At 68.5% G+C, this 56635-nt stretch carries 54 protein-coding genes and 3 tRNA genes (2 of these 57 cut by a window edge); 34 read left to right on the top strand and 23 right to left on the bottom strand.

Annotated elements, in window-relative coordinates; translation table 11 throughout:
• Positions 1-560, bottom strand: the 5' portion of a protein-coding gene (locus ACLHG5_RS12160; RefSeq protein ID WP_411316476.1) for a DeoR/GlpR family DNA-binding transcription regulator. 235 nt of this gene lie to the left of the window's left edge; only the first 560 of its 795 coding nucleotides appear in the window; it begins with the start codon at positions 558-560; its stop codon lies beyond the left edge, outside the window.
• Between the two features lie 137 nt (positions 561-697).
• Between ACLHG5_RS12160 and ACLHG5_RS12155 the strand changes: the two genes are divergently transcribed.
• From ACLHG5_RS12155 to ACLHG5_RS12125, 7 genes are all read left to right on the top strand, one after another.
• Positions 698-1576 carry an SIS domain-containing protein gene (locus ACLHG5_RS12155; protein WP_411316477.1) on the top strand — a complete coding sequence of 293 codons (879 nt, stop codon included), beginning with the start codon at positions 698-700 and terminating at the stop codon, positions 1574-1576.
• Positions 1577-1590: 14 nt separating this feature from the next.
• Positions 1591-2469 carry an ROK family protein gene (locus tag ACLHG5_RS12150; RefSeq protein ID WP_411316478.1) on the top strand — a complete coding sequence of 293 codons (879 nt, stop codon included), beginning with the start codon at positions 1591-1593 and terminating at the stop codon, positions 2467-2469.
• On the top strand, positions 2466-3626 hold the full coding sequence (locus tag ACLHG5_RS12145; protein WP_411316479.1) for an N-acetylglucosamine-6-phosphate deacetylase: 1161 nt from the start codon (positions 2466-2468) through the stop codon (positions 3624-3626). Before ACLHG5_RS12150 ends, ACLHG5_RS12145 begins: the two co-directional genes overlap by 4 nt.
• Positions 3614-4585: a 1-phosphofructokinase family hexose kinase gene (locus ACLHG5_RS12140; RefSeq protein WP_411316480.1), complete on the top strand. Its 972-nt coding sequence runs from the start codon at positions 3614-3616 to the stop codon at positions 4583-4585. Before ACLHG5_RS12145 ends, ACLHG5_RS12140 begins: the two co-directional genes overlap by 13 nt.
• 45 nt (positions 4586-4630) lie before the next feature.
• The gene (locus tag ACLHG5_RS12135) at positions 4631-5476 is read left to right on the top strand and encodes a class II fructose-bisphosphate aldolase (RefSeq protein WP_411316481.1); all 846 of its coding nucleotides are present in this window, start codon (positions 4631-4633) and stop codon (positions 5474-5476) included.
• Positions 5473-6213 carry a hypothetical protein gene (locus ACLHG5_RS12130; protein WP_411316482.1) on the top strand — a complete coding sequence of 247 codons (741 nt, stop codon included), beginning with the start codon at positions 5473-5475 and terminating at the stop codon, positions 6211-6213. Before ACLHG5_RS12135 ends, ACLHG5_RS12130 begins: the two co-directional genes overlap by 4 nt.
• Before the next feature lie 160 nt (positions 6214-6373).
• The gene (locus tag ACLHG5_RS12125; RefSeq protein WP_411316483.1) at positions 6374-7822 is read left to right on the top strand and encodes an MFS transporter; all 1449 of its coding nucleotides are present in this window, start codon (positions 6374-6376) and stop codon (positions 7820-7822) included.
• 36 nt (positions 7823-7858) lie between these two features.
• On the opposite strand, the gene ACLHG5_RS12120 is transcribed toward ACLHG5_RS12125, so the two are convergent.
• Positions 7859-8236 carry a hypothetical protein gene (locus tag ACLHG5_RS12120; RefSeq protein WP_411316484.1) on the bottom strand — a complete coding sequence of 126 codons (378 nt, stop codon included), beginning with the start codon at positions 8234-8236 and terminating at the stop codon, positions 7859-7861.
• Positions 8237-8574: 338 nt separating this feature from the next.
• Between ACLHG5_RS12120 and ACLHG5_RS12115 the strand changes: the two genes are divergently transcribed.
• The 3 genes from ACLHG5_RS12115 to ACLHG5_RS12105 all read left to right on the top strand — a co-directional run bounded on the left by ACLHG5_RS12115 (position 8575) and on the right by ACLHG5_RS12105 (position 15257).
• Positions 8575-12663 carry a hypothetical protein gene (locus tag ACLHG5_RS12115; protein ID WP_411318982.1) on the top strand — a complete coding sequence of 1363 codons (4089 nt, stop codon included), beginning with the start codon at positions 8575-8577 and terminating at the stop codon, positions 12661-12663.
• Positions 12664-12743: 80 nt separating this feature from the next.
• Positions 12744-14243 (top strand): SpaH/EbpB family LPXTG-anchored major pilin, encoded by a 1500-nt coding sequence (locus ACLHG5_RS12110; RefSeq protein ID WP_411316486.1) that lies wholly within the window; start codon positions 12744-12746, stop codon positions 14241-14243.
• A 57-nt stretch (positions 14244-14300) separates the two neighbouring features.
• A complete protein-coding gene (locus ACLHG5_RS12105) occupies positions 14301-15257 on the top strand; it encodes a class C sortase (RefSeq protein ID WP_411318981.1) in 957 nt (318 codons plus the stop codon).
• Here the strand turns inward: ACLHG5_RS12105 and ACLHG5_RS12100 are convergent.
• From ACLHG5_RS12100 to ACLHG5_RS12090, 3 genes are all read right to left on the bottom strand, one after another.
• On the bottom strand, positions 15223-16659 hold the full coding sequence (locus tag ACLHG5_RS12100; RefSeq protein ID WP_411318980.1) for an FtsX-like permease family protein: 1437 nt from the start codon (positions 16657-16659) through the stop codon (positions 15223-15225). The genes ACLHG5_RS12105 and ACLHG5_RS12100 overlap by 35 nt on opposite strands.
• Complete coding sequence (locus ACLHG5_RS12095) at positions 16656-17093, bottom strand: hypothetical protein (RefSeq protein WP_411318979.1); 438 nt, start codon at positions 17091-17093, stop codon at positions 16656-16658. Before ACLHG5_RS12095 ends, ACLHG5_RS12100 begins: the two co-directional genes overlap by 4 nt.
• Positions 17094-17384: 291 nt before the next feature.
• Positions 17385-18254 carry a helix-turn-helix domain-containing protein gene (locus tag ACLHG5_RS12090; protein ID WP_411318978.1) on the bottom strand — a complete coding sequence of 290 codons (870 nt, stop codon included), beginning with the start codon at positions 18252-18254 and terminating at the stop codon, positions 17385-17387.
• Between the two features lie 279 nt (positions 18255-18533).
• Between ACLHG5_RS12090 and ACLHG5_RS12085 the strand changes: the two genes are divergently transcribed.
• Genes ACLHG5_RS12085 through ACLHG5_RS12075 form a run of 3 tightly spaced genes read left to right on the top strand, consistent with a single transcriptional unit; the run spans position 18534 to position 20855 of the window.
• A complete protein-coding gene (locus ACLHG5_RS12085; protein WP_411318977.1) occupies positions 18534-19175 on the top strand; it encodes an Atu4866 domain-containing protein in 642 nt (213 codons plus the stop codon).
• A 1-nt stretch (position 19176) separates the two neighbouring features.
• Positions 19177-20586 carry an amidohydrolase family protein gene (locus ACLHG5_RS12080; protein WP_411318976.1) on the top strand — a complete coding sequence of 470 codons (1410 nt, stop codon included), beginning with the start codon at positions 19177-19179 and terminating at the stop codon, positions 20584-20586.
• Entirely contained in the window at positions 20583-20855 is a 273-nt protein-coding gene (locus ACLHG5_RS12075; RefSeq protein ID WP_411316494.1) for an Atu4866 domain-containing protein, read from the top strand. The genes ACLHG5_RS12080 and ACLHG5_RS12075 overlap by 4 nt, the downstream gene beginning before the upstream one ends.
• Here the strand turns inward: ACLHG5_RS12075 and ACLHG5_RS12070 are convergent.
• Positions 20811-21455, bottom strand: coding sequence for a TetR/AcrR family transcriptional regulator (locus tag ACLHG5_RS12070; protein ID WP_411318975.1), 645 nt, complete (start codon positions 21453-21455; stop codon positions 20811-20813). The two genes, ACLHG5_RS12075 and ACLHG5_RS12070, sit on opposite strands and share 45 nt — an antisense overlap.
• A 75-nt stretch (positions 21456-21530) precedes the next feature.
• On the opposite strand from ACLHG5_RS12070, the gene ACLHG5_RS12065 reads away from it, so the two are divergent.
• Positions 21531-22250 carry an SDR family oxidoreductase gene (locus ACLHG5_RS12065; RefSeq protein ID WP_411318974.1) on the top strand — a complete coding sequence of 240 codons (720 nt, stop codon included), beginning with the start codon at positions 21531-21533 and terminating at the stop codon, positions 22248-22250.
• 193 nt (positions 22251-22443) lie between these two features.
• Here ACLHG5_RS12065 and ACLHG5_RS12060 read toward each other — a convergent pair.
• Positions 22444-22516: transfer RNA gene (locus tag ACLHG5_RS12060), tRNA-Arg, on the bottom strand.
• 241 nt (positions 22517-22757) lie between these two features.
• Between ACLHG5_RS12060 and ACLHG5_RS12055 the strand changes: the two genes are divergently transcribed.
• Positions 22758-23018 (top strand): hypothetical protein, encoded by a 261-nt coding sequence (locus tag ACLHG5_RS12055; RefSeq protein WP_411316497.1) that lies wholly within the window; start codon positions 22758-22760, stop codon positions 23016-23018.
• A gap of 66 nt (positions 23019-23084) precedes the next feature.
• Here ACLHG5_RS12055 and ACLHG5_RS12050 read toward each other — a convergent pair.
• The 4 genes from ACLHG5_RS12050 to serS all read right to left on the bottom strand — a co-directional run bounded on the left by ACLHG5_RS12050 (position 23085) and on the right by serS (position 25456).
• Positions 23085-23174 (bottom strand) — tRNA-Ser (locus tag ACLHG5_RS12050).
• Positions 23175-23249: 75 nt separating this feature from the next.
• A tRNA-Ser gene (locus tag ACLHG5_RS12045) sits at positions 23250-23337 on the bottom strand.
• Positions 23338-23381: 44 nt separating this feature from the next.
• Entirely contained in the window at positions 23382-24194 is an 813-nt protein-coding gene (locus tag ACLHG5_RS12040; protein ID WP_411318973.1) for an HAD family hydrolase, read from the bottom strand.
• Entirely contained in the window at positions 24191-25456 is a 1266-nt protein-coding gene (serS, locus tag ACLHG5_RS12035; protein ID WP_411316499.1) for a serine--tRNA ligase, read from the bottom strand. Before serS ends, ACLHG5_RS12040 begins: the two co-directional genes overlap by 4 nt.
• Positions 25457-25495: 39 nt before the next feature.
• On the opposite strand from serS, the gene ACLHG5_RS12030 reads away from it, so the two are divergent.
• Complete coding sequence (locus ACLHG5_RS12030) at positions 25496-26614, top strand: diacylglycerol/lipid kinase family protein (protein ID WP_411318972.1); 1119 nt, start codon at positions 25496-25498, stop codon at positions 26612-26614.
• 7 nt (positions 26615-26621) lie between these two features.
• Here ACLHG5_RS12030 and pheA read toward each other — a convergent pair whose 3' ends face one another.
• Entirely contained in the window at positions 26622-27578 is a 957-nt protein-coding gene (pheA, locus tag ACLHG5_RS12025) for a prephenate dehydratase (RefSeq protein WP_411316501.1), read from the bottom strand.
• A 40-nt stretch (positions 27579-27618) separates the two neighbouring features.
• Here pheA and pgm point away from each other — a divergent pair, with 40 nt between their 5' ends.
• The gene (pgm, locus tag ACLHG5_RS12020; protein ID WP_411318971.1) at positions 27619-29241 is read left to right on the top strand and encodes a phosphoglucomutase (alpha-D-glucose-1,6-bisphosphate-dependent); all 1623 of its coding nucleotides are present in this window, start codon (positions 27619-27621) and stop codon (positions 29239-29241) included.
• Positions 29242-29281: 40 nt separating this feature from the next.
• Here pgm and ACLHG5_RS12015 read toward each other — a convergent pair whose 3' ends face one another.
• Positions 29282-30142 carry a D-alanyl-D-alanine carboxypeptidase family protein gene (locus tag ACLHG5_RS12015; RefSeq protein ID WP_411316503.1) on the bottom strand — a complete coding sequence of 287 codons (861 nt, stop codon included), beginning with the start codon at positions 30140-30142 and terminating at the stop codon, positions 29282-29284.
• A gap of 172 nt (positions 30143-30314) precedes the next feature.
• Between ACLHG5_RS12015 and ACLHG5_RS12010 the strand changes: the two genes are divergently transcribed.
• The 7 genes from ACLHG5_RS12010 to ACLHG5_RS11980 all read left to right on the top strand — a co-directional run bounded on the left by ACLHG5_RS12010 (position 30315) and on the right by ACLHG5_RS11980 (position 38194).
• The gene (locus tag ACLHG5_RS12010; protein WP_411318970.1) at positions 30315-31604 is read left to right on the top strand and encodes an MDR family MFS transporter; all 1290 of its coding nucleotides are present in this window, start codon (positions 30315-30317) and stop codon (positions 31602-31604) included.
• Between the two features lie 15 nt (positions 31605-31619).
• Positions 31620-32117 (top strand): hypothetical protein, encoded by a 498-nt coding sequence (locus ACLHG5_RS12005; RefSeq protein ID WP_411318969.1) that lies wholly within the window; start codon positions 31620-31622, stop codon positions 32115-32117.
• Between the two features lie 232 nt (positions 32118-32349).
• The gene (locus ACLHG5_RS12000) at positions 32350-33657 is read left to right on the top strand and encodes an ABC transporter substrate-binding protein (protein ID WP_411316505.1); all 1308 of its coding nucleotides are present in this window, start codon (positions 32350-32352) and stop codon (positions 33655-33657) included.
• Positions 33658-33761: 104 nt separating this feature from the next.
• Complete coding sequence (locus ACLHG5_RS11995) at positions 33762-34793, top strand: carbohydrate ABC transporter permease (RefSeq protein ID WP_411316506.1); 1032 nt, start codon at positions 33762-33764, stop codon at positions 34791-34793.
• Complete coding sequence (locus ACLHG5_RS11990) at positions 34790-35695, top strand: carbohydrate ABC transporter permease (RefSeq protein WP_411316507.1); 906 nt, start codon at positions 34790-34792, stop codon at positions 35693-35695. Before ACLHG5_RS11995 ends, ACLHG5_RS11990 begins: the two co-directional genes overlap by 4 nt.
• A complete protein-coding gene (locus ACLHG5_RS11985) occupies positions 35692-37140 on the top strand; it encodes a GH1 family beta-glucosidase (protein WP_411316508.1) in 1449 nt (482 codons plus the stop codon). Before ACLHG5_RS11990 ends, ACLHG5_RS11985 begins: the two co-directional genes overlap by 4 nt.
• A 28-nt stretch (positions 37141-37168) precedes the next feature.
• On the top strand, positions 37169-38194 hold the full coding sequence (locus ACLHG5_RS11980; RefSeq protein ID WP_411316509.1) for a LacI family DNA-binding transcriptional regulator: 1026 nt from the start codon (positions 37169-37171) through the stop codon (positions 38192-38194).
• Between the two features lie 135 nt (positions 38195-38329).
• Here ACLHG5_RS11980 and ACLHG5_RS11975 read toward each other — a convergent pair whose 3' ends face one another.
• The 3 genes from ACLHG5_RS11975 to ACLHG5_RS11965 form a co-directional block, all read right to left on the bottom strand.
• Positions 38330-39835 (bottom strand): alpha-N-arabinofuranosidase, encoded by a 1506-nt coding sequence (locus ACLHG5_RS11975; RefSeq protein ID WP_411318968.1) that lies wholly within the window; start codon positions 39833-39835, stop codon positions 38330-38332.
• 108 nt (positions 39836-39943) lie between these two features.
• Entirely contained in the window at positions 39944-41224 is a 1281-nt protein-coding gene (locus tag ACLHG5_RS11970) for an MFS transporter (protein WP_411319004.1), read from the bottom strand.
• A 5-nt stretch (positions 41225-41229) separates the two neighbouring features.
• Positions 41230-41643, bottom strand: coding sequence for a MarR family winged helix-turn-helix transcriptional regulator (locus tag ACLHG5_RS11965; protein WP_411316511.1), 414 nt, complete (start codon positions 41641-41643; stop codon positions 41230-41232).
• 112 nt (positions 41644-41755) lie between these two features.
• On the opposite strand from ACLHG5_RS11965, the gene ACLHG5_RS11960 reads away from it, so the two are divergent.
• Positions 41756-42631, top strand: a complete 876-nt coding sequence (locus tag ACLHG5_RS11960; RefSeq protein ID WP_411316512.1) for an alpha/beta hydrolase — start codon at positions 41756-41758, stop codon at positions 42629-42631.
• Here the strand turns inward: ACLHG5_RS11960 and ACLHG5_RS11955 are convergent.
• From ACLHG5_RS11955 to ACLHG5_RS11945, 3 genes are all read right to left on the bottom strand, one after another.
• The gene (locus ACLHG5_RS11955) at positions 42615-43499 is read right to left on the bottom strand and encodes an oxidoreductase (protein ID WP_411318967.1); all 885 of its coding nucleotides are present in this window, start codon (positions 43497-43499) and stop codon (positions 42615-42617) included. The two genes, ACLHG5_RS11960 and ACLHG5_RS11955, sit on opposite strands and share 17 nt — an antisense overlap.
• A gap of 137 nt (positions 43500-43636) precedes the next feature.
• Positions 43637-43807 (bottom strand): CsbD family protein, encoded by a 171-nt coding sequence (locus ACLHG5_RS11950; RefSeq protein WP_411316514.1) that lies wholly within the window; start codon positions 43805-43807, stop codon positions 43637-43639.
• Positions 43808-43926: 119 nt separating this feature from the next.
• On the bottom strand, positions 43927-44406 hold the full coding sequence (locus tag ACLHG5_RS11945; RefSeq protein ID WP_411318966.1) for an Asp23/Gls24 family envelope stress response protein: 480 nt from the start codon (positions 44404-44406) through the stop codon (positions 43927-43929).
• A gap of 163 nt (positions 44407-44569) precedes the next feature.
• Between ACLHG5_RS11945 and ACLHG5_RS11940 the strand changes: the two genes are divergently transcribed.
• From ACLHG5_RS11940 to ACLHG5_RS11925, 4 genes are read left to right on the top strand one after another with little or no spacing between them, the layout of a single operon-like run.
• Positions 44570-45163, top strand: coding sequence for an RNA polymerase sigma factor (locus ACLHG5_RS11940; protein ID WP_411316516.1), 594 nt, complete (start codon positions 44570-44572; stop codon positions 45161-45163).
• Positions 45160-45789 (top strand): Asp23/Gls24 family envelope stress response protein, encoded by a 630-nt coding sequence (locus tag ACLHG5_RS11935; RefSeq protein ID WP_411318965.1) that lies wholly within the window; start codon positions 45160-45162, stop codon positions 45787-45789. Before ACLHG5_RS11940 ends, ACLHG5_RS11935 begins: the two co-directional genes overlap by 4 nt.
• Positions 45786-46154 carry a hypothetical protein gene (locus ACLHG5_RS11930; protein ID WP_411316519.1) on the top strand — a complete coding sequence of 123 codons (369 nt, stop codon included), beginning with the start codon at positions 45786-45788 and terminating at the stop codon, positions 46152-46154. Before ACLHG5_RS11935 ends, ACLHG5_RS11930 begins: the two co-directional genes overlap by 4 nt.
• Before the next feature lie 42 nt (positions 46155-46196).
• Positions 46197-47246 (top strand): lipoyl protein ligase domain-containing protein, encoded by a 1050-nt coding sequence (locus tag ACLHG5_RS11925; RefSeq protein WP_411318964.1) that lies wholly within the window; start codon positions 46197-46199, stop codon positions 47244-47246.
• 31 nt (positions 47247-47277) lie between these two features.
• On the opposite strand, the gene ACLHG5_RS11920 is transcribed toward ACLHG5_RS11925, so the two are convergent.
• On the bottom strand, positions 47278-48126 hold the full coding sequence (locus tag ACLHG5_RS11920) for a bacteriorhodopsin (protein ID WP_411316521.1): 849 nt from the start codon (positions 48124-48126) through the stop codon (positions 47278-47280).
• A gap of 132 nt (positions 48127-48258) precedes the next feature.
• Positions 48259-48555, bottom strand: coding sequence for a GNAT family N-acetyltransferase (locus ACLHG5_RS11915; protein ID WP_411318963.1), 297 nt, complete (start codon positions 48553-48555; stop codon positions 48259-48261).
• 45 nt (positions 48556-48600) lie between these two features.
• Between ACLHG5_RS11915 and ACLHG5_RS11910 the strand changes: the two genes are divergently transcribed.
• The gene (locus tag ACLHG5_RS11910; protein ID WP_411316523.1) at positions 48601-49455 is read left to right on the top strand and encodes a DNA-methyltransferase; all 855 of its coding nucleotides are present in this window, start codon (positions 48601-48603) and stop codon (positions 49453-49455) included.
• A gap of 10 nt (positions 49456-49465) precedes the next feature.
• Here ACLHG5_RS11910 and ACLHG5_RS11905 read toward each other — a convergent pair whose 3' ends face one another.
• A complete protein-coding gene (locus ACLHG5_RS11905) occupies positions 49466-50485 on the bottom strand; it encodes a LacI family DNA-binding transcriptional regulator (RefSeq protein ID WP_411316524.1) in 1020 nt (339 codons plus the stop codon).
• A 125-nt stretch (positions 50486-50610) separates the two neighbouring features.
• Here ACLHG5_RS11905 and ACLHG5_RS11900 point away from each other — a divergent pair, with 125 nt between their 5' ends.
• The 4 genes from ACLHG5_RS11900 to ACLHG5_RS11885 are packed head-to-tail and all read left to right on the top strand — an operon-like array spanning position 50611 to position 55872.
• Positions 50611-52314, top strand: a complete 1704-nt coding sequence (locus ACLHG5_RS11900; RefSeq protein WP_411318962.1) for an HAD family hydrolase — start codon at positions 50611-50613, stop codon at positions 52312-52314.
• The gene (locus ACLHG5_RS11895; RefSeq protein WP_411316526.1) at positions 52311-53246 is read left to right on the top strand and encodes a cell division protein FtsQ; all 936 of its coding nucleotides are present in this window, start codon (positions 52311-52313) and stop codon (positions 53244-53246) included. Before ACLHG5_RS11900 ends, ACLHG5_RS11895 begins: the two co-directional genes overlap by 4 nt.
• Entirely contained in the window at positions 53177-54985 is a 1809-nt protein-coding gene (locus tag ACLHG5_RS11890) for an ABC transporter ATP-binding protein (protein ID WP_411318961.1), read from the top strand. The genes ACLHG5_RS11895 and ACLHG5_RS11890 overlap by 70 nt, the downstream gene beginning before the upstream one ends.
• On the top strand, positions 54982-55872 hold the full coding sequence (locus ACLHG5_RS11885) for an energy-coupling factor transporter transmembrane component T family protein (protein ID WP_411318960.1): 891 nt from the start codon (positions 54982-54984) through the stop codon (positions 55870-55872). Before ACLHG5_RS11890 ends, ACLHG5_RS11885 begins: the two co-directional genes overlap by 4 nt.
• Positions 55873-55896: 24 nt before the next feature.
• Here ACLHG5_RS11885 and ACLHG5_RS11880 read toward each other — a convergent pair whose 3' ends face one another.
• On the bottom strand, positions 55897-56635 hold the 3' portion of the coding sequence (locus tag ACLHG5_RS11880; protein WP_411316529.1) for a transglutaminase family protein. Its footprint extends 107 nt past the window's final position; only the last 739 of its 846 coding nucleotides appear in the window; its start codon lies beyond the right edge, outside the window; it ends in the stop codon at positions 55897-55899.

Below are 56635 nucleotides of genomic sequence, written 5' to 3'. Positions count from 1 at the left end.
GCGCCACTCAACCCGTCGACACCGAGCACGGCGACATCCAGACTGAAATCGCGCAGGGAGGCCGCGACGAGCGGACCGACGAGCTCGTAGGACTGTCGGCGCGGCACACCGCCCGTCACGACGATCTTGATGTGCTCGCGCACCGACATCTCGTAGGCGATGTTGAGCGCGTTCGTGACGATGGTGACCCCGACGGCGTCGCCTGACGGACGCAAGTGCTCGCTGCGCCCGAGCATCCGCGCCACTTCGCTCGTCGTCGTACCGCCGTTCAGGCCGACGGACTCGCCCGGTGAGATGAGGCGCGCGACCGCGTGGGCGATCGCCACCTTCGCCTCGGCCTGCCTGGCGATCTTGTACTGCAGCGGCAGTTCGTATCCCGAGCCGAGCGCCGACGCGCCCCCGTGCGTGCGCGTGACGAGGCGCTGATCGGCGAGCGTGTTGAGGTCGCGGCGCACCGTCGCGCTCGACACCCCGAGCGCATCGCTCACCTCGGCGATCGACACGTTGCCGCGTTCGCTCACGAGCTCGAGCACGACGTTGAGTCGTTGTTGCTGAGTCATCTGACGCCGTTCGCTAGGTGTAGGGCAAGTTTCGCACATCCGTCCTTGCGCCTGATGATCGATTCTGCTCAACTGGGCTCATATCAATCACTACTGGACCACAACCGGCCAGAAGCCCCGTGACCCGAAGGATGCCGATGTACTCAACTTTCGTCGACGAGGAGATCGCCTCCCAGCCCGACACGTGGCGCACCGCCGCCCGATTGGCCCGGGAGGTCTCCGCCTCTCTCCCCCGTACGGGAGAGCGTGTCGCCGTCGTGGGATGCGGTACGAGCTGGTTCATCGCCATGTCGTACGCCGTTCTGCGCGAGACCGCGGGGCACGGGGTGACCGACGCGTTCGCCGGAAGCGAGTTTCCGCTCACGCGCGACTACGACCGGGTGATCACGATCTCGCGGTCCGGCACGACGACCGAGATCATCGACCTTCTGGGCCGACTCCCCGCGACCCCCACGACACTCATCACGGGTGTCGCCGACTCCCCCGCCGCCGCGCTCGCGAGCGCGGTCGTCTCGCTCCCGTTCGCCGACGAACAGTCCGTCGTGCAGACCCGGTTCGCAACCTCCACGCTCGTGCTCCTGCGCGCGCACCTCGGCGAAGACCTCGAACCCGCGATCGCCGACGCGACGCGGGCACTCGAGGTCGATATCGCCGATCTTCTCGGGGCGAACCAGTGCACGTTCGTCGGCACAGGGTGGGCCGTCGGCCTGACGTTCGAGGCCGCGCTGAAAACGCGGGAGGCCGCCCAGTTCTGGTCCGAGTCCTACCCGGCGATGGACTACCGGCACGGTCCCATCGCGATCGCCGAGCCCGGGCGCCTCGTCTGGAGCTTCGGCTCGGCCCCCGCCGGGCTCGCCGACGACGTCGCGCAGACCGGAGCCCGTTTCGTGAGCCACGATCTCGACCCCCTCGCGGGTCTCATCGTCGCGCAGCGATTCGCCGTCGGTCTCGCGAAGGATCGCGGGCTCGACCCCGACCGGCCGCGCTCATTGACCCGGTCCGTCATCTTGGCGTGAGGGGAACGACCGCGATGCTGGGGATCGATGTCGGCGGAACGACGATCAAGGGCGTGACGCTCACGGAATCGGGAGTGGTCGCGTCCGAGTTCCGGTCGCCCACGCCGTCTCCGGATGACACCGGCGAGCGCGTGATCGAGGCCGTCGTCGAGGTCGCCGAGGCGCTCGGTCACGCGCCGGGCGACCCCGTGGGTCTCGTTGTTCCCGGCATCGTCGACGACGTGCGGGGCATCGCCGTGTGGTCTGCCAACATCGGGTTTCGCGGGGCCCCTCTCCGTGAGCTCGCGTCGCGACGACTCGACGCGCCCGTGGCGTTCGGTCAAGACGTGCGAGCGGGCGCGGTTGCGGAGATGCGCTCCGGCGCGGCCCGCGATGCGACCGGCTCGGTCGCGTTCGTCGCGGTCGGCACCGGTGTCGCCGCCGCGCTGGTCGTCGACGGCCGCATGCTCGTGTCCGACGGGTGGGCCGGGGAGATCGGCCAGACGATCATCTCGAACGGCCCCCACGCCGGCCGTCGGGTGGAAGAGGTGGCGTCGGCATCGGCGACCGCGCGCAGGGCGGGCGAGATCGACGCCCTCGCGGTGGCTCGCCGCGTCTCCGCGGGCGACCCCGCGGCAGGGGCCGTGTGGGCCGACACCGTCGCGGTGCTCGCGGACTCGCTCGCAGCCATCGTCGCCACCATCGCACCCTCGACGATCGTCATCGGGGGTGGTCTCTCGCGCGCGGGAACCCTTCTCCTCGATCCTCTCCGCCGTGAGCTCGGGGGCGCGCTCGGTGCACTGCGCGCACCGACGATCGTCGCCGCGAAGCACGACGATCTCGCGTCGGCGATCGGGGCGAGCTACCTCGCATCCGACCTGCGCGCGTCACTGACATCGGCGCACCGATCGTGACGAACCCCGTGATCCTGGCCGCGGATCGACTCGTCGACGGCACCGGTCGCGACGGCACCGGTCGCGACGCCGCGGGGTGGCTCGCGATCGACGAGGGCCGGATCGTCGAGGTCGGTGTCGGTGAGCCCCCGCGCCGCGCCGACACTCACGTCTCCACGGTGATCCCCGGTCTCATCGACACCCACGTGCACGGCGCGATGGGTGTCGACTTCGCGCGCGTCGGCACCGACCCCGCGCCCGCGATCGATTTCCACGCGCGATCGGGCAGCACCTCGATCGTCGCGTCGCTCGCGACGGCGGTCTGGAACGAGACGCTCGATCGGCTCCGCGAGTTGGCTCCCCTCGTCTCCGGCTCGAGCGTCACTGCTCTCGATCCCGCCGCGCGGCCCCTCGCGGGGCTCCACCTCGAAGGGCCCTTCCTCTCGCACGCGCGCTGTGGCGCGCACGACCCCAGACTCTTGCTCGAGCCGACTCTCGCGCGCGTCGACGAAGCGCTCGATGCGGCGGGCGGAACTCTCACGATGGTCACTCTGGCCCCCGAGATCCCCGGTGCGATGGCGGCGATCTCGCGGCTCGTGGAGGCGGGGGTGACGGTCGCGATCGGCCACACGGATGCCCGCGCCGACACGGTTCGACAGGCGGTCGACCTCGGAGCGACTGTCGTGACCCACCTCTTCAACGGGATGGCTCCCTTGCACCACCGCGAGCCCGGACCCGTCGGGGTGGCTCTCACCACGCCCTCGCTCGTCGTCGAGCTCATCGCCGACGGCCACCATGTCGACGACACCGCGATCGACCTCGTGCGCCGTGCCGCTCCCGATCGTGTCGTCCTCATCTCCGATGCGATGGCGGCTACGGGGCTCGGCGATGGACACTATGACCTCGCGGGATCGGCCGTCACCGTGACCGACGGTGTCGCGATGCTCGCCGACGGGTCGTCCCTCGCGGGGAGCACCGCTCCGGTCGGCCTCGCCGTGCGACGCCTCCTCGACCGCGGGGTGCCCCTCTCCGACGTGGTCGCGGCGACGAGCACGACCCCCGCACGATCGCTGGGGCTGCCGCCCCCCGCGCTCGTGACCGGGGCCCGGGCAGACCTCGTCGCCCTCGACGAGAACACGGTCGCACGCGTGATGAGGGCGGGCTCGTGGCTCGCGTAGTCGTCGTGACCCCCAACCCCGCGATCGACGTGACCTACGTCGTGGCGCAGCAGAAGCTCGGCGAGACCGTGCGGGTGCGCTCGGTCACCCGCAGGGCGGGTGGCAAGGGGATCAACGTCGTGCGCGTTCTGCGCTCACTCGGCGTCGACGCGACAGCGGTGCATCCGCTCGGTGGCCCGAACGGCGAGTGGATGAATCGCGAGCTCGCGAGTGCAGGCATCACGAGCGCATCCGTCGAGGTGGCGGCAGAGACACGGTCGACCGTGGCCGTCGTCGACTCCGACCTCGGCACCCATCCGACCGTGTACACGGAACCGGGAACAGCGCTCGATGCGACCTCGTGGGCGAGAGTGATCGACGCGGTCGAGCGTCACGGCGAGGGGGGCGGCATCGTGGTCATCGCCGGATCATTTCCCCCCGACACCTCCGACGAGCGGGTCGTCTCGCTCGTTTCGGCAGGCAAGCGCACCGGCGCCCGCGTGATCGTCGACACCACGGGGCCGGGCCTGCTGGCCGCAGCGGCGGCGAGAGCGGACATCCTCAAACCGAACGAGAGCGAAGTGCTCGACGCGACCGGCGCCGTGAGTCTCGACGACGGAATCGCGGCGCTCCTCGAGCGCGGCGCCGGCGCGGTCGTCGTCTCGCGCGGGCCGGAGGGCCTCCTCCTCGCGACCGGGCGCGGTGAGCGCGTCGCGCACCCCGCGGTCCCCGGCGTTTCGGGCAACCCGACGGGAGCGGGCGACGCCGCGACGGCCGGCCTCGTGTTCGCCCTCCTCGCGGGAGCATCCGAAGCGGATGCCCTCTTGAGCGCCGCGGTCGTGGGTGCTGCCGCGGTCGAGGCGCCGGCGGCGGGCGAGATCGACCCGGCGTCGCTCCCCGAACTCGCCTCCCGACTCGGAGCGCGGGGCCTCCCGCCCGTCGTCGCGCTCGCCCCCCTCTTCGCTGGCCCCCCTCACTGAACCCCCTTCACTGACCCTCTCGACCGAACCGGAGTGACAACGACCATGTCTCGATCCGCATCCCCGCGCACCGCACTCACCCTCGTCGACGACGCTCGCGCCGCCCGACGGGGGATCGGGGCCTTCAACGTCGTGCTGCTCGAGCACGCCGAAGCGATCGTCTCCGGAGCCGAACGCGCCGACCGCGCCGTCATCCTCCAGATCAGCGAGAACGCGGTCGCCTACCACGGGTCGCTCGAGCCCATCGCCGCGGCGAGTCTCGCCGTCGCCCGCTCGGCCGCGGTTCCCGCGGTCGTGCACCTCGATCACGCCGAAGACGTCGAGCTGGTCTACGCGGCCGTCGAACTGGGTGTGCACAGCGTCATGTTCGACGGGTCACGACTCCCCTTCGCCGAGAACGTTCAGACGACGCGGCGGGTCGTGGACTTCTGCCACGCGCGGGGAGTGGTCGTCGAAGCAGAACTCGGTGAGGTCGGAGGCAAAGACGGCGTGCACGCCCCCGGCGCTCGGACCCTCCCGGCGGAGGCGGTGGCGTTCGTCGCCGACACCGGAGTCGATTCCCTCGCCGTCGCGGTGGGAACCTCACACGCGATGACCGACCGGGTCGCGACCGTCGACCGCGGGCTCATCGCCGACCTCGCCGCGGCCGTGCCGGTTCCCCTCGTGCTCCACGGGTCGTCGGGGCTCAGCGACGACGAACTCGTGGCGAGCGTGCGCTCAGGCATGACCAAGATCAACATCTCGACCCACCTCAACGGCCTCTTCACCGCGGCCGTGCGCGATGCTCTCGCAGCCGACACGGGAATGGTGGATGCACGCAAATACGTGCGGCCCGCGCGCGAGGCCATGGCGGCAGAGGTCGAGCGTCTGCTGCGCCTGCTCGCTCCGTGACCCCCGACACCGGTGTCGCCCCCGCTGTCGCCGTCGCCTCGCTCCGCTCCGCGATCCTGGCCGACGGTGCCACGGATGCGAGGGATGCCAGGGGCCCGAAGGATGCCGCGGCTCGCGTCGCCGCCGTCACCGCGGATCTCTGCATCCGCGACCTCCACGCGGTGTTCCTCGCAGCGAGAGCGGACGCGCTGCGGCGGCATCTCTCCCTCGGCATACCGCACCACGTGACCGACGCGACGCTCGCCGACATCCCGAGCAAGATCACTGCCTACGGCACCTCCGTCGACCGACCGTGGCTCGTCGGGTTGATGCGTGCCGACGTTCTGGGCATCGGCCGACTGCAGTTCGAACGCGTCGCGGCAGACGAGGGCCGCGGAATCCACATTCCCGAGGGCGGTCCGCTGACACCGGCCGACGTCGACGCGTCCCTGGCAGCGGCACGTGATCTGCTCGGTCACGCGCCGCTCGTCTGCACGTCGTGGGTGTTCGACCCGACGCTGCGTGCGCTGCCTCCGACGAGCAACATCCGGGGGTTCGTGGGTCGCTTCGACGTGGATGACGCGGTCGCCTCGGAGTCTGCCGACCACTCCGTGGCCCGGTTCGTGTTCCGACGGCCCCTCGCCGACGTGCTCGACCCGACGAGCGTCACCCCCGCGACGCGCGTCGAACGCATCGTCGCGGAGCACCTCCGCGGTGGCCTCCACTGGTCGGAGCCCCGGGCGACTCTGCGGCAGTGACCTGCTCGTCGACGCCGTGATCCCTCCTCCGGAATGATGGCTCGCTCTGTTAGCCTGAAACCCTGACCGGCTTCGTGGCCGGGGTGGTCGATAGGCGCCCTCGGTGCCGTCGGTCCGAGGCTGGAAACCTTCGGCATCCTGTTGCTCTCGGAGGTTTCCCGTGTCTGCACCCACTCGCACCACCAATCGCTGGCTCGCCCTCGCGGTTCTCTCGCTCACCCAACTCGTCGTCGTGCTCGACGGCACCATCGTCAACATCGCGCTGCCGCAAGCGCAGCTCGAGCTCGGCCTCAGTGACGTCGAGCGGCAGTGGGTCGTCACGGCGTACGCGCTCGCTTTCGGCGCGCTGCTGCTGCTCGGCGGTCGCGTCGCCGACTACTGGGGCCGCAAGCGCACGTATCTCGTGGGCATGATCGGCTTCGGCGCGGCATCCGCGTTCGGCGGCTTCGCCCAGAGCGGCGGCGAACTGATCGTGGCTCGCGGCCTGCAGGGCATCTTTGCAGCGCTCCTCGCGCCCGCCGCCCTCGCACTGCTGACGGTGACGTTCCCGTCGGGCAAGGATCGCAACACCGCGTTCGCGGTATTCGGCACCATTGCGGGCACCGGTGCAGCCATCGGGCTGCTTCTCGGAGGCGCGCTCACCGAGTTCGCCGACTGGCGCTGGTGCCTGTGGGTCAACGTCGTGTTCGTCATCGTCGGTCTCATCGGCGGGCTGCTCTACCTCGCCGAGAGCAAGGCCGACGGCGACAACCGATACGACGTCGTCGGCGCGATCACCGTCACACTCGGCCTCGGATCACTCGTCTACGGCTTCAGCCTCGCCGAGAACGGGTGGGGCTCGGCGAACACCATCGGGTTCCTCGCCCTCGGCGCCGGGCTCCTCGTGCTCTTCGTCTGGATCGAGGCACGGGTGGCTCAGCCGCTCCTCCCCCTGCGCGTCGTGACGAACCGCGTGCGCGGCGGCGCCTTCCTCATCCAGGCCGTCGTGGGCGCCGTGATGATCGGGGCGATGCTCTACCTGACGTTCCACCTGCAGATCGTGCTCGGCATGGCGCCGTTCCAATCCGGGCTCGCGACCCTCCCGCTGACACTCTCGATCATGGTCACGGCGCCCTTCGCCACGAAGCTGCTCCCGGTGGTCGGACCCCGCCCGCTCCTGATCGGAGGCCCGCTTCTGGTCGCGGCGGCCCTCGTCTACCTCAGCTTCATCACCGCGGGCGGCGACTACTTCGTGCAGGTGCTTCCGGCGCTCATCCTCATGGGTTTCGGCATGGGTTTCGTGTTCGTGCCCCTGCAGAACCTGGCCCTCAGCGGGGTGGAGCCCCGCGACGCCGGAGCAGCGTCGGCGACAGCGAACTCCGCCCTGCAGATCGGTGGCTCGATCGGCCTGTCGATCTTCACCGCGATCTACGCGGCGACAGCCGGACCGACCGACGGCCTGCAGGGAGCACCCCTCTTCGAAGCCTTCGCGAGTGGGTACTCCGCGGCGTTCCTCGCGGCCGCCGTGAGCATGGTCGTCGCCTCGATCATCGCGACCGCGCTCATCCGCGGGCCGAAAGACCGGTTGCTGCCACAGGGCGACGCGCCTGTCGCCGTGCACGCGGGCTGACGCTACCGGGCTGCTGACCGGCGCTCCCCACTGCGATCAGGGGGCGTCGGCCGTGCCGATCTCGATGAGGATGCCGGAGACGACGAGGAGGCACGCTGTGGCCGCCATCCCCAGCAGCGGCACCCACCAACTGAGCCGCCCCCGCCACCACCGGACGATCGACACCACGAGAGCGATGACGAAGAAGACGATGCCCCCTCCGAGCACGAGCTCGTTCGCGAGGGTTCCGAGAGCGTAGTCGCACGGGTCGTCATCGCCGTAACACGCGCCGTACGACATGCTCATGAGCGCTGACCCGAGCACCACGAGCCACGCGAACAGGCCCTGAAGCACGAGGAGGACGGCCGCCGCCGCCACGTCACCCCAGCGCGGTTCAGAAGGCGACCCGGGGTCGCCGTGGTGTGAAGAGACCACAGTTCACCTCTCGCATGCCCAATGCGACGCGCCCGTTGCGCGTCGGCCACCAGCATCACACGCGCGCGTCATCGATCGTCACCGTGACGAGGGGATTGCCTCGTCGCCGATGTGCGACTTCGACTACTGGTGCTATTCGCGTCGACTACTGAGAAATCACGCCGAGCGAATTCAGTAGATACCGCGCGCGGCTTCTGCCCTAGGTTCAAGAAGTCAGCGTGCTCAGGGGGGGACGCCGACACCGAGGAGTTCGGGGGACTCCGCCGTCGTCGTGACATTCGTGTTGCTGTGCTCGTGGTCGTCTGCCGATTCATTGACGAGCCAGAAACAGACCCGAGTTGCTAACCACGCTGCACCGCCACGTTCCGAGGCCCGACCGTTCGGTCGCGAGCCGCGGTTTCGGCGTGCTCGTGACCGTGACCGTCGCGTCGCTTCTCGCGGGCGTGTGGGGATGGGGCCTCGGCCCGACCGCAGCCGAAGCGGCCGCTCCCGCGTCATCTTCCGTGTCGTCGACCGCGTCATCGACCGCGCCGGCGTCGGACTCTTCGCCCGCCGCTACCGCCGAGAACCGAGTCGGCATCCTCGCCGCCGGAGTGCCGGAGGCGCCCCGCGAAGTGTGGGTCGAGACCTTCGAACAGGGGCTCGGCAACTCGGCGTCGGGAATCGCCACCTACGCGTCGAGTCGCTACACCGGCTCGACCGGATGGCGGAACGGCCCCAACTGCACGGGCGTCCTCGTGAACTTCGTGGCGCCCTATCCGAACGCGGCGTTCTGCCCGACCCAGACGTTCTTCCCCGTGCAATCGACCCTCGCCGCACGGGAGACTCGACGCATGGCCGATGTCCTCGGCCAAGTGGAGGCGGGAGTCGCCGGTTCGACCGCGGCGGGCTCCCCCGCGAACGGCTCCACGGCCGGAGCGTCGGGAACACAGGCCAATCACGCACTCACGAACGATCCCTACGCCGCAGTCGCGGGCGGAACGGTCGTCGCGCAATCCGCCGCCGGAATCGGCGTGAGCGCGCCCGCCTCGCGGTATTACGCCGTGAGGATGAACGCGGCCGGCGCGCAGTGCGGCACCAACAACGCGTCCCTCGCCCTCAACCTGGTGGCGGGCGGGGCGACGCTCCTGAACGGTTTCGCGACTCCCGTGGTGCCGTGTGCGGCGACCGGAAGCGTCTTCTACACGTCGCCTCCGCAGGCGGCGAACCTGCTCCGTGACCCGGCTCTCTCGGCCTCCGTTCGCGCGGCGACCTACACGGGCACGAACTCCGCGCTGCTCACGCCCGCTCAGGTCGCCGGCGCCCAGGTGCAGCTCCTCAACTCGGTGACGGGCGCGGGCAGCGCCTTCGGTGTCGACAACATCCGCGTGCTCGACGTGACGCCGGCCCTCGACGTCGCGTTCGATGAGGCGACCGCGACCGTTCCCACGACTCTCACCTACACGATCACCAACTCGAGCGACCTCATCGCCAAGAACGACTGGGGCTTCTCCACGGCACTGCCGTCGGGATTCGTCGTCGCCCCGACACCCGGCGTGGCGGGATCGTGCGTCAACTCCGCGGGAGCCGCTTTCACCGTGACCGCCGCGGCGGGGTCATCGGCGGTCACGGTGGCGGGTGGAGACCTCGCCGCGGGGTCCGCCTCGTGCACCGTCACGCTCGACGTCGTGGCCTCCGCTGCGGGCACCTACACGAGCGGAACGGTCACGGCGTCGGGCCTCGTCGTCTCGCCCCCCGCATCGGTCACGGTCGCGCCGGCCACGACCATCACGCTGCGCAAGAACCTCCCGGTGCGCACGGCTGCGGGCGACCAGTTCACCCTCTCGCTGCGATCGGGAACGACGGTGCTCGCGTCGGCCACGACGACCGGAACCGCGACGGGCATCCAGGCCGCACAGATCAGTCGCTACGTCGTGCAGCCCGGCTCGGTCTACACGATCCATGAAGCGCAATCGGTCGGCGCGGGCCTCGGATACGCGAACGGCTACGAGTGCACGAGGGCAGACACGGTGATCGCCTCGGGCTCGGGAGCCTCCGGCTCGATCACCATTCCCAACGAGGTGGGTGCCGAGGTCGTGTGCACCTTCACCAACACCGCACAGGCCCCTCGCCTCTTCTGCGACACCAACCACTTCTACTCCCTGACCCTCGCGGGCGCACTCCAGCAGGGCGACATCGTCTCGGGGGCAACGGCGACGGTCGGCACCTGGCCTGTCACGTCGTCGGCGAACGCCCTCGGTATCGGCGCCGGGGGGACGATCGCCTACGCGGTCGATCGCGCAGCCAACGGAACCGGCGTCAACTCCATCCTCAAGATGACTCCGGACGGGGGCTTCCAGACGATCGCGAACAGCTCATACGCGACCGTCGCGAACGGCGGCCCCATCTCGGGCAGTATCGTCGCCGGCGCGGTCGACCTCGCGGGCGGACGCTACCTCTTCGGCAGCTTCATCGACTCGCGCTTCTACGTCTGGAGCTTCACGGAGGCGAACCCCGTCGCGTCACGCTTCGCCTTCGTCGGCTCGTTCGCCACGGGAGCCGCGCCCAACGGCAACGGCGACATGGCGTTCGACGCTCGGGGCAACCTCTACGTCGTCGGCGCGGGCACGGTCAACGGGGTGAGCGGTGCGGCGATCTACACGGTCACGGCCGAGACGCTCGCCGCGGCATCCGGCGGCACCCTCGCAGTGAACACGTCGATCGCGAGGGCGATCACGGGAACGGATGTGGCGTTCGCCAACGTCAACGGAATCGCGTTCTCCCCGCGGGGGACCGTCTATCTCGCGAACGCCGGAAGCGCCTACGAGTTCGACGCGACCACGTGGACCCGGGTGAGCGGCACTCCCCGCGTGCTCGTCGACTCCGTCGACCTCGCGGGGTGCTCGTCGCCCGCGACGGTCACCCTGCAGAAGAACGTGGTCGGCCGTCAGGTCGCCGCGGACCAGTTCCAGCTCACGGCATCGGTCGGATCGCCCGCGACACCGATCGCCACCGCGACGACGACCGGGGCCGCTGCCGGAAGACAGGCGGCGCAAGTCGGACCGTTTCCCGTTCCGATCGGGACCACCGTGACGATCTCCGAGGCGATGGCGGCGGGCTCCACGTCGCCCATCAGTGTGTACACGACGATCTACGAGTGCTGGGCCGACGGAGTGCGATTGAGCACGGGCACGACGACGACCGGAACCGTCACCCTGCCCAACAGGCTCAGCGTCAACGTCAACTGCACCTACTTCAACTCGCCTCGACCGGCGTCGACGGTGCGGATCACGAAGACCATCCAAGAGTTCTCGGGGCTCACGCGACCCGGCGCGGACTGGACGGTGGGCACGTCGGCGACCGCGACAGTCGGCACGGCGACGGTGCTCCCGAGTGAGGCGCCGAGACAGCAGACGAACGCCGCGGGCCAGGCCACCTGGTCGGTGCTCTTCGGATCCGAAGCGGCACGCGCGACCGTCACGGTCTCGGAGGTGCAGCAGACGGGCTTCGCTTTCGTGAGCGGCTCGTGCACGGTCAACGGCACCGCCCGTGCGGTCACCTTCACGCAATCGGGCACCCTCGTGAGCGCGAGCCTCACCGGCATCGCATCGGCGTCGGCGGTCGAGTGCACTTTCGTGAACCGGCCGACGAGCTCGCTCACCCTCGTCAAGAGTGTGGCCTTCGGCTCCGCTCTGCCCTCGGACTGGACGCTCACGGCGACCGGTCCGACCGGGGCCCTCCCCGGACCGTCGGGCCGATCCGGAACCGCCGCGGCGTCCGGCGTGCCGGTGACGCCCGGCGCGACCTACCGACTCTCGGAGTCCGGCGGCCCGCTCACCTACGTGCAGACCGGGTCGTGGCAGTGCCGCACCGCCACGGGCGGCACCGTCGCCGTGTCGGCTGCCGGAGACATCACCCCGCCCGCGGGGGCCACGGTGACCTGCACGGTCACGAACTCCACGGCCTCCATCACGCTCGTGAAGCAGGTGGTGCAGCCGCGCACCGGATTCCAGGTGTCGGACTGGCGCCTCACCGCGACCCCCGGGCCCGTCTCGGGAGGAACGCTCCCGACCGAGAATCGGATCGGGGCGGAGTACTCCGCATCGGGCAACCCGTCGAACACCTTCGAGGTGCGGCCCGGGCACAACTACACGCTCACGGAGGCCGCGACGGATCCGACCCGTCGGATCGCCTACCAAGAACTTCGTCTCGAGCGCCTGACCGGGTCGACGTGGACCACGGTCACCTCGCGGACCATCACCGCTCCCGCGGCGGGACAGACGGCGGTCTACCGCTTCGTCAATGCCCCCGTGGCGCCCACGACACTGCCCCTCACCGGCGGTGCGAGTGCCGACGCGTATCTCATCGGGGGTGGAGTGGTGCTCACCGCAGCACTCGGCCTCGTCTGGTGGCACTCGCGTCGAAGGATGCGAGGCGCCTTCCGGTGACACGCACCCGCCTCTTCATAACGACTTTCCATAACCACAAATTGATCAGCACTTCCTCATCACAACCAAGGAGAAAAACCATGTCCAGCACCATCATTCGGCGGGTCTCCGCTGCAGTCGGCGTTCTCGCGCTGAGTGCTGCGGCGGCGTTCGTCGCCATCGCACCGGCACAGGCGGTGACCCTGCCGGGTAACATCAACCCGGCGATCGACCGCACTCTCACCATCCACAAGTTCGCACTCGGCCCCGAGAACGGTCAGCAGATCGGAACCGGTCAGGAGATCTCCGTTCCGGGCACCCCGCTCGCGGGCGCGACCTTCACCGCGGCGCTCGTTCAGGGTGTCGACCTCACGACGCCGGAGGGGTGGACCCAGGTCTCGAACCTGACCCCGCAGAGCGCGGCGACGCGAGTCACTCTCGACGACACCTACACGGCGACCACCGGGACCGACGGAGTGGCCGAATTCGAAGACGGCGCCTCACTGCCGATCGGTCTCTACCTCGTGACGGAAACCGTGCTGCCCGAGGGTGCCACGAACCCGGCGGCGCCCTTCCTCGTGACTCTGCCGTTCCCCACGGGCCCGACGGGCGCGCCCGCGAACCAGTGGATCTACGACGTCCACGTCTACCCCAAGAACGCGGTCACCGACCTCACGAAGACGCGCGTGCCGGCACTGCCGAACACCGTCGAGGCACGGAACCCCGACCTCATCCGCTGGGCGATCACGTCGGACATTCCTACACTCGCGGCAGGAGACACCCTAAGCACGTTCTCGCTCACCGATGCACTGCCTGATGAGCTGGAATACCTGCCGACCGGACCGGCCGGAGTCGCCCCCACGAGCGTCACCGTGCGCAACGCCGCCAATCTGCCGCAGTCGTTCGTCGACGGCACCGATTACACGCTCGCGTATGACGCGGACTCTCAGAACGTGACGGTCACCTTCACCCCGGCGGGCCTCACGCGCTTGACAGGGTTGCAGGGAGGCGAGGTCACGCTCACCGTGCTCAGCCGCGCGCTGACGATCCCGTCCAACGGCATCATCACGAACTCGGCGACGAGCATCGTGAACGACGCGACCGAGACGGTCACCGGCAGCACGCCGATCGGTCAGCTCACCGTGTTCGCCTACCAGGGCCAGGGGGCCAACCGCACGCCACTCGCCGGTGCGGTCTACCAGGTCTTCCTCAACCAGAACGATGCGACACTCGGCCAGAACCCCGTGTCGATCGACGGCATCCAGAACTGGACGACGGGCGCCGACGGCTACGTGGAGATCCCGATCATCACGCCCGGCAACTACTACGTCCGCGAGATCACTCCGCCCGCGGGATTCCAGTTGCCTCTGCCCGCACAGGTGCAGACCCAGGTCGTGGCCGGCCCGAGCTCGGTCGTCGACCCGGTGCAGAACTACGTGCAGTTCGCGCACGACCAGGTTCCGGCCTTCGCTCTGCCCCTCACGGGTGGAGACGGAGCGCTGTGGTTCAGCCTCGGTGGCGGAGCGCTCCTCGCGCTCGCCCTCGGTTCGGCGATGGTCGCGTCGCGTCGCCGCGCAGCCCTGGCACACGAGGCTGCGTGATCGAGCACCGTGCTCGAGGTGAAGGCGGGGCGCCCCCCGGGTGCTCCGCCTTCGCCCGTGGTGTCGAGGCGAGACATCCGACGGCGATCGCGCTGGCGGTTGTCGGTCGTCGCCCTCGCGATCGCGACGCTCATCCTCGCGGGGGTGGGGCTCTTGCTCTACCCCGCGATCGCGGCGTGGTTCAGTTCGGTCGAGCAGTCCCGCGAGATCGACAGCCTCACCGAGGGCATCACCGACCTCGGCGCCGAGACCCTGCGCGAGCGCGTCGCCGAAGCTCGCGACTACAACCAGAACCTCAGCGGCGCGGGTGCGGCCGTCGCCGCCAACGAGCGGCTCCCCCTCGCCAACGATCCCCAGGGGGAGGATGAGGAGCAGTACGGATCCCTGCTCCGCGGAGACAGCGAGGGCCTCATGGCCCGCGTGAAGATCCCGGCGATCGGCGTCGACCTGCCGATCTACCACGGCACGAGCGAGGCAGTGCTCGAGCGAGGTGTCGGCCACCTCGAGGGCACCGCACTTCCCGTCGGCGGGCCGTCGACACACTCCGTGCTCACCGCACACCGGGGGCTCGCGACATCCGAACTCTTCAGCAACCTCGATCGAGTCGACGTCGGGGACACCTTCACGATCGAGGTCTTCGGAGAGGTGCTCGCCTACCAGGTGAGGGAGACCCTCGTCGTCGAACCCGAAGACACCGAGAGCCTGCTCGTGCAGCCGGGCAAAGACCTCATGACCCTCGTCACGTGCACGCCCCTCGGAATCAACAGCCACCGCATCCTCGTCACGGCCGAACGCATTCGGCCGACCCCGCAGGCCGACCTCGACGCGGCGGGCGACTCGCCCGATGTGCCCGGCTTTCCGTGGTGGATGTTCGGCGCCGGAGGGGCCATCCTCGTGGCGGGCACCTACGTCTGGATCTCCGGGCGACCGCCGCGCGTGACGCCGACAGCGGCAACGGAGCCCGCGGAACCCATCCTCTCTACACGCTCGCCCGAATCGCTTCCACCGGCGTGACCCGGAATCCGCTCCGTGTCGGCGCGACCGAGGCGAGAGTGGTCACGACGACCGTCGCGACCACGATGAGAAGAAGGGGCACAGGCGGAACAGCCGGCCACACGAAGGTGGACACCGGGCTCGTGTCGGTGATGTCGACGCGAACACTGCCGAGCAGCGACTGCGCCCCCGCCCACCCGTAGAACGTGCCGAGGGCGAGGCCCGAGACGACGCCGGCGGCCGTCACGTGCAGCGCCTCCCACGAGATCATGCGCGAGACACCTCGCGCGCTGAGCCCGAGGGTGCGCAGCAAGCCGAGCTCGGCGCGTCGTTCGGCGACGCTCAGGGCCAGGAGGTTGGCGACCCCCACCCCCGCCACGATGCCGGTCACCGCCACGAGACTCACCATCGTGATGGTGAACGTGTCGAGGGTCGCGGCCATCTCCGGGGGGAGGGTGCCCCCTCCGGTCGCGGTGAGCACGGCCCGCGTCGACTCCGCCCCCACGACGAACATCGTCACGAGGGTCACCCCGATCGTGATGCCCACGGCGGCGCGCGAGGAGCGCTCGGGGTAGCGCCGATAGTTCTGCACAGCCAGTCTCCCCGGTGCGGATGCGCCCGCGGTCGCTCCCGCGAGACGAAGCAGCGGGGGCATCACGAGCGGTGCGGCGAGCGCGATGCCGACGAACGAGACAAGGCCGCCGAAGAACGCGAGGACGACGCCGACGGGCGAGCTGAGACCGACGACGATTCCGCCGGCGATGCCGAGAGACCCGATGACGAGGAGCGCGATGGCGACCGCGTGTCGTCCGCGGCGGGCGGAGATCTGCTCGGTCGACGCCTCGACCGAGCCGCCGAGCGCCTGCATGGGCGACACCGTGAGAACGCGGCGCGACCCGATGTGGGCAGCCGCCCACGTCGTCAGCACGACAGCCGCCGGGGGCGCGAGAAGCGAGACGTCGAGCCATCGGAGTTCGACGGCGGGCAGTCCGACGAGCCGCGGGAGCAGGCTCACGGCAGCCGCCGCGACAGCGGCTCCGACGACGGCGCCCACCGCGCCTCCCAGGGCTCCGACACGCAGGCCCAGCATCGACACGACCGAGCGCTGGCGTCGCGCACTCGACCCGAGCACCCTCTGGAGGGCGATGTCGCGGGCTCTCCCCGCGACGATCGCGGAGAAGGTGTTCGTCGTGACGATTCCCGCGGAGAACATCGCGACCCCGATGAGAAGCGACGACAGAATGCTCGTGACCATCGCGAGGGTCTGCGTGCCGCCGACGTAGGGGTCTGCCGCGAGAAGCGCACCGATGTACTGGGTCGCGACGAGCAGCACCACTCCGTAGCCGCTCGAGATCGCGGCGACGAGGATGCTCGGGATCACCCCTCTCTCCCGCCACCACGCTGCGGCGTTCCGCGCGGTCATGACGGGGACTGCTCGGTCTCGTCGGGATGCGCGGGGGTCCACCCGAGCCATCCGGTGGGCGTCTGGCCGACCGCCCACTCTCCGCACGCGAACACGGTGTCCATCGCGAACACGTCGGGGGCGTCGTCGACGCTCATGGTGGGCGATGACTGGCGCGGAACCTCCGCGCACAGCTCGGGGTCGAGCTCGAGGCCGCTCGACAGGAGGATCGTCGCATCGGCCGCCCTCGTCGACTGCGCGACGCGGATGTCGGTGGCATCACGAGGCACCCAGGGTGCGTCGCCGTCCCACTCCGCGTTCAGGGCAGGCGCGTCGGCGTACTCCGACGAGGCCTCCCGGTAGACGACCTCATCGAAGGCCGAGCATCCGGAGAGCGTGAGAACGACGGGCACGGTGAGAACGAGGCTGGCGAGGGCGATTCGATTGGATTTCATATCTCCATGGTGGATTCCGGGAGCCCGGGAAGCATCCGCCGGCAGGGTGGCGGGCGTCGCCCGTGAGGATGACGTGGGAGAGACGAAAAAAGACCCCGCGGATGATCTCGCGGGGTCTTGTCTCGGTGGTGCGCCCGGAGGGAGGTGAGCCCTGAAGCGCGACTGAAGGCGAAGGGCGACCTGCACGAGAAGCCCGGACGTTCGGTCACTCGCGACCACCGGGGTGCGTTCAGGCTGTGCCTGATGGCTTACGGGCGTGGAGGCTTGTTATCCCGTGGTTTATGCGACCTTCTAGATCGGCATCCGTTTGATCTCATGGCGCCGACCCGATGTTGGGTGGTCGTCTACATTCGTTGCGGCCAGCGCTCCCAGAAGTCGGAGCTTGTCGTGACTCGACGTTCCGGCGACGGCCTGGTAGACGATGAGCTGCTGTCCGGGTGAGCCGCGAACGTCGAACGCGTTGAACCCGAGAACCAGATCACCAACGGCCCGATGATGGAAGGCCTTCGCCTCGCTGGTCTTGCCACGCACACTGTGCCGACCCCACAGCAGGCGGAATTCCGCGCTGGCTGCCTGCATCTCTGCGACCAGCGCGGCGGCGTTCTCATGGCTTCTCGGGTGGCCGAAGGCGAGTCGAAGATTCGCCACGCAGGCCTCGGAGGCCCGCGCCCAGTCCGCGAAGAAATCCCGACCGGCGGGATCGGTGAACGTCATCCGCACGATGTTGTCCACACGCGCGAAGTCGGAGTACAGGGCTGCAGCGATGTCGTTGTGGGCGAGGATGTCGAGCTGCCTGTTGATGATCAGCGCGGGAGTGTGGGCCCAGGATGCCAGGAGGCCCCACAGGGATGGGTCTAGGGAGTCGCGCACGGGCTGACGCTCGGCGGGGGCCAGATCGGCCAGTCGGAAGACGTGTTCGCTGAGGTCCGCGTCGAGATTTAATGCGCCGGCAATGGCGTTCAACACCGAGGGCGACGGATTCCGCTCCCTGCCCTGCTCGAGGCGCGCGTAGTAGTCGACGCTCACTCCCGCAAGCATCGCGACCTCCTCGCGGCGGAGGCCCGACACTCGCCGCCCGGGGCGAGAGGTCAGCCCGACATCGTCGGGCGTGACGTGTCCCCGCCGCGACGCAAGAAAGATGCCCAGTTCGGTGCTGCCCATTCTTCGACCGTAGCTGCCCAATTGGTCACAAGACAGGGCGCAGTGCACCCCGGCATATCGCGGCCTGTTCCCGGATCCGCTGCGCGGCGACGCTGGATGATGCCGGCGAACCCGCCGACGTGGACCTTGCAGTTTGGACGCCTCATGACCTCCCCATTCACCCCGGAGCTTCTCCGGGCCATCACCCATCAGCACACTGACCGACAGCAACCGCTCCTGTTCGGCGATGCCCGAATCGTCACGGGAGACTCCCTCATCGGTGACTTCGCCCGGGCAGACGTGCTGCTCGGCGGATCGCGGGTTGTCGGAATCGGGCCCGGTCTTCTCAGCGCGGCGGACGATGATGGCGCGATCGTGATCGACTGCGACGGTTACGTCCTCGTGCCCGCCGCGATCGACGCGGCACAGCGGGCGGGACTCCGGGACGACGGTTTTCGTAGCCCCTTCGCGATCGCGCCCGGTAACCCCGCCACATTCGCGCTCATCCCCGCGCTTTCTGACGAGACCAGCGCCGACACCGCACTGCGTCTACTTGATGCGCAGTGCCCTGTGCCGGTTCTCGTGGTCGACGGTGTCGTCACCCGCTGGGACGGCTCGGCCGTTGGCGGATCCGTTGGCGGATCCGTTGAGGGAACGAACGCCCGCGACGCCGAGATCGATCCGCAGCGGCTCGGCACATGGATCGACGAGAACGACTTCGTGCACCAGCACCTGACCGGCGATGGCCGGTATGACGAGACTCGAGGTGGGCGCGAGCATGCCTACCAGGGCGACTTCTGGATCACGGGCACTCGGATCGATTACCGCGACGACCTCGGCTTCTGGGCCTTCGGAGAGTTCGTCGATGGCGTCCTGCAGCACGCGGGCTACACCTTCCGTCGCGCCACCGCCCCCACATCCCCCGCGAAGGAAGGACACTGACGTGCCCACCACCCACCACCACACCCTCGACGACGTCACCCAGGCGCACCTGCACGCTCGCCCCATCCTGTTGTCGGGCGGAGCCGTCGTCACGATGGATCCGGACGTGCCCGATATGGACTCCGGCGACGTGCTCATCATCGGGACCCGGATAGTCGCTGTCGGTGCCGATCTGCGTTCCGACCGCGAACACGGAGCTGTCGCAGCATCCGCCCTAGTCATCGACACACGAGGTTCCATCGTGAGCCCGGGCTTCGTCGACACTCACCGGCACGCATGGGAAAGCCAACTGCGTCGCAGCATCCCCGATGTGAATGACCTCGGTGACTATGTCACGTCCACACTCGCGGGCATCGCCCCGAGCTACACACCACACGACATGTACGTCGGCACACGCCTCGCGGCGCTCACCGCGCTGGACTCCGGCATCACCAGCATGCTGGACTTCTCGCACAACTCTCGTACTACAGCGCACTCGGATGCGGCCATCTCTGCCCTCATCGACACCGGAATCCGCGGCATTCACGCGTCAATGGGCCCGCACTTCGGGGAATGGGATCACCAGTGGCCGGCCGACCTGGAACGGATGGTCGATGCGTTCCAGGGCGCGAACAACGGGCTGGTGAGCGTTCGTCTGGCTGCGCTGTCGACCGACGAGATTGCGGGCCCGGCGATTGCCTACGGCCCCGGTCTCGCCGCCCTCGCCCGTGACCTCGGGATATGGACGAGCATCGACGCGGTTTTCGGCGTCCCCTCGTCGGAGGCGATCGTGCGCTGGGCGGAAGAGGGCATCCTCGACCCCACCCTGACCCTCGTCCACTCCACCGGTCTCACGCCTGATGCGTGGGCAGCGATGGGTCATGCTGGCGTATCGGTGTCGCTCGCCCCCACATCCGATGCCCAGATTGGCCTCGAAACCGCGATTCCCGCGGTCGACGAGGCGCTCGCAGCCGGAATCCGCCCCGCCCTCAGCATCGACGTGGAAGTTGCCCTGGCCAGCGACATGTTCACCCAGATGAGAACCCTGCACGCGATCCAACGCATGCGCGCCACGAACGGCGCGTATGGCAGCACTCGCCTGCCGAGCCGCATCACCACCCGGGATGTGCTCGACTTCGCGACGCTTCAGGGCGCGAAGGCCAACGCCCTCGACCATGTAACCGGGTCGGTGACCCCGGGCAAGGACGCGGACATCCTCATCGTGCGCGCCAACGACATCAACAACATGCCCCTCAACGACGCGGTCGGCACGCTCGTGCTGGGAACCGACCCGCGAAACATCGACACCGTTCTCGTCGCGGGAAACCCCCGCAAGTGGGATGGAGCGCTGGTCGGTGACGACATCGACGAGCTCCGCGACGTCGTCATACGGTCTCGTGACGACATCACCCGCCGGGCGGCCGGGCAGTGAACCCCTTCGCCGGACTCTGGGTCACCGCCGACGGAAATATCCGGCAACGGCTGCTACCCGATGGCCGCTACTCCGAGGCGCGCGGCAGCCGGGAAGCCGCGTACACCGGCGATTACCGGGTCGAGGGCACGATGATCTACTACCGCGACGACACTGGCTTCTCGGCCGACGGGGAGTTTCGCGACGATGTGCTGTTCCATGCGGGGATGGTGATGTTCCGCCAGTCACCTCGAACCCAGGGCGGCGAGGACGACATCGTCGACCACTGAGACGAAGAACGCCCGCTCGACGGGGGCTGGGTGGGTGTGCAGGCGGTGTGTGCTCATGGCCGGTATCACCTCGGCCAGAGTGGGGATGCTGGCGACGAACGCCGGGGCAACCTCCCCGGTGTCAATCGCGCGGAACAGTAGGCGCCGGTAGACCTCGACATAGGGTTCGGTGATCTCGGATCGAATGACGCCGGCAAGCCGCTCCGACGTGCGCGTGGCCGAGGCGAGCCCGGCGAAGATCGCCAACCGCCTGTCCGGCCCGCCGAGCCACGGAGAATCGACAACCGCCAGGAGGTTCGATCGGAGAGAACCGAGATCCGGGAGAGCTTCGACTTCGGGGGGTTGCCCGGCAGAACGGATAGCGGCTAGGACGAGTTCTTCCTTCGTCGGCCATCTCCGGTACAGCGTCGTCTTGGCCCTGCCTGTACGAGCGGCGACCTCATCCACGGTGAGACGTTCGTAGTCACGTTCCGCCAGCAGCTCGAGAGCACTCGCCAGGATCGAGGTGTCTCCGGAGTGGTCGAATGGTCGGCCGCTCCCTCGACCTTGAGCGTCGGGTCGAGCTGTGCTGGGTGTCTTCACCTCACGAGAGTATGTCATCTCCCGCTATTACGATACGACTCAGTAGCGTAATGTGCTGCACGTGCCGCACGGCACCCGTCGACAGGAGAAGAAGTGGACATCACAGACTCAGTGGTTGTGATCACGGGAGCGTCATCCGGTATCGGAGCCGCCACCGCACGAGCCGCATCGCGGGCGGGGGCACGTGTTGTCCTCGCTGCCCGACGAGAGGACCGCATCTCGGCGCTGGCGAGTGAGCTGGACCGGGCCGTCGCAGTGCGATGCGACGTCACCGACCAGGTACAGGTTCAATCGCTCGTGCGCGCGACTCTCGACGCCTTCGAACGCATCGACGTGCTCGTGAACAATGCTGGCCAAGGCCTGCAGGCCAGGACGGAACAGGTGGCGCTGGATGACTTTCGCGCATTGCTCGAACTGAATCTCGTTGCGCCGCTCGCAATGATGCAAGCCGTGCTCCCGGCGATGCGGCACCAGCACTCCGGGAGAATTATCAACGTCAGCTCAGGGACGACCTTCGCGGACATCCCCGGCACCGGCGCGTACGTCGCCACCAAGATCGCTCTCGAACGCCTTTCGGCGATCAGTCGCCGTGAGCTCGACGGGTCAGGAATCACCGTGTCCACCCTGATCCCCTTCGCCACTAGTACTGAGTTCCTCGCCTCCATCCGGGCGGGTCGAGCCGACGCCGAGGAGATGACAGCGGGCGCCGACTTCGACTCACCGGAACAGGTTGCGGACGCGATCCTCCGCCTGATCAGGACCGGCGAAGCCCGCATGGACCTGGTGCCCGCAGAGTACGGCGGCACCCGGTAGGCAGTCATCCAACGACGCTTACCGCACGGTCCCTGCGGCTCGACATACTCGCGGCCGGCACAGCAGGCTTCCAGCGGCTCCACTGCTCATGAATGAGGAGCAAGCGAAAACACGTGTGGGGCTTCCGTGGGACTCGACCCCTTCGAACAACGAAAAACCCCGTGAACACGAAGTTCACGGGGTCATCTCGTCGTGCGCCCGGAGGGATTTGAACCCCCGGCCTATTGATCCGTAGTCAATTGCTCTATCCGCTGAGCTACGGGCGCATCCTTCGGCCCGAAAGCCGACTTAGAGACTATACCAGCGCGCGGGCGTGCCACTCGCACGCTCCCGCTGATGAGCTCTGCCAGGGTCGAACGCCGAAAGTGCGCGTACTGTGACGGAACGGAGTGCCCCAATTCGGGGGCGTTGCGCGCGCGCTCACCACCGATGACACTCGAAAGACGAATGGATGCACGGGCCACGGGGGGTGGCCGCAGTCCCGTTCCCCGGCCATAGGAACGCAGCATGAATGCCCGACCCACACTCACCGATATCGAACTGCCTCGCGGCGAAGGCGCTGCGGTGCTCTTCTGGAACCCCGACGGCCAGCACCGCATCGAAGCGCTGTCCGCGACGCGCTGGCGCGTGGCCGATGTCGAACACAAAGTGACGGTGACCGTCGCCGAAGTCGTGGAGCAGGACGGCGCGTTCTATCTCGCCACGAAACGCGGTCTCACCGCGAGGAACACCGACTGGCGCAGGCTCGTCTGCAACTGCATCAACTAGCGGCGGTCGAGCGCCTGAAGTCAGGGACCTCGAGTGATTCCGTGATCGACAGCGGAGTGTCTTGTGCGGAGACGGTGGGATTTGAACCCACGGAGCCCTTAGAGGGCTCTCCACCTTAGCAGGGTGGTGCACTAGGCCGAACTATGCGACGTCTCCCAGTTGCTCGAACCATCATAGCCGCCTCGCGCTCGACGGCCGTTCACGGAACATCTCGTCTCGCCGAGCGGCCTCTGGCGGAGGGCGTGGGATTCGAACCCACGAATGCTTTCACATCACCAGTTTTCAAGACTGGCTCCATCGGCCGCTCGGACAGCCCTCCAGATTTCCTGCGGGGCGAGCTTAGCCGATGATCACTCGATCGCCTCAGAGACCCGAGAGCACGAGCGCGACCCCGTCGTCGAGGTCGGTCGAGGTGGAACCGTTGGCGACCGCTCGCACATCGTCGGGGGCCTGACCCATCGCGATGCCGCGGCCGTGCTCCGACGCCCACGCGAGCATGTCGATGTCGTTGCGACCGTCGCCGATCGCGATCACGCGCGAGCGGTCGATCGCGAGCTCGGTGCGCACCCGTTCCATCGCCGTCGCCTTGTTGACGCCGTCGGGAGCGATGTCGAGCCACGCGGTCCACCCGACCGTGTAACTCACGCGGTGGAGGCCCATGTTGTCCACGATCGACAAGAACTCTTCGACGTCGTGTTCGGGCGAGATCACGACGACCCTCGTGGCCTGGTGACGCAGCAGTTCGTCGAACTCCACTTGCACGCTCGAGGCACCCAGGGTCGAGTCGGGAAAGCGGCCGGCGTAGCGGTAGAGCCCGTCGTCGTCTTCGACCGCGTAGCTCGCGTTCTCGAGACTCGCGCGCACCGTCGTGAGCACGCGAGAGGGATCGAAGGTCTCGACGTGGTGCCGCGAATAGCCCGTCGGCGCGTCGGGATCGCGCGCGAGGGTGATCGCCCCGTTCGAGCACACGACGAACTGCGGAGAGATGTCGAGCCTTTCGAGCACGGGGGTCGTCATCGACACCGACCGCCCCGTCGAGAGCATGATCTCGTGACCGAGGTCACGCATGCGGTGAACCTGCTCGATCACGGCGGGCGTGATCTCGCCGCTCTCGAGCATGACCGTTCCGTCGATGTCGAGGGCGATGAGCAACCGCTCGTCGGGCGCCACGGTCATGCGGTGGGCTCGATCACGTCGAGGCCGCCGAGGTACGGGCGCAACGCCTCGGGCACGACGACCGACCCGTCTTCGCGCTGGTGGGTCTCGAGCAGGGCGACGAGCCAGCGCGTCGTCGCGAGGGTGCCGTTGAGCGTCGCGACGGGCGCCGTCTTGCCCGACTCGGTGCGATACCGGATGTCGAGCCGACGCGCCTGATACGTCGTGCAATTGCTCGTGCTCGTGAGCTCGCGATAGCTGCCCTGCGTGGGGATCCACGCTTCGACGTCGTATTTGCGCGCCGCACTCGACCCGAGGTCGCCCGCCGCGGTGTCGATCACGCGGTAGCTGAGACCGAGATCCTGCAGCATCCCCTCCTGGAAGGCGAGGAGTCTCTCGTGCTCGGCCTCGGCGTTCTCGGGAAGCACGTAGGCGAACATCTCGAGCTTGTTGAACTGGTGCACCCGGATGATCCCCCGAGTGTCTTTGCCGCCCGACCCCGCTTCACGGCGGTAGCACGTCGACCAGCCCGCGTAGCGCAGAGGGCCGGCACCGAGGTCGAGGATCTCGTCGGCGTGGAAACCCGCGAGGGCGACCTCGCTCGTGCCGGTGAGGTAGAGGTCGTCGGCGGGCAAGTGGTAGACCTCGTCGGCGTGCTCGCCGAGGAACCCCGTGCCCCGCATGATCTCGGGCTTCACGAGCGTGGGGGTGATGAGGGGGATGAACCCGCCGGCGAGTGCGCGATCGAGACCCATGTTCATGAGGGCGATCTCGAGTCGCGCACCGATTCCGGTGAGGAATGAGAAGCGAGCGCCCGACACCTTGGCTCCGCGAGCCATGTCGATCGCCCCGAGGCGTTCGCCGAGGTCGAGATGGTCGCGGGGTTCGAACGAGAACGACGGCACCTCGCCGACGGTCTTGATGAGCGCGAAGTCCTCTTCGCCCCCCGACGGAACGCCGTCGATGATGGGGTTGGCGATGCTCCCGACGATCGCCGCGAAGTCGGACTCGGCTTCGGTCGCGGCCTGACTCGCGCCCTTCACCTCGGCGGCGAGCGCTTGCGCTTGCGCGACGAGCGCGGCCTTCTCTGCCTTCGGTGCGGCGGCCACGGTCTTGCCGAACGCGTTCTGCTGGGCGCGGAGAGTCTCGAACGAACTGATCGCCGCGCGGCGGGCGGCGTCGGCGGCGAGGGCCGAGTCGACGAGGTCGATCGAGTCACCCCGAGCCGCTTGTGAGGCACGCACGACATCGGGATTCTCGCGGAGAAGCTGCGGGTCGATCACGCCATCCACCTTACTTCGCGGGTGGCATACGATTTACGCGTGTCCCGCCATGAGAACGACTCGTCTCACCCCGCCGAGCCGGCCCGCACGGCGGCCGCCGAAGCGACTCGAGCGAGCGACTCGCGATCGACCCGCATCGCCGCCGAGAAGGCCGCGAAGAAGACCGAGGCTCACGCGGATGCTCCCGCGAGCGTCGACAAGCGCGCCGCCGTGGTCTACAACCCGATCAAGGTCAACATCGCGAAGCTTCGGGCGTCGGTGGCGGCCGCGGAGAAGACTGCCGGGTGGCAGAGCACCGTGTGGTTCGAGACATCCGTCGAGGACCCCGGCGAGCGCGTGACACGCGAGGCCCTCGAGCACGACGTCGACGTCGTCATGGCGGCGGGAGGCGACGGCACCGTGCGTTCTGTCGCCGAAGCGCTGCGTGGAACCCGGATTCCGCTCGGCCTCCTCCCCTCGGGAACCGGAAACCTCCTCGCACGCAACCTGCACTTGACTCTCGACGACCTCGACAAGTCGGTCAGCACGGCGTTCACGGGTCGCGACCGCCCGATCGACCTCGGTGTCGTCGAGGTGCAGCGGCCCGACGAGAGCCGCGAGCGCTTCATCTTCCTCGTGATGGCGGGGCTCGGCCTCGACGCCCAGATGATCGCCAACACCGACCCCGAACTCAAGAAGAGGGTGGGGTGGATCGCCTACGTCGACGCGATCCGCAAGTCGCTCAAGGGCAACAACCGCCTCAACATCCGCTACAACCTCGACGGCCAGGGAAACCGCACCGTGCGCGTGCACACGGTGCTCATCGGCAATTGCGGGTCGCTCCCGGGCAACATCCTCCTGCTGCCCGACGCCGCGGTCGACGACGGCGAGTTCGACATCGTCGCGCTGCGCCCCGAAGGCTTCTTCGGATGGGTGCAGATCTGGGTCAAGATCGTGTGGGAGAACGGCGTGCTGCGGCGCAGCCAGGTGGGGCGCAAGATCATGAGCCTCACGAAAGAGGTGCGCACCCTGCGCTACCTCAAGGGCAAAGACCTCGTCGTGCGACTCGGTCGCGCCGAGGAGTTCGAGCTCGACGGCGACGCGTTCGGCGAGCTCGTGGCGCTCAAAGCGAGCGTCGACCCCCTCGCCCTGCTCGTCAAAGTGCCCGCCGACTCCTGAGCGGCGGTCAGCTCGCGCTCGGCTCCCCCGCGATGAGGCCGCGCAACCAGTCGCGCGCCTCGACGAAGGCTGCGTCACCGTAGCGCTCCGTGACCTCGATCTCGGCCTTGTCGGCCCGAGGGTACGACCCGAGGAAGATGACGCTCGGACTGAACCTCTTGAGGCCGAGCAGGGCGTCGGCCACGCGCTCGTCGAGGATGTGCCCGTCGAGGTCGATCACGAACCGGTAGCGCCCGAGAGCATCGCCGATCGGGCGCGACTCGAGGAGACTCATATTGACCCCGCGGGTCGCGAACTGCTCGAGCATCTCGAGCAGGGCGCCCGCGCGGTCATCCGGGAGCTCCGCGATGATGCTCGTCTTGTCGGCACCCGTCGACGGCGGCGTCGACACGGTGCGGCTCACGAGCACGAAGCGCGTGACGGCGTGCGGGTTGTCTCCGATGTTCTCGGCGAGCACGACGAGGTCGTGGTGCTTCGTGATCGTCGGAGGCGCGATCGCGGCGTCGGCGAGATCGGAGTCGAAGAGCGATGACGCCGCCGCGACGTTGGAGGTCGCGGGGATGTGGCCGTGCGTCGGGAGGGTCGCGTCGAGCCACAGGTGGCACTGCGCGTAGGCGACCGGGTGCGCGTTGACGACCGTGACGTCGTCGAGCGTCGTGCCCGGCCGGGCAACCAGCACGAAGTTGACCGGCACGAGGTATTCGCCGATGATGCGCAGATCGGGGATGCGGGCGAGGGCGTCCTGGGTCGCCGACACCCCGCCCTCGACCGAGTTCTCGATCGCGATCATCGCGGCGACGCTGCGGCCCGACACGACGTCGTCGAGAGCCTCGCCCACGTTGTTGACCGAGCGCCACGGCTTGCCCGCCGCCTCCGGAACCTGCGCGAGAGCCGCCTCGGTGAACGTACCCGCGGGGCCCAGATAGCTGTAGGTCGCGGAAGACTGCTGATCACGCTCGGGCATGAGGGGAGCCTAACGGCCCCGTGAATGGAAGACTGGGCACATGAACGCTCGCGCGGGCCAGAAGGCTCAAGAATCCGACCTCATCGATGTGCACGCTCTCGTCGAGGCTTACTACCGACTGGTTCCGGATGTCGACAACCCCGACCAGAAGGTCGTGTTCGGCACCTCGGGCCACCGCGGCTCCTCACTCGACAGCGCCTTCAACGAGACGCACATCGCCGCCATCACGCAAGCGATCGTCGAGTACCGCGCCGAGCAGGGCGTCACCGGGCCCCTCTTCATCGGACGCGACACCCACGCCCTCTCCCGCCCCGCCGAGACGACGGCACTCGAAGTGCTCGAAGCGAACGGCGTGCACGCGCTCGTCGACGAGTTCGACGACTTCGTGCCCACCCCGGCGCTGAGCCACGCGATCATCGCCTACAACCTCGCGCACCCGGGCGAGCCTCAGGCCGACGGCATCGTCGTGACCCCGAGCCACAACCCGCCGCGCGACGGCGGGTTCAAGTACAACCCCCCGCACGGTGGTCCCGCAGACAGCGACGCGACCGGATGGATCGCCGCGCGCGCCAACGACCTCATCGCCGCGGGCAGCGTCGACGTCAAGCGAGCGGAGCCGAGCGCCGTCGACACCTACGACTACCGCGGCCGCTACGTCGACGACCTCGCCACGATCATCGACTTCGACGCGATCCGCTCGGCGGGCGTGCGCATCGGCGCCGACCCCCTCGGCGGCGCGAGCGTGCACTACTGGCAGCTCATCGCCGAGAAGTACGACATCGACCTCACCGTCGTCAACGGGCTCGTCGACCCGACGTGGGCGTTCATGACCCTCGACTGGGACGGCAAGATCCGCATGGATCCGTCGTCGGCGTCGGCGATGGCATCCGTTCTCGAGCACAAAGACGATTTCGATGTGCTCACGGGCAACGACGCCGACGCCGACCGGCACGGGATCGTCACCCCCGACGGCGGCCTCATGAACCCCAACCACTTTCTCGCGGTCGCAATCGAATACCTCTACACGCATCGCCCGCAGTGGAGAGCGGATGCCGCGATCGGCAAGACCCTCGTATCGAGCTCGATGATCGACCGCGTCGCCGAATCGCTCGAGCGCACCCTCACCGAGGTTCCCGTGGGCTTCAAGTGGTTCGTCTCCGGGCTCGTCGACGGCACGGTCGCGTTCGGCGGCGAAGAGTCCGCGGGCGCGAGCTTCCTGCGCCGCGACGGCTCGACGTGGACGACCGACAAAGACGGCATCATCCTCGCCCTGCTCGCGAGCGAGATCATCGCGGTCACGGGCAAGACGCCGTCGCAGCTCTACGCCGACCTCACCGAGAGGTTCGGTTCACCGGCATACGAGCGCATCGACGCCGTCGCGACCAAAGAGCAGAAGGCGCGGCTCGCAAAGCTCGACGGCGCCGCCATCACCGCCACGGAGCTCGCGGGCGAACCGATCGTCGCGCGCTTGAGCGAGGCACCAGGCAACGGCGCGGCGATCGGCGGCGTGAAAGTCGTGACTGAGAACGCGTGGTTCGCGGCCCGGCCGAGCGGCACCGAAGACGTCTACAAGATCTACGCCGAGTCGTTCCGCGGAGCCGAGCACCTCGCGCTCGTGCAGGCGGAGGCGAAGGCGATCGTCGACGCGGCGCTCGAGGGCTGAGCGGGCGCGGTGACCGCGGGGTCTGTGCTGACTGCCGGCGCTACTCCGGCGCGTAGTCGGGTGCGGCGGGCAGGCCGAAGAACTCCTCGAGCGTCGTGACGCGGGTGTCACGCATCTCGGTCGCGAGGTCGACGCCGACGTAGCGGTAGTGCCACGGCTCGAACACGTAGCCCGTCACGGCACGCTTGTCGGCGGGGTAGCGCAAGTGGAAACCGAACCGCCACGCGTTCTGGGCGAGCCAGGCGCCCTCGGGGGTGTCGGCGAAGCACGCCTGGATCGAGCACACTCCGGAGGCCGCCATGATGTCGGCACTCAGCCCGGTCTGGTGCTCGCTGTAGCCGGGGCGCGCACTCTGCGCGCGGGCCTGCTCGACCCCGAGTTGCGCGACGAGCCTGTCGTGCACGCTCGTCTGCGTCGCGAACGAGCGGTAGGCGTTCTGCACCTGCAGAGCGCCGACCCCCTCGGCGGTCGCGGCGGCGAACATCCGCTCGAGCGCTGTCGCGGCTTCGGCGCGCAGGTCGGCGTTCGCCTGAAAGGGCACCGCGGCGCTCGTGAGATCGGGTGGCACGAAGTCGATCGGGTCGAGCGGCCGGAGCTTGTTGCTCACGACCCAGATGCTGTTCGGGTCGTCGAGAGAGAACGCGTCACCGTCGAAGGCGGGCTCGTCGGGCGTCGGCTCGGGGGTGGGCGACGGTGTCGGGCTGGGTGTCGGACTGGGCGAGGGGCTCGCGGATGGCGGCGCCGACGCGTCGGGCACCGGCACGAGTTCGAGGGGCTCCCGATCCGTCGCGCACCCCGTGAGCACGAGGGCCGCGACCGCGAGCGTCGCGGCCGCGCGCAGGACGGCCGGGCGAGTGGCGGCCGGGCGCGTGGCGGTTCGAGGGGTGGCGGGTCGGAACACCTGCCGATCATATTCGCCGGTCTGCATCTGACCGAAGAGAGTATTGCCAGAGTCTTGCGGCGGGTGTAACTTTGCAGTCAACGCAATATTTTGCCGCCGTCGGTCCGCGTGACCGGCGGCGTCGTGCGTTCGCCTCCGCTTCTCGTCACCCTCTTCTTCACTTCGGAGCCCCATGTCCCGCGCCACCTCCACGTCCACCGCCCGCGCCGCGGCCGTCGCCAACCCGAGCGTCAAGATGACGCACCGGCAGATCCTCTTCGTGATCTTCGGTCTCATGGGCGGCATGTTCCTCTCGTCGCTCGACCAGACCATCGTGGGCACGTCGATGCGCACGATCGCCGACGACCTCGACGGGCTGAGCCTCCAGGCGTGGGTCACCACGGCCTACCTCATCGTCTCGACCATCAGCACACCGATCTACGGCAAGCTCAGCGACATCTTCGGTCGCCGGCCGCTCTTCATCATCGCGATCACGGTCTTCCTCGTCGGCTCGCTACTCGCCGGATTCGCGACGAGCATGTACGAACTCGCGATCTTCCGCGCCGTGCAGGGGCTCGGGGCCGGCGGACTCATGGCCCTCCCGCTCACCATCATGGGAGACATCCTCGCCCCGCGCGAACGCGCCAAATACCAGGGCTACTTCCTCGCCGTCTTCGGCGTCTCGAGCCTCATCGGCCCGCTCGTCGGGGGGCTCTTCGCGGGCGCCGACGAGATCCTCTTCGTCACCGGATGGCGCTGGGTGTTCCTCATCAACATCCCCATCGGCATCGTCGCCATGGCGATCGTGCTGCGCTTCCTGCACTTGCCCCGCGGCGCCACGCGCTCGGTGCGCATCGACTGGTGGGGCGCCGCCCTCGTGATCGTCGCCGCGGTTCCGCTGCTCCTCGTCGCCGAGCAGGGGCGCGAGTGGGGCTGGGCGTCGGGCATCGCCATCGCGTGCTACGTGGTCGGGGCGCTCGGCATCATCGGATTCATCGTCGCCGAGAAGCTCATGAAAGACGACGCGCTCATCCCCCTCAAGCTCTTCCGCTCGCCGACATTCTCGATGGCGACCGTGCTCGGTGTGCTCGTCGGGTTCGGGATGTTCGGTGCCCTCATGACCATCCCGCTGTACCTGCAGCTCGTCAACGGGGCCACCCCGACCGAGAGCGGATTCCTCACCCTCCCCATGATCGGCGGGCTCATGATCTCGTCGATCGTGAGCGGGCAGATCATCAGCCGCACCGGCAAATACAAGCCTTTCCCGATCATCGGAACCGGGCTCATGGCCGCGGGCTTCTTCTACTTCACGTTCGCGACCTACGACAAGCCCGTGTGGTTTCTCATGGGCGGCATGCTCCTCGTCGGGCTCGGCCTCGGCCAGCTCATGCAGACGCTCACGATCGCGATCCAGAATGCGGTCGGGCCGAGGGACATCGGCGTCGCGACATCCAGCTCGACGTTCTTCCGTCAGATCGGCTGAACCCTCGGCACCGCGGTGATCTTCTCCGTGCTGTTCACGCGGATTCCGGAGACCCTCACGGCCATCTTCTCGCGCACGTCGACCCAGCAGTCGCTGCAGACGCTCGCCGCCGACCCCTCGGTGCAGGCCGACCCCGCCAACGCGGGCATCCTTTCGCTGCTCTCCGACCCGTCGAAGCTCTCGGGTGCCCTCGACGGCGACACGTCGTTCTTGAGCGACGCCGACCCCCGCCTCGCGGCACCGTTCCTCGAGGGGTTCGCGACCGCGGCCGTGAGCGTCTTCTGGGTGAGCCTGTGCGTCGTGCTCGTCGCGTTCGTCTTGAGCTTCTTCCTCAAGGCGACCCCGCTGCGCGAGAAGTCGGCCATTCAGGAGTCGGCCGACGAGGATGCCGCGCTCCTCGCGCAGAGCGCCGCCGACACGACGGGCGCGCTCGTCGACCCCGGCCGCGCCGCCGACCCCGCTGCGAGCTCCGCGCCCGCCACCCCCACCCCCGGCCCCACCGCGCGCCGCTGAGTACGCAGTTTCCGCGAGGGGATGCCCGATCCGGCATTCGCTCGCGGAAACTGCGTTCGGTGGGCGCGGGGAATGGGGCAGGGCGGGGCGGCTCGGCGTGGGAGCGCTCTCAGAAAGTTCTTGACAGGCACGGCGCGGGGATGTCAGGGTAGCGAACACTATCGTGAGAGCGCTCTCACGCCTGTGGTGGGAGCGCTCTCACGTTCCCTTCCACGCACACAAAGGAGTGACCGTGAGGTCTTCACGACGCACGACGGCGACGGCGATAGCCGGCGCAGCAGCATTCGCCCTTCTCGCGACAGGTTGTTCGTCAGGCGGTGGGAGCGGCTCGGCAGACGGCGAGATCACGCTCACCGTGACGACCTTCAACCAGATGGGGTTCGACGACCTCTACGACGAGTACGAAGAGGCGAACCCCGGCATCACGATCGAGGCGACGAACATCGACACGGGCGGAAACGCCCGCACCGACGCGTTCACGAAGATCGCGGCCGGCTCCGGACTCTCCGACGTCACAGCGATCGAAGAGGGATGGCTCGGCCAGATCATGGAGGTCAGCGACCAGTTCGTCGACCTCACCGAATACGGCATCGACGAGCGCTCCGGCGACTGGCTCGACTGGAAGTACGAGCAGGCGACCGACTCCGAGGGCCGCGTCATCGGGTACGGAACCGACATCGGCCCCGAGGGCATGTGCTTCAACGGCCCCGCACTCGAGGCTGCCGGTCTCCCGAGCGACCGCGAGGGCTTCGCCGACTACCTCGGCGGGGAGGACGCCACCTGGGAGAGCTTCTTCGACGTGGGCCGCGAATACAACGAGGCCACCGGCAAGGCCTGGTACGACCAGTCGGGATTCGTCTGGAACGCCATGGTCAACCAGCTCCCCGAGGGCTACTACACCGCCGACGGTGAACTCAACGTCGAGAACAACCCCGAGCTCGCCGAGCGCTGGACCCTCCTGACCGACGCTGCCGACGACGGCCTCTCCGCCGCCCAGCAGGAGTGGGACTGGAACCAGGGCCGGTCGTTCGTCGACCAGTCCTTCGCCACGTTCGTGTGCCCCGGATGGATGCTCGCGAACCTCAAGGGAAGCCTCGAGACCGGCGGCGGCGACGCATCCACCGGGTGGGACTTCGCTGACGTCTTCCCCGGCGGCCCGGCCAACTGGGGTGGAGCGTTCCTCTCGGTTCCCGTGACCTCCGAGCACCCCGAAGAGGCCGCAGCCCTCGCCTCGTGGCTGACCGAAGCCGACCAGCAGGTCAAGGCGTTCGAGGCTGCGGGAACCTTCCCGAGCACGATCGCAGCTCAAGAGGAGCTCGCGACCGCGGGCGAGACCGACCCCATCCTGAACGACGCCCCGACCGGTGAGATCCTCGCCGAGCGTGCCGTCGGCGTGCAGGCGCAGTTCAAGGGACCGGACGACTCGCTCATCCAGGAGAACGTCTTCGGCCCGCCGCTCGACAAGATCGACCGCGGCGAGGCGACTGCCGACGAGGCCTGGGACGAGGCCATCACGCTGCTCGGCGAGCTCGTCGACTAGGTCGCACGCGTCACCCAGCACCATCACCGCGTGAGGCCCTCGGCGACGACCGGGGGCCTCACGCCCACACCGCACCACCACCCGCCTCGACGAGGAGACACTCCATGACTTCGACCATCAGTCGCCCGCCGACGCGCGGTGACACTCCCGCCCCGACGGCGACGACCGAGCGGCTCACCTTCCGTCAGCGACTCAGTCGTTTCGACCTCAGAGTCTCGCCCTACCTCTACATCTCGCCGTTCTTCCTCCTCTTCGCGGTCACGGGCCTCTTTCCGCTCGTCTACACGCTCGTCGTGTCGGTTCACGACTGGGAGCTCCTGCAGGGCCAGGGCGCGTTCGTCGGGTTCGCGAACTTCGTGGAGATCCTCAACGACCGGTTCTTCTGGAACTCGATCCGCAACACCCTGAGCATCTTCATCATCAGCACCGTGCCCCAGCTGACCTTCGCGCTCATCATCGCCGCGATCCTCGACCAGGCGCTCAAAGCCAAGACGTTCTGGCGCATGAGCGTGCTGCTCCCCTACGTCGTCACCCCTGTTGCCGTCGCCCTCATCTTCTCGAGCATGTTCAACGAGACGTCGGGTCTCGTCAACAACGTCCTCGGCGTCGTCGGCATCGACCCCGTCCAGTGGAAGAACGACGTGCTCGCGAGCCACTTCGCGATCGCGACGATGGTCAACTGGAGGTGGACGGGCTACAACGCGCTCATCCTGCTCGCCGCCATGCAAGCCGTGCCTCGCGACCTGCACGAGTCGGCCGCGATCGACGGCGCGGGCGCCGTGCGTCGCTTCCGCTCGATCACGATTCCGAGCATCCGCCCCACCCTCATCTTCGTCATCATCACGTCCACCATCGGCGGGCTGCAGATCTTCGCCGAACCGCGTCTCTTCGACGTGTCGAACGCGGGGGGCATCGGCGGTTCCGACCGCCAGTTCCAGACCACCGTGCTCTACCTGTGGGAGATGGCGTTCTTCCGAGGGGACTTCGGCAAGGCCGCCGCGATCGCGTGGCTGCTCTTCCTCCTCATCGTCGGAATCGGTCTCATCAACTTCCTCATCTCGAGGCGCATCGCGACCGCCGACAACCTCGCCGACCAGGGCAAGACCTCCAAGAGAAAGTCTGGACGCCGCTCATGACCTCACAACTGCAGGCGGCGCCCCTCGCGCCCGAAGGCACCAAGCGGGCACCGCGCGACACGCGTCGCGGCCGGTCGTTCTCCGGGATCGGAACCCGACCGGGCTTCCTCGCCTATGGCCTCCTCACCGCGTTCCTTCTCGGCTCGGCCTATCCGCTGTGGTGGTCGTTCGTCGTCGGAAGCGGAACGAACGCGACCCGGGGCGAGACCCTGCCGCTCCTGCCCGGGGGCAACTTCTTCGCCAATGCGGCGATCGTGCTCGACGCCGTGCCGTTCTGGCTCGCGCTCGGAAACAGCCTCTTCGTCTCGGGCGTCATCACCATCTCGGTCATCACGTTCTCGACCCTCGCGGGCTACGCCTTCGCGAAGCTCAAGTTCAAGGGTCGCGACAAGCTCATGATCTTCGTCATCGCGACGATGGCGATCCCGACGCAGCTCGGCATCATCCCGCTCTTCATCGTCATGCGCGAGCTGGGCTGGACCGGCGAACTCGGCGCCGTCATCGTGCCGACCCTCGTGACCGCGTTCGGCGTGTTCTTCATGCGCCAATACCTCGTGGATGTCATCCCCGACGAGCTGCTCGAAGCCGCGAGGGTGGACGGCGCGGGCCAGTTCCGCACGTTCCTCAACGTCGCGGTGCCCGCCGCTCGCCCGGCGATGGCCATCCTCGGGCTCTTCACCTTCATGGCCGCGTGGACCGACTACCTGTGGCCGCTCATCGTGCTCAACCCCACCAACCCCACCCTGCAGACGGCGCTGAGCCAACTCCAGTCCGGTTTCTACGTCGATTATTCGATCGTGCTCACCGGCGCGGTGCTCGCAACTCTCCCGTTGCTCGTACTCTTCGTCATAGCAGGCAAACAGTTGATCTCCGGAATCATGCAAGGAGCAGTAAAGGGATGACCCAGTTGATCGAAGCGCACGCCTCGAGCGAGCGCGCGGATCGCCCTGCGCGATCCTTCCCCCACGACTTCCTGTTCGGTGTCGCGACCGCGGCATACCAGATCGAGGGAGCGGCCCACGAAGACGGCCGCACCGACTCGATCTGGGACGCCTTCAGTCGCGTGCCGGGGGCCGTCGTGCGCGGAGACAACGGCGACGTCGCGTGCGACCACTACCACCGGTATCCGCAGGATGTCGCGATGATGGCCGACCTCGGCGTGCAGACCTACCGCTTCTCGACGTCGTGGTCACGCGTGCGCCCCGACGGCGGCCAGCCCAACAAGAAGGGTCTCGGGTTCTACTCGAAGCTCGTCGACGAGCTGCTCGAGGCCGACATCAAGCCGTGGCTCACGCTCTACCACTGGGATCTTCCGCAGGCTCTCGAGGAGAAGGGCGGCTGGGCCAATCGCGACACCGCCTACCTGTTCGCGGAATACGCCGCGACGGTTCACGATGTGCTCGGCGACCGCATCGACGCGTGGACGACGCTCAACGAGCCGTGGTGCTCGTCGTTCTTGAGTTACATCGGGGGCGAGCACGCTCCGGGACGCCAAGACCCCGCGGCCGGTCTCGCGGCCGGCCACCACTTGCTCCTCGCCCACGGGCTCACGATCGAAGAGCTGCGCAAACGCGACGCGTCGCTCGAGCTCGGCATCACGCTCAACCTCACGGTCGCCGACCCGGTCGACCCCACGTCGCCCGGCGACCTCGACGCCGCACGGCGCATCGACGGCCAGTTCAACAGGTTCTTCCTCGACCCGATCTTCCGGGGCGAGTATCCCGTCGATGTGCTCGCCGACGTGGCCCAGTTCGGGCTCGTCGACCACATCCGCGACGGCGACCTGGCCACGATCTCGACACCGATCGATGTGCTCGGCGTGAACTACTACCACGGCGACTTCGTGAGCGACCGCCCGACGGCCGCCCCGAAGACGACCGGTGCGCCGTCCGAGCGACCGAAACGCTCGCCCTACCCCGCGGCGGAGGGCGTCTTCAACCACCCGCGCGGTCTGCCCGAGACGGGTATGGGCTGGGAGGTTCAGCCCGAGGGACTCACGCGACTGCTCAAGCGCATCGACACGGACTACGCCCGACCGGCGGGAGTCTCGCTCTACGTCACCGAGAACGGGGCGGCCTACGACGACGAGCTCACCGACGACGGCCGGGTGCACGACGCCGAGCGCGTGACGTTCTTGCGCAGCCACCTCGACGCCGTGCTCGACGCGATCGACGACGGCATCGACGTCAAGGGCTACTTCTACTGGTCGCTCATGGACAACTTCGAGTGGGCGTGGGGCTACGAGAAGCGTTTCGGTCTCGTGCGCGTCGACTACGACACCCAGGAGCGCACCCTCAAAGACAGCGCCCTGGCCTATCGACGAATCATTTCCGACCGGACGATCTAGCGCAGCGGCGGCTCACTAGACTTCCGCAATGACGATCGAGCACGTGCCGCGGTCGGCCGCGCCGACGCTCGAAGCGGTCGCCGCCGCGGCCGGGGTGTCGAGGTCGACCGTCTCGCGCGTCGTCAACGGTTCGCCGAAGGTCGCGGCGGATGTCGTGGCGACCGTCCAGCGCGCCATCGAGTCTCTCGGCTACGTGCCCAATCGCGCGGCGAGGTCGCTCGCGCAGCGGCGCAGCATGGCCATCGCTCTCGTCGTTCCGGAGGACACGACGAGGTTCTTCGGCGACCCCTACTTCGCCTCGATCGTCGCGGGCATCACGTCGGTGCTCGACGACAGTGACTACGTTCTCGTGTTGCAGCTTGCCAAGTCGAAGGGCTCGGCGCGCAACACCGTGCGCTACCTGCTCGGTGGCAACGTCGACGGTGCTCTCGTGGTGTCGCACCACTCGACCGACATCGAGCTCACCGAGCTCGCCGCCGCGCTCCCCGTGGTGTTCAACGGGCGTCTCCTCCAGTCGACGGAGACCCCGACATACTTCGTCGACGTCGACAACGTCGCGGGGGCCATGCTCGGCACGCAGAAGCTCATCGACATCGGGCGCACGCGCATCGCGATCCTCGCGGGGCCCGACGACATGCGTCCCGGCATCGATCGCGCGGTCGGCTGGAAGCGCGCCCTCGACGCGGCGGGCCTCTCGAGCGAGCGTCTCGTGCGCGGGGATTTCACTCGCGCGGGTGGGGCGGCATCGATGCGACAACTGCTGGCGCAGCATCCCGACATCGACGGCGTCTTCGCGGCGAGCGACCTCATGGCATCGGGCGCGGTCGCCGCGCTTCGGGAGTCGGGGCGCTCCGTGCCCGCTGATGTCGCGGTCGTCGGTTTCGACGACGCCCCCGCCGCGGTCGACGGCGACGTGCTCCTCACGACGGTGCATCAACCCGCCGAGGTCACGGGCGCGACGATGGCGAACATGCTCCTTGCACGCTTGCGCGGCGAGGACATCGAGCGTGAGCGCATCCTGCCCACGCGACTCGTCGAGCGTGACTCCGCCTGACGCCCGCCTCCGCTTGACGCGGACGACACCCGCCCACCGAACGCAGTTTCCGCGAGGGAATGCCGGATCTGGCATCCCCTCGCGGAAACTGCGTGGTTTGGGGCGGGGGCTGGGGGCAGGGCAGGGCGGGGCGGGTCAGGCCAGGGCTACCGCCGACCAGGAGACCGGCGGGAGGGTCACGGTGAGGCGACCGTCGGAGAGCTCGGCGCCCTCGAGGTCGACGAGCCCGACGCGGTTCTGGTCGTCCGCCGTGTTGCGGGCGTAGACGTCGTCGTCGTGGAGGCTCACGGCCTCGGTGACCGTGGACATGGCGAGGCCGCTCAGGTCGATCGTCACCTCGATCGACTCGGTCTGGCTGCGGTTGACGAGGAACACCGCGGCGGTGCCGGCGTCGCGGTCGACCGTCGCGACGGAGTCGACGAGCGGGGCGTCACCGTGGCGCTTGGTCGAGTAGGTGTCGACGTGGATGCGCGGCGCGATGACCTCGCCGCGAGCGAGTCGCGATGTGACCGAGAACGGGAAGAAGGTCGTCTGGCGCCATGCCGCTCCGCCGGGCTCGGTCCGGATGGGGGCGATCACGTTGACGAGCTGCGCGAGCGAGGCCGACGCGACCCTGTCGTGGTTCTTGAGCAGCGTGATGAGGAGGTTGCCGAGCACGACAGCGTCGGCGACGGAGTAGACGTCTTCGAGCTGGCGCGGGGCGACGAGCCACTCGTCGCTGATCTCATCCGACTGCTGGTGCTCTTCGAGGTACCAGATGTTCCACTCGTCGAACGAGAGCTTGATCTTCTTGGCGCTGCGGAGCTTGTTGCCCACGTGGTCGGCCGTCGACACGACGGTCTCGATGAAGTACTGCATGTCGAGGCTCGACGCGAGGAACGACCCGAGGTCGCCGCCGTACTCCTGGTAGTAGGCGTGGCACGAGATGAAGTCGACGTGCTCGTAGCTGTGCTCGAGGACAGTGCGCTCCCAGTCGCCGAACGTCGCCATGTTCGACCCGGATGAGCCGCACACCACGAGTTCGAGCGTCTTGTCCGCCGCCTTCATCGCTTGGGCGGTGCGCGCGGCGAGCTTGCCGTAGTCGTCGGCGGTCATGTAGCCGGTCTGCCACGGGCCGTCCATCTCGTTGCCGAGGCACCACATGCGCACGTTGTGGGGTTCGACCGACCCGTTGGCGATGCGCTGGTCGCTCAGCGCCGTGCCCGACGGGTGGTTGGTGTACTCGAGCAGGTCGAGTGCCGCGTCGATGCCCCGCGTGCCGAGGTTGACCGCGAGCATGAGCTCCGAGCCGGTGAGGGCGCACCAGCGAGCGAATTCGTCGGTTCCGACCTGGTTGGTCTCGAGGGTGTGCCACGCGAGATCGCGCCGGACGGGCCGGCTCTCGCGCGGCCCGACACCGTCTTCCCAGCGGTATCCCGACACGAAGTTGCCTCCGGGGTAGCGCACGGTCGTCGAGCCGAGCTCTTTGACGAGGTCGACGACGTCGAGCCGGAACCCGTCGTCGTTGGCGGTCGGATGCGTCGGCTCGTAGATGCCGTCGTAGACGCAGCGGCCGAGGTGCTCCACGAAGGAGCCGAAGATGCGGCGATCGATCGGGGCCACGACGGCGGCGGGGTCGATGACGATTTCGGCTGTGACCATCTGGTGATTCTCCCGGTGCTCTCTTCGTTGACGTGACGCGGTGCATGCCCGCCGAGCATCCGATTTACAACGGTTACCGACGGCGGGCGAGTCTCACTCTACCGACCGTCACCGGGGTGTTTGCAGTCCGGGGTCGGCGGCGAGATCGGCGCCGTCGTGGTTGAGCGCGATCCGACGGCCCGCGAGGCTGATCCGCAAGTGCTGATGACGGATGAGCCACCCGACCCCGATGACCGCGGCGACGAGTCCCGCACCCGCACCGACGCCGAGGGCCCAACGTGGACCGAGCTCGTTCGCGACCCAGCCGACGATGGGCGCCCCGAGCGGGGTGCCACCGAGGAAGATGGCCATGTAGATCGCCATGACTCGTCCGCGCACGCGCGCATCGGTCGTGAGCTGCACGAGTCCGTTGGCCGTGGTCATGAAGGTCTGCGCCGCGACCCCGATGAGCAGGAGCGCGGCCGCGAACAGCAGCATCGTCGGCAGCACGGCGGCGAGCGCGCATCCCACCGAGAAGAGCACGGCCGAGGCGAGCACGAAGCGCAGCCGCGGTTTCTCGCGTTTGGCCGACAGCAGCGCGCCCGTGACGGAGCCGATCGCGAGCACCGATGAGAGCACGCCGAATGTCGCGGCCCCCGCGCCGAACTCGATGCGCGCCATCGTGGCGATGTAGATGCCGAAGTTGAGCCCGAAGGTGCCGACGATGAAGATCATGACGAGCACGATGAGGATGTCGGGGCGCGCCGCGATGTATCGGAACCCTCCGACGAGGTCGCCGCGCGCTCGGTCGGCGCGCCCCATCGGCGCGAACTCGTCGGCGCGCAGGGCGGCGAGCGCCGCGAGCACGGCGGCGAAGGTGATCGCGTTGATGACGAAGACCCAGCCTGCCCCGACGGCGGCGGTCAGGAGACCGGCGATCGCGGGCCCGATCATGCGGGCCGCGCTGAACGACGCCGAGTTGAGCGCGACCGCGTTCGAGAGGTTGGGCGCGCCGACGAGCTGGGCGACGAAGGTCTGCCGGGCGGGGGCGTCGAAGGCCGCGACGCAGCCGAGGGCGGCGGCGAACGCGTAGACGTGCCAGAGTTCGACCACTCCCGTGATGGTCATGACGCCGAGGGCGGCTCCGAGCACGGCCATCGCCGCCTGGGTGGTCATGAGGATCGTGCGCTGGTCGAAACGGTCGGCGACGAGGCCCGTGACCGGCAGGAGGAGCAGGAGCGGCGCGAACTGCAGCGCGACGACGGTGCCGAGGGCGACGGCGTCGTTGTCGGTGAGCTGGGTGAGCACGAGCCAGTCCTGGGCCGTGCGCTGCATCCAGGTTCCGACGTTGGAGACGAGCGCGCCCGCGGCGAACAGGCGGTAGTTGCGGGCGCTGAGCGACCGGAACATCGAACTCACTCGTCGGCCAGTCTCGCGAGTATCGGTGTCGCGTCGAGGAGCAGTTGTCGCTCGTCGGCGGCGAGCGTGTGCAGTCGGCGCGTGAACCACTCGTCGCGCCTCCGCCGGGTCTCGGCGACGAACGCGTCTCCGTCGACGGAGAGCGCGATGGTGACGCGGCGAGCATCGTCGCTGTCTGTCACTCTCGTGACGAGTCCGGCGTCGACGAGAGCACCGACGGTGCGATTCATGCTCGGCGGCGAGACCCTCTCGAGGGCGCTGAGTGATCCGAGCGTCTGCGGGCCGTGCCTGTGCAGCTGGAAGAGCGCGGTGCGCTGGCCCTCCGTGACGCTCTCGTCTGCCTGCATGAGCCGGATGCGTCGCGCGAGCCTCAGGATCGTCAGTCGCAGTTCATGGTCGTCGTGAGGCATATTACTTAGCCTAACAAATTAGCGCCGCTAACGAACGGCGGGGCCGGGCCCGGTCACGCCACCCCGACCGCTGCCGTGCCCGCCGTAGACTTGCGGGGACGAGGAGGACACCGTGATCCAGTTCACTGCGGCACGACAGGACCACACGTTCACCGACGCGCACGGCGTGGTCGTGCACTACTACCAGTGGAAGACGGGCAAGCCCCGCGGCGTCGTCCAGATCGCGCACGGCCTCGGCGAGTACGCCGCTCGCTACGAGAGACTCGCTCAGGCCCTCGTCAACGCCGGTTACACCGTCTATGCCGACGACCACCGCGGCCACGGCCTCACGGGGCTCCAGCAGCACGATGGCGACGTGTCGAAACTCGGAACCCTCGGGGCAGGGGGGATGGTCGCGACCGTCGACGCCGTCCACCAGCTGAGCGGCATCATCCGCAGCGACAACGCGGGCGTTCCCCTCATCCTCTTCGGGCACAGCTGGGGGTCGATCATCGCGCAGATGCTCGTCAACTCGCACGCCGACGACTACGACGCGATCGTGCTCTCGGGCACGGCCTACCGCACGATCAAGCACATGAACGGTGGTGACCTGAACGCCCACCACCGCCACCTCGGCACGACGGGGCACGAGTGGCTCAGTCGCGACGAGAGCGTCGCCGCCGCGTTCGCCGCCGACGAGCTCGCGTTCGTCGCCGACGCCAAAAAGCTCTTCGGTGTGCGAGAGAGCCTGCGGATGCTCGGCCGCCCCCGCCGCTCGCTCTCGAACGATCTTCCGGTGCTCATCCAGGTCGGGAGCGACGACAGCTTCGGGGGGACACGCAGCGCCGAGCTGCTCGCGGAGGCGTACATCGCCCGCTCGAAGCTCAGCGACGTCGAACTCATCGTGTACACGGATGCACGCCACGAGATCTACAACGAGACCAACTTCGCCGACGTCACGACCGACCTCGTGACGTGGCTCGACCTGAGGTTCAGACCCGGGCGGTGACCCCGGTGAGCTCTTCGGACATCGTCCACAGGCGGCGCGCGACGTCGGAGTCTTCCGCCGCGGTGGTCGACCCGACCACCCGGGGCGCGCCTCGGGACTGCCCGACTCCCGACGGTCCGACGTAGGCCCCGGGGCGAACCGACGCCGTCGCGGCGAAGAGTGTCGGAAGCGCCCCACTCGCGGCGTCTTGGGCGAAGACCCTGTTTCCGAGTGCCGTCACCTTTGCGGCGAGCCCCGAGTCGAAGCGCCCCTGCAGGTTGGTCGCGGAGAACCCCGGGTGGGCCGCGGTCGCGATGACGCGTGATCCCGCGTGCGTCAGTCGCGCCTGGAGTTCGAGAGTGAAGAGCAGGTTGGCGAGCTTCGACTGCCCGTATGCGGCCCAGCGCTGATACTTGCGGTCGTGCCAGTTCGGGTCGACGAAGTCGATGCGACCCGCGCGGTGGGCGAGGCTCGAGACCGTCACGACCCGGTCGGTCACGTGCTCGATGAGCGCTGCGGTGAGGGCGAAGTGGCCGAGGTGGTTGGTACCGAACTGCAGCTCGAAGCCGTCGGCCGTGCGCATGAGGGGAGGAGCCATCACTCCCGCGTTGTTGACGAGCAATCGGATGTCGCCCGACCAGTCGTCGGCGAACCGCCGCACCGACGCGAGGTCGGCGAGATCGAGCTCACGGACCTCCACGGAACCCGTGACAGTCGGAGCGGCCGATCGCCCCTTCGCGGTGTCGCGCACCGCGAGGACGACGTGGGCGCCGTGAGCGGCGAACGCGCGCGCGGCCTCGAGGCCGATCCCGCTGTTGGCGCCCGTCACGATCACGGTGCCGCCGTCGAGGTCGGGCATGTCGGTCGTCGTCCATCCGGTCTGAGCCATGTCGCGATGCTACGTCGGGCACCGCGGTGCGACCTGAGTGCGCCGGGCGCACGCCGGGCGACGCGGGTGACCGTCGAGCCGCAACGCGAACGAGGGGCGATGCCTTTCGGCATCGCCCCTCGCAGTGGTGCTGCGTCTTACTTGAAGACGTCCTTGATGTTCTCGCCGGCCTTCTTGACGGTGGCTGCCGACTGATCGGCCTTGCCCTCGGCCGCGACCTCGTCGTTGCCGGTTGCCTTTCCGAAGGCCTCCTTCGCCTTGCCTGCGAGGTCCTGGGCGGCGTTGCTGAGCTTGTCTGCTGCACTCATGTGTTCTTCCTTCTCTCTGGGGCCCGACCTGACGGTGGGGCGATGCGGATTGGGTGGGGTGGGGGTGGGGGTGGGGCGTGCCGGGGGGCGGCACCGGGGGGGGGATTCGGGGGTCGGGCTCAGCTGACGCGGGTGTCGGCCTCGGCGGTGTCGTCGTCCGACGGAACGTGCACGTCGTTGATGGTCACGTTGACCTCGGTGACCTCCATGCCGACGAGCGACTCGATCGCCGAGCGCACCGAGGAGCGCACATTGTCGGCCACGGTCTGCAGCGCGACGGGGTACTCCGCGACGAGGGAGATGTCGACCGCGACCTGGGTCTCGCCGACCTCGACCGCCACACCCTGAGCGAGGTCGGTGCTGTTGACCGCGCTGCGGATGGCACCGAGGGCCCGCGCGGCCCCGCCACCGAGCTCGAAGACTCCCGGCACTTCGCGCGCCGCGATGCCCGCGACCTTGGCGACGACACCGTCGTCGATGACCGTCGTGCCCAGGTCCGTCGTTCCCTGGGCCATCGTTCCCCGGGCCTTCGCGGTGGACGTCCCGCCGGCAGCGTTCGGTGCGGTGTTCGGGGTCGCGGCGGAGGAGGTGGTGGCCATGGTGGTGAGTCCTTTCACAAAGTGGATGTCTGGCTGGCGGCCGGTGGCCGCACCGACTATTCGGAACCAACGTTTCGTCGGTTCGTGGAATAGTCACTACTGAGACGTGACGACGAGCACTTTCGTCACGCGTGAATCGAATAACTTTTCCGGGCGGTGTGAGATGTCGACAGACGAACTGAGCGAGCAGGTCTCCCCCTCGGACTCCGCGCCGTTCGACCTGAGCGAGGCATCCGACGGAATCCTTGCGGGCCGGTCGTCCGACGGCGACGAGCGCGCGTTCGAGATTCTCGTGCGCCGGCACGGTCCGCTCATGCGGGCGTACGTCATCCGCATCCTCGGTTCGAACAGCGATGCGGACGACGTCGTGCAGGAGGCGTTCATCACCGCGTGGCGCGAGCTCGCGACCACCGAGGTCACGGCGGTCAAAGCGTGGCTCATGAAAATCGCGTCGCGCAAGGCGATCGACCGAGTGCGCTCGCGTCGCCGCGTGGAGCCTCTCGAGGACTGGGATGCCGAGACGAGCGACTCCGAGTCCCCCCACCGTCTCGCCGAGGTCGCGTCGCAGCGCGAAGTGCTCTCCCGCGCCCTTTCGAGGCTTCCTGTCGTGCAACGCCAGTGCTGGGTTCTGCGCGAAGTGGGTGACCGCAGCTACGACGAGATCGCCGAAGAACTGGGCATCCCACCGTCGACCGTGCGGGGTTCGCTCGCTCGGGCACGGAAGACACTCGCGAAAGAGATGGAGGAATGGCGATGACCGACGACACCACCGGCGACAACACCGATGACCGCACCGTCGACGGCATCGCCGATGGCACCGACGACGCCATCATCGATCTCCTCACCGACTACATCGAGCGTGACGAGACCCCTCCCGCCGAGCTGCTCGACCGTGACCCCGAGTACGACCTCGCCTACCGGTCGCTCTTGCGCGTGCGGTCCGTCGCCGCCGAACTCCTCGAGCAGGATGCCGCGGAGGACGTCGGTCGCGATGACAGCTGGGTGACGTCGATCATCGCGAACGTCAACAGGGAGTCCCGCGCCGGCCGCTCGATCCCCCTCGCCCACCCGTCGCCGCGAGCGACACTCACCGTGACCGAGGGCGCGGTTCTCGCCCTCGTGCGCGCGGCGGGCGACGCTGTTCCCGGGGCGATCGTCGGCAAGTGCCGCTTGCGCGGCGACGTGACGGTTCCCGGCGAGCCCATCGACGTGCTCGTCGAGGTGAGCGTGTTCTGGGGCGAAGACATCCCGGCGGTCGCCGCGCGCATCCGGTCGGAGGTCTCGACGAGCCTCCTCCAGCACACCGAGCTCGCGGTCTCGTCGATCGACGTCCTCGTCTCCGACGTGCATTTGAGGCGGAGCAACGGAGGAGCACTCGCATGACGATCGAGACATCAGCCATCCCCGAGGGCGTCGAGCCCTTCGAGCGGTCCCCGGGCCTCGCGGCCGACCTCACGGCGGTCGTCGGTGCGGTCGAGGGCGTCGAGCACGTCTACGACGCCCGCCCGGCCGTGACGGCGATCGTCGGCACGGTCGTCGCCGCGGTGGTTCGCCGGGAGGACTCCCCCGTGGTCGTCGGTGAGCGCGAGGGGGTCATGACCGTTGCGGTGCGCATCGCGGCCGCCGATTCCCGCCCCGCATCGGCGACCTGCCGTGCCGTGTTCGACGCCGTGAGCGACCACCTCTCGGGTGCGTTCGGTTCCGGTCTCGCGGTCGAGATCACCGTCGAGATCGGACGGATCGGCTGACAGCGCGGAGGTTTATGCTGACTCCCGAAGAAAGGCGACACGATGCACGGTGAATACAAGGTCCCCGGGGGCAAACTCGTGGTCGTCGATCTCGATGTCGAGCAGGGCGTCATCACGAACTTCCGTCTCGCCGGCGACTTCTTCCTCGAGCCCGACAGCGCGCTCGACGACATCAACGCCGCAGTCGAGGGTCTGCCGGAGTCGAGCGACGCCAAGCGGATCGCCGCCGCCGTGCGCGCCGCCCTCCCCGCCGACGCGCAATTGCTCGGCATCACGCCCGAGGCGGTGGCCGTCGCCGTTCGCCGCTCGCTCTCGCGTGCGACGGGGTGGCGCGACTACGAGTGGAAAGTGGTCCACGACCGCGCGTACTCCCCGCAGATGCAGATGGCCCTCGACCAGGTGCTCGCCGAGGAGGTCGGCGCCGGACGCCGTGGCCCGACCCTCCGCATCTGGGAGTGGGATGCGCCCGCCGTCGTCATCGGCAGCTTCCAGTCGGTGAAGAACGAGGTCGACCTCGACAACGCCGCGAAGTTCGGGTTCTCGGTCGTGCGCCGCATCAGCGGGGGTGGCGCGATGTTCATGGAGGCGGGAACCGCGATCACCTATTCGATCTACGCGCCGTCGGACCTCGTGCAGGGCATGACCTTCGCCGACTCCTACGCCTACCTCGACGAGTGGGTCATCATCGCCCTCAAGTCGCTCGGGATCGACGCGAGCTATCAGCCCCTCAACGACATCACGAGCCCGACGGGCAAGATCGGCGGTGCAGCGCAGAAGCGCCTCGGTGCCGGCGCCGTGCTCCACCACGTGACCATGAGCTACGACATGGACGGCGAGAAGATGGTGCAGGTGCTGCGCATCGGTCGCGAGAAGATGAGCGACAAGGGCACGAAGAGCGCGGCGAAGCGTGTCGACCCCTTGCGGAGCCAGACCGGTCTGCCTCGCGAGGAGATCATCGAGAAGATGAAGGCGACGTTCGCCGGACTCTACGGGTCGACGGCGGGGGAGATCACGGCAGACGAACTCGCGAAGGCGGAGAATCTCGTCGCCGAGAAGTTCGCCACCGAGGAGTGGTTGCGCCGGGTGCCCTGACTCGCGCGATCGCGGTCAGGGCACCCGGAGGCTAGCCTCGGCGAGGCGCGCTCGAGGAGCCGCTCGTGTCGGTCGTGCGGAGTTCGTCTCGCGACATCTCCATCGCCGCGAAGTCGGTGTCGTCGGCGAACGACTTCATGCGTGCGACGCGGAAGATGATGAGCGCGTAGACCGCCTTGGCGACGATGTCGGCCACGGAGTATCCGATCTGCAACCCGACCCAGGCATCCGCGCCACCGATGTCGAGGATGGGCAGCAGGTAGGCGATCGGGTAGACGCCCCAGCTGAGCAGGAGGAGGAACCTGAGGTTGCCGAGGGTCTTGCGCACGTTCTCCGGTTGCGTCTTGAGCGACTTGGTGAGCTCAACGAAGAGCACGTAGAGGATGTAGAGGAACGGGATGGTCGACAGCAGCCCGAAGAGACCGCGTGTTCCGAGATCGTCGCTGATCTCACCGGGGTATCCGAGGGCGATCATGAGCGCCGACGCGGGGATGAGCCTGAGGAGCAGGCCTGTCTGCACCGACCGTGCGAGGGCGAGCACCGCGACGAGTTCGACGAGCAGAAGCGGCACGGTGAGAAGCCAGTCGACATAGCGGTACCCCTCGTTGAACGAGGCTCCCTCGGCCTGGACGTACGTGCCCGCGCCGCCGACCGCATCCGTCACGAAGGCGTCGGTGAACGAGGAGAAGATGCGGAAGTAGTGGTATGCCGCGATTCCGCAGACGATCGCGGCGACAGTGATCGCCTGGCGATAGCGCGGGAGTAGCCGCGGTAGCGAGATGACGAGGAATATCGCGGTGAACAGCTGCGCTGCGATCACGAGCGAGAGGAAGTTGTAGACGGTGTCGTACTGACCCTGAGTCAGTTCGTCGGGGATCACGGTTAGCTCCTTACTGAAGGTCTGGACTGACCTGCTCGGGGCTAGTGTGCGCGCAGTAGCTGGAGTTTCTAGGCTGCGTCCACATACTCGAGGGATCGTTATCAACTCGAGTCGCAGCCCGCGCCGATCGGGTTATCGGGCTTCGAGACCGAGGTAGTCGGGGTGGTCGTCGAGCCACGACCTCACGAAGGGGCAATCGGCGCCGACGCTGTCGCTCGACTCGTCACGGATGCGATCGAGGATGGCGCGGACCATGTCGCCCCCGACACCCGCGCCGCGGCGATGCGCGTCGACCTCGGTGTGCACGATGTGGATGACACCCGGGGTGCGCTGGTAGTCGGCGACGCCGACATCCTCGCCGTCGACGCGGTAGACGAAGCGGTTGTGGGTGGTCTCGTCGATCAGTTCTGTCGCTGGCGCGTCGGTCATGAGCCCAGCGTAAGCGCGCCGCCGGGAGTACGGCACAATGAGCGGATGCCCGAAGCCTGGTCGCGAGACTCCCCGAGCCGCGTGATCCACGGCGACAACCTCGCCGCGACCCGCCCCCTGCCCGACGGCGCGTTCACCGTGGTCTACCTCGACCCGCCGTTCAACACGGGGAGATCTCAGTCGAGGCAGTCGACGAGAAGCGAGCGCAACCCCGACGGCGCCGTGCGCGGGTTCAAGGGCCAGCAGTACGACCGCATCCGCGGCGACCTCGTGCGCTACGACGACAGCTTCGACGACTACTGGAGCTTTCTCGAGCCGAGACTCGCGGAAGCATGGCGGCTGCTCGCCGACGACGGCACGCTCTACCTGCACCTCGACTATCGCGAAGCGCACTACGCGAAGGTGCTGCTCGACGCCCTCTTCGGCCGCGAGTGCTTTCTCAACGAGATCATCTGGGCCTACGACTACGGCGCCAAGTCGAAGACCCGGTGGCCCACGAAGCACGACACGATCCTCGTCTACGTGAAAGACCCCCTCGGCTACCACTTCGACTCGTCGGCGGTCGATCGCGAGCCCTACATGGCGCCGGGGCTCGTGACCCCCGAGAAGGCCGCCCTCGGCAAACTGCCGACGGATGTCTGGTGGCATACGATCGTGAGCCCGACGGGGCACGAGAAGACGGGCTATCCGACCCAGAAGCCTCTCGGCATCCTCAAGCGCATCATCGCGGCATCCTCTCGCGAGGGCGACTGGGTGCTCGACTTCTTCGCCGGAAGCGGCACGACCGGCGCGGCCGCCCTCGCGCTCGGCCGACGCTTCGTTCTCGTCGACGAGAGCCCCGACGCGTTGCGCGTCATGCGCGCGCGGTTCGCCGACCACGACGGCGTCGAGTTCGGATGATCGCGCCCGATCAGTTCGCGATCGCGTGCCCCGATGACGCCCGAACCACCAGTCGCGGTTCGAGAACCTCGTGGCGATCCGACGAGCGGCCGTCGAGTCGCTCGACGATCATCTCGACGCACAGTCTCCCGATGGCGTCACTCGGCTGATCCACGCTCGTGAGTCGCGGTCTCACGAGCGAGGCCAGCGCCGTGTTGTCGTAACCGACGATGGAGAGCTCGCCCGGCACGTCGAGCCCGAGGTCGATCGCGGCGTCGAGGATCGCGATCGCCGCGAGATCGTTGCTCGCGACCACGGCTGTGGGCCTCGCCTCGGGCGTCGAGAGCACCTCCCGCACGCGCCGCTCGAGCTCGATCAGATCGGATGCACCGACCACGAGCGGTTGCCGGGCGCCCTCCCGGCCCTCCATCGCGGCGGTGTATCCCGCGCGTCGGCCGAGGGCCGCGGGTCGGGTGGATGCGCTCGCGAAGGCGATCGCGCGGTGCCCGAGGTCGAGGAGGTGGGTGGTCGCGGCGAAGGCGCCGCTGCGATCGTCGCTCGTGACCGTGTCGACGCCGGACACCGATCGAGGCATCTTGCCGACGACCACGACCGGAAGGCGTGAGGCGGCGGCGGCGAGCGCCGCGGGGTCGACGCGCGAGCTCACGACGATGATGCCGTCGACACCCAGGCCGACCATGTCGCCGACTCTCGCCCCGAGCAGCGCCGAGTCCCGTCGCCCCTGGCCGATGAGGAGATCGAATCCCGCGGTCTCGGCGGCGATCTCGACTCCGCTGAGGATCTCGGTGTAATACGGGTTGCCGAGGTCTGTCGTGACGGCACCGAAGAGCGCGGTGCGGCCTTGAACGAGTGAGCGGGCGAGCCGGTTCGACCGATATCCGAGCGCCACGGCGACATCGGTGATGCGGGCGCGGGTGGCGTCGCTGACTCCCGGGTCGCCGCGCAGAGCGAGCGAGACGAGCGATTTCGACACCCCGGCCTCGCGCGCGACGTCGACGATCGTCGGTCTCGAGGTATCGGCGGTCACCACGGGTCCAGTATGGCCGCCTTCGCGCGCGGGCCTTGCTCGAGTGAACTGGAACGTTCCAGCACTCGCAACCTCGTCTCCCCCTCCCCGTCGCCGGTCGTTCACCGTCGGCTCATAACTTCGCAACCATGAACTTCCAGACAGCCCCCGGCGCGAGCGCGACCCGCAGGCTCGCGCGACGCCCCGACGCCCTGCTCCTCGACTTCGGCGGGGTGCTGTTCCAGACCACGAAACGACCGACCGGGCGCCGCGACGCCGCGGAACTCCTCCACGCCGAGCTCGCCGCGGTCGGCCACGACGTCTCCTCGGCCGAACTGCACCGTGCCCTCGACGCCGGCTTGCGCGCCCTCAAAGACTGGAAGAACTCGGCGGGCCGGCGCCGCGAACCCGTGGAACTGGCACCGAGAGAGATCTGGACCGACTTCCTCGCGTCCGACCTCCCCGACGCCGTGCGGGCGACCCTCGCCGCCGACGCCGCCGGGCTCCTCGACCGCATCACCCCGGTGCTCTCCGACCACGAGGTGCGCCCGGGCGTCGTCGAGTTGCTCGAGTGCGCCGCCGAGCTCTCGATCCCCGTCGGGATCGTGAGCAACGCCCACTCCGGGCGAGCGCATCGCGCCCTGCTCGAGAGGCACGGGCTGTCGTCGCACATCGGCGTGCAGATCTACTCCGACGAGGTCGGCATGCGCAAGCCGCACCCCGGCATGGTGCAGCTCGCCGCGACCGCCCTCGGCACGACCGCCGAGCGCTGCTGGTTCGTCGGAGACACGGTCGATCGCGACGTCGTCGCCGGCCGACGCGCCTCCGTGGGAGCCGTCGTGCTCACGCGCTCCCAGCACACCGACGAGCCGCCGTACAGCGTCGACGCCTCCGCCGACGCCGTCTTCGCGACACCGCTCGAGCTCGTGCCCGTGCTCGCCGCGACCGTGCCCGACACCACTGCAGAGCGGCTGCCGTCGACGACCGGGAGCGAGAGCGCCGTCGCCGTGCCCGCACACGTCGCCGCGCCCCGCGCGATCCTCCTCGACCACGGCGGAGTGATCTCGACCTCCGTGAAAGACGTCGCCGCCCAGCGCCGGTTCGGCGCGGACATCGCCCGGCGGATGCGCGAAGCCGGACTCTCGACAGACGACGCGGTGATGACATCCGCCCTCGAAACCGCGCGCTTCCGGCATCGCCAGTGGAAAGACGGCGGCGAACACTCCTCCCGCGTTCTCGAGATCACCCCGCGCGAATTCTGGTGCGAGATCGTGGGAGCAGGACTCGCCGCGGCGGAACGCGCGTGGCTGCGCGCCGAAGCGACCGAACTGTCGTACCACTACGCCTCGGTCAAGAGCTCGACCTCGATCCGCCCCGGCGTGCGCGACCTGCTCGAGCGGGCGCGGACCGCGGGGATCCCCGTGGGGATCGTCTCCAATACCCTGAGCGGGCGTGCCGTGAGGCGGCGCCTCGCCGACGCCGACCTCGGTGACCTCTTCGCCGTGCAGATCTACTCCGACGAGCTGGGGCGTCGCAAACCCGACCGCGCGATGCCCGACGAAGCGATCGCCGCCCTCGGGGTGCACCCCGAACACTGCTGGTTCGTCGGAGACAAACCCGACCGCGACATGGTCGCGGCCCACGCGGCGGGAATCCCGGTCGCCATCCTCGTGCGCGGCGGATCGCTCGACGACGCCACCGTCGACCACGCCGCGACGCTCGATGGGCCCGAGCGGCCCGACGTCGTCATCGACTCGATCCACGAACTCGACCGCCTCCTGTGCGAGGCGATCTCCCCCGGCAACCCCCCGAGCGCCGATACCCGGCGTCGACAGGAAAGGGCACTCTCATGACCCGCACGACTCCCGCGACCAGCACTCCCGCGCGCCGAGGAATCCCCCGGCCGGGCGAACTGAGTCAAGCGCAGAAGCTCATGGTCTTCGTTCTCTCGATGACGATGTTCGGGCTCGCGAACATCCTCACCGAGGTGCTCCCCGAGCTCAGGCTCGGACCGGTCGAACTCTCGGTGTCGTACCTCGCGTTCGTGCCCGTCGTCATCGTGTGCCTCTTCCACCCGCTCTACGGAGCGCTCGGAGCCCCCCTCGGGGAGATCGTCTTCGTCGACCTCCTCATGGGCAACTTCTCGGGCATCGGCGAGCTCGAGGGCTACATCCAGCTCGCCCTCGGGCTCTACATCGGCGGTTCACTCGTGCGCGACCCGCGCAAACGCTGGCAGGTCGCGATGGCCGCCATGGTCACGGTGCTCCTCGACAAGCTCGTCGGCGGAATCGTGGATGTCGGCAAGGTCTGGGTCGGGGTCGCCGACGCCGAATACGTCGAGGGCTTGCCGCAGAGCATCCTGCTGCTCGAGGGAATCGCCTTCAGCACCGACTTCATCATCAGCGGAATCATCTTCGGGGCGATCCCGGCGATGCTCCTCGCTCCGCGTCTGTACGGCAAGATCGAGCCCTTGCTCGGCATGGCTCCGCGAGACCCCGCTGTTCCCGTCGCGCGACGGGCGCGGGCATCCGCACCCTTCGTCATCGGCGCCCTCTTCCTCTCGTTCGTCGCCATGATCATGGCGTTCCTCGACGAACTCGACGTGACCTTCGGCGTGTGGGAACCCGACTTCATCGGGCAGTACGGAGCGCAGTTCCTGTGGATCGGGGTGTCGGCCGCCATCATCGTGCTCGTCACGGCCGTCGTGATCGTGCGATGGATGATCGCTCGCCGCTCCGCCGACCGCGCGGCGGTCGAGCCCCGGTCGCCCGACCGCACCTCGTGAGCGCGGTGATCGAGGTCACTGACCTCGGATTCCGCTACCCCGGAGCGGCGGCGCCGAGCCTCGAGCACGTCGACCTCACCATCGAACGGGGCGACTTCGTCGCGGTCGTCGGCGGCAACGGGTCGGGCAAGACGACGCTCTGCAAGAGCTTCAACGGGCTCATCCCGCACTACTGGTCGGGGGAGTTCAGCGGTTCGGTGCTCGTCTCCGGTCACGACACCACCGAGGTCTCGGTCGCGCGACTGTCGCACCTCGTCGGCTACGTCTACCAGGACTTCACGAACCAGCTCGTGCGCCCGACGGTGCACGACGAGGTGTCGTTCGGGCCCGTCAACTACGGGCTCGCCGACCACGCTGCTCGAACCGAGGAGGCCATGGAGCGCCTCGGCATCGCGCACTTGCGAGACCGGTTCGTCTGGCAGCTCTCGGGCGGCCAACAGCACCTCGTCGCTCTCGCGAGCGTGCTCGCGATGCGCCCCGAGGTCATCATCGTCGACGAACCGGTCGCCGAACTCGACCCCGTGCACGCGGAACAGGTCTACGAGAGGCTCTCGGAGCTCAACCGCACGCTCGGCACGACGATCATCGTGATCGAGCATCACGCCGAGTTCGTGGCGCGCTACTGCCGGAGCGTCGTGCTCATGTCGCAGGGGACCGTCGCGTGGCACCTTCCCGTTCGAGACGCGCTCTCTCGAGCCGACGAGCTCGCGGAGCACGGCATCCCCGCGCCGCAGGTCGTGCACGTGAGTCGAGCCCTGACCCCCGACCGCCCCGTGTCGACGACCGTCGACGAGCTCGCCGAGGCGATGCGCGGGCGAGTCGACCACCCCGGCGCAGCGCACCCGCCAGCGGCGGCATCGACGGCGACAGCGGATGAGACGCCCGCCGCGTGCACCCCCGTGGTCGCCGAGCTCGACTCCGTGCACTTCGGATACCGCACCGTGGAGGGCCGCCGATCGACGGTGCTCGACGGCGTCGACCTCCGGCTGCACGAGGGCCAGCGCGTGGCCCTCGTCGGCGGTAACGGTGCGGGCAAATCCACCCTGCTCCGCCTCCTGACCGGGCTCAAGGTGCCCCTCGCGGGCGAAGTCGTCGTCGACGGAACCAACACCCGCACGATCTCGGCGGCGGAGCTCGCCGACCGGGTGTCGTACCTGCACCAGCACCCCGAGCAGATGTTCCTCAACGACACGGTGCGCGCCGACATCGCGATGTTCCCTCGCTCTCGCGCGCGCGTCGACGCCCTCGAGACGGTCGAGACCATCCTCGAACGCATGAATCTGCTCGGGGTCGCCGACCGCGACGGGCGGATGCTGTCGGGCGGGCAGCAGCGACGAGCGACGCTCGGCATCGGGCTCGCGATGACACCCCTCCTGCTCTTGCTCGACGAACCGACGTCGAGCCTCGACGTCGCGACGCGCAACGTCGTCATCGAGATGCTCGCCGACCTCTCCGACCGCATCCGCTGCGTCGTCGTCGCGACCCACGACATGCACCTCGTCGCCGAGTGGGCCGATCGCGTCGTCGTTCTCGGCAACGGCCGCGTGCTGCGCGACTGCACTCCGCGCGACCTGTTCGCCGACGCCGACCTGCTCGCCGAGGCGATGCTCGTGCCCCCGCAAGTGACCCAGGTCGGCATCGCTCTCGGCGCTCACCCTCCGGTGTTGAGCGTCGCCGAGTTCACCGCCCGATTCGCCGCGACAGCGGGCGATCGATCACACGAAAGGGTCGGATCGTGACGACGACGGCAACTCCCCCGCTCGAGGCTCGCGCACCCCGCTTGACGAAGAACCGGCGCGAGCGCGACACCCTCTCGGTCGAGTGGGTCAAGCTCGAGCTCCTCCGCACCGCGTATGCGACGCGCGGTGGACTCCTGTCGATCATGGATCCGCGCGTCGTCGTCGTCTGGTACCTCCTCATGGGGGTGAGCCCGTGGTTCACGCACAACCTCACCGTGCTCGCGATCCTGTTCGTCGTGACGGCGATCTCGGTGTTCGCGAGCCGGGTCGGTCCCCTCGTGCTCGGGCTCTTCGTGATCGGTCTCATCGGCGAAGGGTTCTACGTCTTCGCGGCCTCGTGGTTCTTCGGCGGCGACCTCACGACCGTGCTCTCACTCCTCGAGCTCACCCTCAAACTCGGCACGCTCAGCATGGCGAGCATGGCGGCGTTCGTCTCCCTCGACCCCGAGAAGCTCTCCGACGCCCTCCTGAGCTTTCGCGCTCCGGCGCTCCTGAGCTTCGGCGTCAGCTACGGCTACCGCATGCTCCCCATCCTCGTCGACGAGTTCCACACCATCGTCGACGGCCACCGCGTGCGGTCGGCCCCCGTGCGCTCCCCCGGCTTCCTCGGCTGGCGCTACGTCGTGAGGCTGTGCCGGGTGACCGTCGCGGCGTTCTACCCGCTCATGCTCAACACGGCCAAGCGCACCCGCACGACCGTCGAAGCGCTCGAGACCCGAGGGTTCACCTACGCGATGGAGCACCCCGACGGCCAGCGCATCCGACTGTCGTACTTGCGAGTGCGGGGGCGGGATGTCGCACTGCTCGTCGTGAGCGTCGGCATCATCGTCGGGGCATACCTGATCGGGGGCGCGTTGCCCTTCTACGTCCGCGCCACCGGAGGCTGAGCACGCGGCGAGCGCGGCACCGGCCTACGACTCGCGCGTGATCTCGACCGTGACGAAGAGCTCGGACTTGAACGGGCCGGCGTAGACGCCGCGCAACGGCGGAACGTCGTTGTAGTCGCGCCCCCGCCCCACGAGCACGTGGCGGTCGCCGATGTCGATGAGGTTGGTGGGGTCGAACCCGCGCCAGCTGCCGCAGAACCACTCGACCCACGCGTGCGACTCGCCCGTGACGGTCTCCCCGATCGCCGCGTCGGGTTTCGGATGCAGGTAGCCCGACACGTAGCGCGCGGGGATGCCGACCGACCGCAGAGCCCCGATCGCGAGGTGGGCGATGTCTTGGCAGACACCCTTGCGGTGCTCCCACGCCTCGGCCGCAGTGGTGTGCACGCCGGTCACCCCGGTCATGTACTCGACGCTCTTACCGATCGCGACGCAGATCTGCATCGCGGCCTCGCACGGACTCACACAGCTGTCGGCGATGCTCCGCGCGAGCTCGACGACGTCGGCGGGCGGAGCGGTGCGTCGCGTCTGCCCGCGCTGCTCCACGAACTCCGTCGCGCGGTCGGCGAGCTCCGTGAGGTCGTCCCACGCGATGACCTCGTGGGGATGCTCGCGATCGCGCACCTCCACGAGACTCGTGGCGGTGAGGGCGAGCTCGCGGTGGGGCGTGAGGATCTCGAACGACGACACCCGGCTCCCCCAGTAGTCGACGTAGGCGTTCTGCGCCGACATGGGGGAGATCTCGAGCCCCGAATACATCACG

This window comes from Marisediminicola sp. LYQ85, from assembly GCF_046600695.1.
In the GTDB taxonomy this organism is placed as follows: Bacteria; Actinomycetota; Actinomycetes; order Actinomycetales; family Microbacteriaceae; genus Marisediminicola.
The sequence above is the reverse complement of the archived record's forward strand: the minus strand, read 5'-3'. Positions and strand labels throughout refer to the sequence as shown.

Coding starts and splice junctions, on each gene's coding strand:
- ACLHG5_RS12010 (WP_411318970.1), top strand. CDS start 30,315: ATGTCCCGCGCCACCTCCACGTCCACCGCCCGCGCCGCGGCCGTCGCC.
- ACLHG5_RS12100 (WP_411318980.1), bottom strand. CDS start 16,659: ATGACCGCGCGGAACGCCGCAGCGTGGTGGCGGGAGAGAGGGGTGATC.
- ACLHG5_RS11980 (WP_411316509.1), top strand. CDS start 37,169: ATGACGATCGAGCACGTGCCGCGGTCGGCCGCGCCGACGCTCGAAGCG.
- ACLHG5_RS11970 (WP_411319004.1), bottom strand. CDS start 41,224: ATGTTCCGGTCGCTCAGCGCCCGCAACTACCGCCTGTTCGCCGCGGGC.
- ACLHG5_RS12090 (WP_411318978.1), bottom strand. CDS start 18,254: ATGGGCAGCACCGAACTGGGCATCTTTCTTGCGTCGCGGCGGGGACAC.
- ACLHG5_RS12070 (WP_411318975.1), bottom strand. CDS start 21,455: ATGACATACTCTCGTGAGGTGAAGACACCCAGCACAGCTCGACCCGAC.
- ACLHG5_RS12135 (WP_411316481.1), top strand. CDS start 4,631: ATGTCTCGATCCGCATCCCCGCGCACCGCACTCACCCTCGTCGACGAC.
- ACLHG5_RS11925 (WP_411318964.1), top strand. CDS start 46,197: ATGCACGGTGAATACAAGGTCCCCGGGGGCAAACTCGTGGTCGTCGAT.
- ACLHG5_RS11915 (WP_411318963.1), bottom strand. CDS start 48,555: ATGACCGACGCGCCAGCGACAGAACTGATCGACGAGACCACCCACAAC.
- ACLHG5_RS11895 (WP_411316526.1), top strand. CDS start 52,311: ATGACCCGCACGACTCCCGCGACCAGCACTCCCGCGCGCCGAGGAATC.
- pheA (WP_411316501.1), bottom strand. CDS start 27,578: ATGCCCGAGCGTGATCAGCAGTCTTCCGCGACCTACAGCTATCTGGGC.
- ACLHG5_RS12055 (WP_411316497.1), top strand. CDS start 22,758: ATGAATGCCCGACCCACACTCACCGATATCGAACTGCCTCGCGGCGAA.
- ACLHG5_RS11945 (WP_411318966.1), bottom strand. CDS start 44,406: ATGGCCACCACCTCCTCCGCCGCGACCCCGAACACCGCACCGAACGCT.
- ACLHG5_RS12095 (WP_411318979.1), bottom strand. CDS start 17,093: ATGAAATCCAATCGAATCGCCCTCGCCAGCCTCGTTCTCACCGTGCCC.
- ACLHG5_RS12150 (WP_411316478.1), top strand. CDS start 1,591: ATGCTGGGGATCGATGTCGGCGGAACGACGATCAAGGGCGTGACGCTC.
- ACLHG5_RS11985 (WP_411316508.1), top strand. CDS start 35,692: ATGACCCAGTTGATCGAAGCGCACGCCTCGAGCGAGCGCGCGGATCGC.
- ACLHG5_RS11975 (WP_411318968.1), bottom strand. CDS start 39,835: ATGGTCACAGCCGAAATCGTCATCGACCCCGCCGCCGTCGTGGCCCCG.
- pgm (WP_411318971.1), top strand. CDS start 27,619: ATGAACGCTCGCGCGGGCCAGAAGGCTCAAGAATCCGACCTCATCGAT.
- ACLHG5_RS11995 (WP_411316506.1), top strand. CDS start 33,762: ATGACTTCGACCATCAGTCGCCCGCCGACGCGCGGTGACACTCCCGCC.
- ACLHG5_RS11955 (WP_411318967.1), bottom strand. CDS start 43,499: ATGGCTCAGACCGGATGGACGACGACCGACATGCCCGACCTCGACGGC.
- ACLHG5_RS11990 (WP_411316507.1), top strand. CDS start 34,790: ATGACCTCACAACTGCAGGCGGCGCCCCTCGCGCCCGAAGGCACCAAG.
- ACLHG5_RS11950 (WP_411316514.1), bottom strand. CDS start 43,807: ATGAGTGCAGCAGACAAGCTCAGCAACGCCGCCCAGGACCTCGCAGGC.
- ACLHG5_RS11965 (WP_411316511.1), bottom strand. CDS start 41,643: ATGCCTCACGACGACCATGAACTGCGACTGACGATCCTGAGGCTCGCG.
- ACLHG5_RS11935 (WP_411318965.1), top strand. CDS start 45,160: ATGACCGACGACACCACCGGCGACAACACCGATGACCGCACCGTCGAC.
- ACLHG5_RS12040 (WP_411318973.1), bottom strand. CDS start 24,194: ATGACCGTGGCGCCCGACGAGCGGTTGCTCATCGCCCTCGACATCGAC.
- ACLHG5_RS11940 (WP_411316516.1), top strand. CDS start 44,570: ATGTCGACAGACGAACTGAGCGAGCAGGTCTCCCCCTCGGACTCCGCG.
- ACLHG5_RS11900 (WP_411318962.1), top strand. CDS start 50,611: ATGAACTTCCAGACAGCCCCCGGCGCGAGCGCGACCCGCAGGCTCGCG.
- ACLHG5_RS12155 (WP_411316477.1), top strand. CDS start 698: ATGTACTCAACTTTCGTCGACGAGGAGATCGCCTCCCAGCCCGACACG.
- ACLHG5_RS11910 (WP_411316523.1), top strand. CDS start 48,601: ATGCCCGAAGCCTGGTCGCGAGACTCCCCGAGCCGCGTGATCCACGGC.
- ACLHG5_RS11890 (WP_411318961.1), top strand. CDS start 53,177: ATGGATGATCGCTCGCCGCTCCGCCGACCGCGCGGCGGTCGAGCCCCG.
- ACLHG5_RS11930 (WP_411316519.1), top strand. CDS start 45,786: ATGACGATCGAGACATCAGCCATCCCCGAGGGCGTCGAGCCCTTCGAG.
- ACLHG5_RS12110 (WP_411316486.1), top strand. CDS start 12,744: ATGTCCAGCACCATCATTCGGCGGGTCTCCGCTGCAGTCGGCGTTCTC.